The following is a 44,878-nucleotide window of genomic DNA, read 5'->3' on the forward strand; positions in this document are numbered from 1 at the left end:
AAAAGCGTCGCCCGAAACGGAGCCAACTCGCCGTTACATGTATATATAAAACAAAGCACCGGCGAATTTACCATTCGCCGATGCTTTGTTCAATTTAGAGGGGGTTTTGTCCCAGCCTCGTTTTCTATATTACTTCGAAATGTGGCGCATTGTTGGGAATAATAATACGTCACGAATTGATGGTGAGTTCGTTAACAGCATAATTAAACGGTCAATACCGATACCTAAACCACCAGTTGGCGGCATACCGTATTCTAATGCTTCAATGAAGTCATTATCCATTTCGTGTGCTTCATCATTGCCCGCTTCTTTTTCAGCCATTTGTGCTTCAAAGCGCTCACGTTGATCAATTGGGTCATTTAATTCTGTGAAGGCATTCGCATGCTCACGACGAACAATAAATAACTCAAAGCGATCTGTGAAGCGTGGGTCTTCTGGATTCTTCTTCGCAAGTGGCGAGATTTCAACCGGATGACCTGTAATGAATGTAGGTTGTACTAATGTTTCTTCGATTTTTTGCTCGAAGAATTCATTAATAATATGGCCTACTTCATGAGAATCTTTAATTTCAACACCATGCTCTGCTGCATGCTTACGTGCTTCTTCTACTGACATCTCTTGCCAGAAGTCTACACCCGTTGCTTCTTTAACAGCATCAACCATGTGTAGACGTTTCCAACCTACACCTAATTCGATTACGTCGTCACCATATTGTACAGATGTTGTCCCTAATACTTCTTGTGCTACGTGCGCGATTAAGTTTTCTGTCAAGTCCATAATGTCGTTATAGTCTGCATACGCTTCGTATAATTCAATCATTGTGAATTCTGGGTTGTGACGAGTTGAAATACCTTCGTTACGGAATACACGGCCGATTTCATATACTTTTTCTAAGCCACCAACGATTAAACGTTTTAAGTGTAGCTCAATTGCGATACGCATATATAATTCCATATCAAGTGCATTGTGGTGTGTAATGAACGGACGCGCCGCTGCACCACCTGCAATTGTGTGTAGCATTGGTGTTTCTACTTCTAAATAACCATGGTTATCTAAGTAGTTACGGATTGCACGAATAATTTTAGAACGCGCGATAAATGTTTCTTTTGAATCTGCATTCGTCATTAAATCTAAATAACGTTGACGGTAGCGTTGCTCAACGTCTTGTAAACCATGGTACTTCTCAGGCATTGGACGTAATGCTTTCGTTAAGAATGTGAATTGTTGCGCTTTAATAGAAAGTTCTCCAACTTGTGTACGGAAAACTTCACCTGTAATCCCAACAATGTCTCCTAAATCTGCTTTGTTAAATAGTTCATAAGCGTCGTCACCAATTGCATCTTTACGTACGTAAATTTGAATTTGGCCACCTAAATCTTGAATATGCGCGAAGCCCGCTTTCCCTTTGCCACGCTTTGTCATAATACGACCTGCGATTGTTACAGATTGTGGGTTATCTGCTAATTCCTCTTTTGTTTGTGCTTCAAACTGTGCTAATACTTCGTTTGATAAGTGCGTGCGCTCGAAACGGCTACCGAATGGGTCTTGACCGTTTTCAAGAATATCAGTCATCTTTTGGCGTCTCACCAAAAGTTGGTCATTTAATTCTTCGATGTTTGACAAAATGTTCACTCCTTTTGATTTGCTTTAAGTTCAGTCCTTAAGCGTTCACAATGTTCTTATTGTACACAATTTTTCAGTGCATTTCACATTTTTCGGTTTCTTTCAAAAAGTTTTCGTATTTGACGATGAAAAACTACCGCGCAATCGCAGTAGTTTCCATTTTGCTATACGACTTCAATCATTTCTTCTTCCGCCATGCCGTCTCCGACACTATTAATTAGTGCGCGGAACTCAACCGCTGTTGTCGTTTGGTTAATCGCCGTACGTACTTTCCCGTTTCCGCGTAACCCTTTTAAATACCATGAAGCGTGTTTGCGCATTTCACGTACCGCTGTCCCTTCACCCTTTAACGCCATTAAACGTTCGAAGTGTAATAAGCATACGTCCATTTTTTCACGAATCGACGGCTCAGGTTGCAACACACCCGTTTCTAAATAATTTACCGTTTGATAAATCATCCATGGGTTCCCAAGTGCTGCACGACCAATCATCACGCCATCAGCACCTGTATGCTCTAACATACGTTTTGCATCTTCTGGCGTTTCCACATCGCCATTTGCGATAAACGGAATTGTTAGCTCACGACTAACATCACGCAAAATATCCCAATTCGCTTTACCTTCATACATTTGTACACGCGTACGCCCATGCATCGCAATCGCAGACGCCCCAGCACGCTCTGCCGCTAATGCATTTTCAATCGCAAACACATGCTCATCATCCCAGCCAATACGCATTTTACAAGATACAGGTTTATCGACTGCTTCCACAACGGCTGAAACCATATCGTAAATTTTATTCGGGTCAAGTAACCAACGCGCACCTGCTTCACATTTAATAATTTTGTTTACTGGGCAGCCCATATTAATATCAATAATATCGGCATTCGTATATTTATCGACGTATTTCGCCGCTTCAACTAAATTCTCTTTGTCGCCACCAAAAATTTGGAGCGTCATCGGATGCTCGCGCTCGTCAATATATAGCATATCCATCGTTTTGGCATTGCGAATGTTCAGCGCCTTATCACTAATCATTTCCGCATAAACAAGACCTGCGCCAAATTCCTTAACCGTTAAACGGAAAGCTGAGTTACATACACCAGCCATTGGTGCTAATACAACGCGGTTATCGAGCGTAATATCTCCAATTTTAAATGGCTTATCATTTTGATACATCGTGTATCCTCCTTATTTCATTGCTTCTCACAAAAACGTTCGTTACGGTTTATATACTGCAACACCATCTGCGCTAAAATTAAGTGCCTGCGCTTGCTGACGCTGTGACTCACTCACATGCTGTAACACATGCGGTGCAATTTCTACTAGCGGCGCTATAACAAAGCTTCGTTCAAACATACGCGGATGTGGTACAAGTAAACTCTCTGTTTCAATATTTTCGTGATTAAACAACAAAATGTCAAGGTCAATGCTTCGCGGCCCCCAACGATATAAGCGTACACGTCCAAGCTCCTGTTCAATCTGTTGGCATACGTTTAATAATGCATGCGCCTCTAGCTCCGTTTCTAATGCGACACAAATATTTAAAAATGCAGGTTGATCTGTTACCCCAACCGGAGCCGTCTCATAAATAGAAGAAACGGCTGTGACATTGACCTCTTTACGTAAAAGCTCCACTGCATACGCTAAGTTTTCTTCACGTTCTCCTAAATTCGTGCCAATTGATAAATATGCTACATTCATACAAATTGTCCTCGCGTAATTTCAACAGCCACTTCTTTGTAATAGCCTGGGATTGGCGGGTCTGGTTTAATGATTTCAACACGACAACCCAATACTTGTCCGTCATAGTCTGTTAAAATGCGCGTTGCCACTGCTTCTGCTACTGCCTCGATTAATTGATACGGCTTGCCTTCAATAATTGCTTTACACAATTCATACACACCAACATAGCTAACCGTCTTTGTTAAATCATCTGTTTTGCCAGCTTCCTCGATTTGAACAGCGAGGGATACCGTCGCACGAAAACGCTGTCCTAATTTTGTTTCTTCGCCTAATACTCCGTGATAGCCATAAAACTGCATATCACGCACGTGAATATAATCCATTTATTTCGCTCCTTCATGTGTTGGCGGTAGTTCGCCTTCTACAATATATTTCCCCATTAATGCATCAATCATTTTAACAGTACGCGCGACTTCTTTCACATCATGCACACGCACTAAATGGCAACCCTTTTGTACACCAAATGCACATGTTGCAGCTGTGCCTTCAACACGCTCGTCTACCGCTACATCTAAAATCGTTCCGATAAAGCGTTTACGAGATGTCGCAAGTAATACCGGATAGCCGAGTGCGACTAACTCATCTAAACGTTGCATCGTTTCAATGCTTTGCGCTAAATTTTTCATAAAGCCAATGCCAGGATCAACAAGTATATGCTCGTTCGGAACACCTGCTTGCTGTGCAATAGTAATGCTTTCTTCAATATCTGCTAAAAAATCACGCCAATAAGAAACATACGGCTCTGTACGATTATGCATCAAAATAATTGGCACGTTGTATGTCGCCGCAACACTCGCCATACGTGGGTCCGCCTTCGCTCCCCAAATATCATTAATCATATGGGCACCTGCTTGAATCGCCGCTTCTGCTACATGTGATTTATACGTATCTACTGACACAATAATACCTGGTATTTCAGCGATAAGACGTTGAATAACCGGTGTGATGCGCGCGATTTCCTCATCGTCTGTAATGCGTGTATACCCAGGTCGTGTCGATTCTCCGCCGACATCAATAATTTTTGCACCGTCCGCAACCATTTGCTTCGCACGTGCTACCGCTTGTTCGACCTCTTGAAATAAGCCACCGTCTGAAAAAGAATCCGGCGTCACATTTAAAATGCCCATCACAAACGTTTCTTTCGTAAAATCAAGTGTTGTGCCATTAATAATTAATGGCTCTTGCTGATATTGTAACACTAGTCTACTACCTACCTTCTCTTGATCATTTCGGCAAAAACAGCCGAATCGTATGTATAGGCATCATACCATATGTACAGTAGACGGTATGACATACTTTTACTTTGCACGTTTATTTGACACACAAAAAGGACTTGCCTAAGCACAATGCTCAGACAAGCCCTTATCATGATTTAAATTAGTCTTCAAATTGGTAAAGAGGTGTTGATAAGTAACGTTCACCATTCGATGGTACGATTGCTAAAACGTTTGAACCTTTACCTAATTTTTTCGCTGTTTCAATCGCTGCGTGAATCGCTGCACCAGAAGAAATACCAACTAAAATACCTTCTTCACGAGCAACACGGCGCGCTACGTCGAATGCTGTTTCATTATCTACCGGGAAAATTGATGTATAAACTGTTGTGTCTAATACATCTGGCACGAAACCTGCGCCAATCCCTTGAATTTTATGTGGACCAGGGTTACCACCAGAAAGTACTGGAGAATCCTTTGGCTCAACTGCTACAATTTCAATGTTCGGATATTTTTCTTTTAACACTTCACCCGCACCTGTAATTGTACCACCTGTGCCGATACCCGCTACGAATGCATCTAATTGTAAACCGTCAAATGCAGCGACGATTTCAGGACCAGTTGTTACACGGTGAATTTCAGCGTTTGCTGGGTTTTTAAATTGTTGTGGTAATAAGTAGCCATGCTCGTTTGATAATTGCTCAGCTTTTGCAATAGCACCTTTCATACCTTCTGGACCAGGTGTTAATACTAACTCTGCTCCGTATGCACGTAAAAGGTTACGACGCTCTAAAGACATTGTTTCAGGCATTACTAAAATTGCTTTATAGCCTTTTGCTGCTGCAATCATCGCTAAGCCGATACCTGTGTTACCAGAAGTTGGCTCGATAATTGTGCCACCTGGTTGTAATGTACCGTCTTTTTCTGCTGCTTCAATCATCGCTAATGCTAAACGATCTTTTACAGAAGAACCTGGGTTAAAGAACTCAAGCTTTACGTAAACTGTTCCTTCATTTTCACCTGTTGCGTGATTTAATTTCACGATTGGTGTTTGTCCCACTAAATCTGCTACTGAATTTGCTAATTTACTCATCTGTTATCGTCACTCCTAATTCCTAGTTTGCTTGTAGGTTTTGTTGTACTTAGTGTACCAATTACATTATGTAATGTCAATCGTAATTTTCTGTAAATTTAAGAAATTTAAGAATTAGTGGAAAAGCCATCTAACTAGACAGCTTCTCCACTTCAAAAAAGACGATTATTCTCCGTAAAACCATGTCGCATCAAACTCTTCCCAAAATGTTTCAGGATAAACAGACATCGGTAATTGCTCTAGCGCTAATATACGCATAATCTGTTGTTTTACTTGCTCAAATTCAAATGAACGACCTTCTTGTACTTCATCAACTTGAATGACCGCATATGTGCCATCTTGTAAGGCAAACACTTCACTTATTTCACCTTCGTTTACATGCTGTGCCGCTTCCAGAATCGCTGGGTCTTGATTTTCTACATTTTCCGTTATATAACCTAAGTCACCGTCTAATGTAGCCGATACACGGTCAATTGAACGTTCACGCGCTAATACGCCAAACTCTGAGCCATTTGAAAGTTCTTTGACCACCGCTTCTGCATCGTCTGCCGTTTCCGAAACAATGATACTTGTACGATAAGCAGCTGGCACATTATATACGGATTCATTTTCCTCATAATATGTTTGCGCCGCCGCCTCTTCAATAACAACATCATATGTTAGCACCTTTTCTAAAATAAGCTGTGTTCGCACATAAGCGCGTAGCTCTTTTTCAGAGAGTGCCTGCATCGTTTCATCAGTCGCATCCTTTACAGAACGCATTAATGCTAACTCTAAATCAACTTCTTCATCAGTCGTTTCAATGCCGAACTCTTCAGCTGCTTGTAGCATTACTTTTTCATTCACTAATGTTTGTAAAACTTCTTTACCATAACGTTGTTCCATCGCTGTTAGCCACTCTTGGCGTGTAATATCTTCTTTCCCTATTGTTGCAACAGCCTCATTATTTGTTGCTGTTTCTTCAGCACCACCTAGGGCGATGAGCCAAGCAACAAACCAAATAATATTACCTACTAATAAAACACCAATAATTGTTAATGCCGGTTTTGCTTTCATGCGTAATTCAGATAATGTCTTTTTCGGTGATTTTGTGCCGCTTTGTTGCGAACGATTAGCCATTAATTTCGCAAATTAATCCTACTAATTCTTGCTCCGAGAATAAATACTTCTCTTCACAGAAATGACAATGCGCTTCCGCTTGTCCATCTTCATCAATCATCGCTTGAATTTCTCCAACACCTAAACCGATAATAGCTGCACCGAAACGCTCTTTAGAACATTGACATTGGAACTGAATTGGCATTGTACTTAAGACATCTAGTTGACCTTCTTCGCCTAACACCGCTTCTAAAATTTGCTCCGGTGTATAGCCTTTTTCAATCATTTTTGATACTGGCTCAATTGTAGATAATTGTTGTTCAATCGCTGTAATCGTTTCTTCTGAACAACCAGGCATTAATTGTAGAATAAACCCGCCTGCCGCTAAAATTGTATTATCTGGGTTTACAAGTACACCTAAACCTACTGATGACGGCACCTGTTCAGATGTTGCGAAGTAATACGTGAAGTCTTCAGCAATTTCACCTGAAACGATTGGTGTTTGTCCTGAGAACATATCACGTAAACCTAAATCTTTTACAACTGTTAATGCACCTTCTGTCCCTACAACACGACGTACATCTAATTTCCCTTGCTCATTTAATTCAAAGTGAACGTGTGGATTTGTCACGTAACCACGTACATCACCTTTAGCATTTGCGTCAATAATGATTGGACCCGCTGGACCGTTCCCTTCAATTTTAATCGTAATTTTGTCGTCACCTTTTAACATTGCACCCATCATAACAGTCGCTGTCATTGAACGACCTAATGCTGCTGAAACGATTGGCCATGTGTTATGACGACGTTGTGCTTCTCCTACTGTTTCAGTTGAACGTACTGCAAAAACACGTACTTCTCCACCAAAACCAATACCTCGTACTAAATAATCTGTCATAGTGTTTAATCCTCTTTTCTTTATTTCCTGTATAAATCATAATACATAACGTTTTTCGATAAAAGAAATATTACTCAAGGGCGGTTACGCTTATAAATTGTATACAAGCCTTTGAGCGTTAAATCAGCTTCTACAACGTCAATCGCCGTTGTGGCATCCGCTAATAACGACGCCATACTCCCCGTCGCAATAACAAGTGGCTCTTGTTCACTTTGCGCTTTCATCCGATTGACGATTCCTTCAACTTGCCCAATCCAACCAAAAATAATACCAGACTGCATCGCATGAACGGTATTGCGTCCGATAACGTTTGGTGGTACTGCTACTTCGATACGCGGAAGCTTTGATGCGCGTTCATAAAGAGCTTCTGTCGACACATGTAAACCTGGAGCAATTGCGCCCCCTAAATATTCGCCGCGTTCATTTAAATAGCAATACGTCGTCGCTGTGCCAAAATCAACAATAATTAATGGACGGTTTGGGTATTGCTGTAATGCACCAATTGCATTCACAATACGGTCTGAACCAACTTCACGCTGATTTTCATATTTAATATTTAAACCTGTTTTCACGCCCGGCCCAACAATGAGTGGCTTTTGTTGAAAATACGTCACGCACATCATTTCCATCACGTACATCATAGACGGCACAACCGAGCTCATAATGATCCCTGTAACATCGGTAAAGGATAACTGTTCAAAATCAAAAAAACTTTTCAACTGCATCGCATATTCATCTGCTGTTTTTTTCTGTACCGTTTCCATTGACCATTTACGGTGGAGCTGACCATTTATAAATACTCCTGATACAATATGCGAATTGCCAATATCCATTGTTAAAATCAACTGAGACACTCCCTTTACATATCGTCATAAAGAAAGCTGCCCAAGCAAAGCTTGGACAGCCACCTTACGCCTTATTAGCGTTTTTCATTCATATCACCGAAATGGTCATCTGAACCGCCTTCTTTTGGAAGGTCTTGTGTTGATACATCTGCATCACCCGTTACACGTTTTTCTAATGAAGGTGTTCCCGCAGTTTCAATCGACGCTTCCGTTGATTGTGTGTCTGTTGGCTTCGCTAGCTGTGGTGTTTTCGAGCGATCTGGTAATGTACCATGATCACGAAGATGCTCAATTTGCTCTGCATCTAACGTTTCAATATCTAACAGCGTTGTGGCGATTAAGTTTAATAGCTCACGTTTTTCTGTCAGAATTTGTTTTGTACGCTCATATTGCTCAACAATGATTGCTTGCATTTCTTTGTCGATTTCATAAGCGATTGAATCAGAGTAGTTTTGCTCTGAATTAAAGTCACGTCCTAAGAATACATTGCCACCTGAGTTTGCCCCGAATTGCATTGGTCCAAGCTTATCGCTCATCCCGTACTCTGTTACCATTGAACGCGCAATACCTGTTGCACGTTGGAAGTCATTATGTGCACCTGTAGATACTTCGCCAAAGACGATATCTTCTGCTACACGACCACCAAGTAAACCGGCAATCTTATCTAGTAACTCCGGCTTTGTCATGAAGTAACGGTCTTCTTTTGGAAGCATTACTGCATAACCACCAGCTTGTCCACGTGGAACAATTGTTACTTTGTGAACTTTTTCAGCTTGGTCAAGTGTTAAACCAACAACTACGTGACCGGCTTCATGGAATGCAACAATGTTACGTTCCTTTTCAGAAATAACACGGCTTGATTTCGCTGGACCTGCAATAACACGGTCTGTTGCTTCATCAATATCAGTCATATCAATCATTTTTTTGCTACGACGTGCAGCAACAAGTGCCGCTTCGTTTAATAAGTTTTCTAAGTCTGCACCTGAGAAACCTGGTGTACGCTGTGCAATAGCCTTTAAGTCAACAGTATCTGCTAACGGCTTGTTACGTGCGTGTACTTTAAGTACTGCTTCACGACCTTTTACATCTGGACGACCAACCGTAATCTGACGGTCAAAACGACCTGGACGTAATAAGGCAGGGTCTAAAATATCTGGGCGGTTTGTCGCAGCGACGATAATAATACCTTCGTTGGCACCGAAACCATCCATTTCAACTAGTAATTGGTTTAATGTTTGTTCACGCTCATCGTGACCGCCACCTAAACCAGCACCACGTTGACGACCTACTGCATCAATTTCATCAATGAAAATGATACATGGTGCGTTTTTCTTCGCGTTTTCGAATAAATCACGTACACGAGAAGCCCCGACACCGACGAACATTTCTACGAAGTCAGAACCTGAAATCGAGAAGAATGGTACGCCTGCTTCACCTGCTACTGCACGAGCAAGTAACGTTTTACCAGTACCCGGAGGACCAACAAGTAAAATACCTTTTGGAATACGTGCACCGATTTCTGTAAATTTACGGTGATCCTTTAAGAAATCAACAACTTCAACTAGCTCTTGCTTCTCTTCATCAGCACCCGCTACATCGTCAAAACGTACTTTTTTCTTTTGGTCATCGTATAATTTCGCCTTACTTTTACCGAAGTTCATTACTCGGTTACCGCCACCTTGTGACTGGCTTAGTAAGAAGAAGAATAACACAATAATAATAATGAATGGCATAATACCCGTGAAGAAAGTAATCCAGCCACTTGTTTCAGGTGCTGGCACGAAGTTAATCGTTGCACTTTCTGCTTCTGCTTCATCAATACGTGTCATTAATGATTGATTATCGCGTGGAAGGTTTGCAATAAATGTTTCGCCTTCTTCTGCGCCATCTAGTTTACCCGTAACAATGTATACCGATTGATCCGGTTGAATAGTCGCTTCAGCGATATCCCCATTGTCTAAGGCTTCTAGAAATTCATGATACGACAACTCTTCAGTTGGCGTTCCGTTCCCATTGAACGTACCAAAAATACCGATAATCACTAAGAAAATTAGTAAATAAAATATGGTATATCGAAAGATTCGATTCATCCCTAGCCTCCTCACAACATTACAGAAAAATTATAACTAAAATACTAACACATTGGCGTTTCTTCATACAATTAAAAGCCCTAGCAAATTATAGAAATTCATAAATGCGTGTGCACATTACTTCTTTAGAATGAATAAACTTCAGGTTTTAAAATACCAATGTACGGTAAGTTACGATATTTTTCTGCGTAATCTAAACCATAGCCTACTACGAAGCCATCTGGAACTTGGAAACCTACATAGTCAGCGTTTAACTCAACACGGCGACCTGATGGCTTGTCTAATAATGTAACAATTTTAATTGATTTTGCTTTACGGTGTTTAAATAGCTCCACTAAGTAGCTAAGTGTTAAACCACTATCAATAATATCTTCAATAATTAAAATATCGCGGCCTTCAATACTTGTATTTAAGTCTTTTAAAATCTTCACTTCACCTGAAGATACAGTCGCATTGCCATAGCTTGATACATCCATAAAGTCTAGCTCTACGTACGAATCAAAACGTTTCATTAAATCTGTCATGAATGGCATTGCACCTTTTAGAACACCAATTGCTAATGGGAACTTTTCATTGTAGTCCTCCGTTAATGTAGCGCCTAATTCTGCAATACGTGCTTGCAGCTGCTCTTCTGTAATCATAATTTTTTCAATATCCTGCTGAATCATCATTGATTCCTCCTCAAATACATTTCACCATTATTACAAAGCAATTGTTCGTATGACAACTTGCCATTCATTTGAGTCAGGCGAGCGCGATAAAAATGCACTCGGTCTACCTCCAATGACAGCTAGCACACCACGTTCATTTGATACCAGTAACGGTATCGTCGAACGTTGCGATTTTGGCACTTTGTCATCAATAAAAAGGCGTGATACCTTTTTTTGTTGCGCCATGCCACGGAGCGCAATCCGATCGCCATCAACACGTGGGCGCACTTGCAGTTGCTCGGTCTCCGACAATGTTATGTAATACACGTCATCGTGTGCTTCTACAGGTGTTCCGCGGCGAAATAAACCGATCTGATATTGTGCTGCTTGTAGCCATTGTTCGCGCTTTACTGTTTGCGGCAACAACATTTGCTCCGGCAACAAGCCAACGAAAACTTCATTGTATTGTCGACGTGCAATCAAACCAGCTGGTAAACTTATTTGCACAGTTCCTGCCGATGTGTCGCAAAGCTTTAATAAAGCGGTTGTCAGTGCATGACTTTGTAGCATATTCACATCTTTGTATAGATAGCTTAATAGTATTAAAATGAACCTTCTTTGTAAAGCAAGTGGCATTTTTTGTACATCATCAATTTGAAATTGATACGCATGCTCCCGGTTTTTTGTAATCATTTTGTCAAAATGCTGTTGAGCAAGTTGTTCAAGTAATTCGTTATCTTGTTGTAATTGCACTGATAATTGCGCGGCATGTAGCGCTGTTTGGGCACTTTCTGCTGCTAACAACGGCGCAATATGGTGACGAACCCGATTGCGTGTATACGTATCTTTTTGATTGCTCGGGTCTTCTCGGTAGCGTACGTCATAATGTGATGCATATTGCTCAATTTCTTGACGGGTTACAAATAAAAATGGGCGAATAAGTTGTCCACTCGCAAAAGGTCGTATGACACGGATACCACTTAACGCAGACACAGAAGGTCCCTTCATCATCGCCATTACCATTGTTTCAAGTTGATCGTCGGCATGATGAGCAGTTACAAGCTTTGTAAATTGAGGTAACACTTGTGCAAAATAAGCATAACGCTCTTTGCGACAAATTGCTTGTGTATTGCCTCCATCTCGGTCAATAATCATCGGAATCGGAATCGACTTACTATAAAACGGTATACGTCGTGCATGACAAAACGCCGCGACGAATTGACAATCTTGTGCAGATTGTTCCCCGCGCAACATATGATCGACATGAATCGCAGCAATTTCAATATTCCACATTGCTTGTCGCTCATATAAGAAGTGAAGAAGCACCATTGAATCAATTCCTCCAGAACAAGCAATTAATAGTTTGTCTCCTGGTTCAATACATGCTGTTTGCAGTCGCAATTCACTTACTTTATCTTCTAAGTTCCCCATCTGGTCACCTTCATAACCCTCTATCATTAAAGTTTTTATTTCCATCTCTATTGTAATCAACGTTGTTTATTTGTTCAAATTGCTAGAATGCCGTACATCTATTTTCATGTGAATTAGCTTATTTTTTAGACATCATGACATGTTTTCAGTATCTTACTCATAAAGTTATTCTTTTTTAGCATTTATGATTGACGAAAATATACTCACATTGTATTATATAAAATGTTCGCTTGAACAACTACTATGGCTACCTAGCTCAGCTGGCTAGAGCATTCGGTTCATACCCGAAAGGTCGTGGGTTCGACTCCCTCGGTAGCCACCAACGGCCCGTTGGTCAAGTGGTTAAGACACCGCCCTTTCACGGCGGTAACACGGGTTCGAATCCCGTACGGGTCATACGAAAAAAAACGTCTCGCAAATGCGAGACGTTTTTTTGTGTCGTTTTATTGTGCTGTTGCTGCTAATTGGGATGTTGGCACATACCCTGTAACAGAACCGTTTTGAATATAGCTCCAGCCATTTGATGACGGATATGCATCCACTGCAACACCGCGGTATAAAACATCTGTTACAGCATCTACTGAACGGCTATCTACACTACGCACTTCCGCTTTGTTAACTGCGATATAACGTTTTACCGGCTTGACCGCAACCATTGGCTCTGCTGCTACATATCCAACTTTCGTACGGTGGAAAATAACGCGCCATCCACCTGGTACTTGACCGTACGACTCAACTGCTGTATTCGGATACAGTGTATACATCACACGTGCTTTTGGTGATGGATTTTCACGTACAACAATCCCATCTTTTAAGCTTACTTGACGAATTGTTGGTTCTAGTGCCTTAATGCTGCTATTTGGTACATATCCTTTATGACCTGCTAGTGTTTCAATTAACACTGATTTTGCGGTATTGCTACGCTGTACAATAATGTCATTTTGTTTCATCGATACAGTCAATTGCTTCGGCTCTGTTTTAAATGTTGTGTCACTCGCTGCTAAACGCATTTCCCCATAAGCTGGCATATCGACTGTATATCCTGCTATTTGACGTAAATACGTATTGTTTACATAGGCATATGTGTAAGCATCTAACTGCACTTTACGCCAACCTGCAATCACTTCATTTGTAATCTTTAAAGCTTCGCCTTTTTTCAATGTACGAATCGTTTCACTACTTTTCGTTGCTGCTTCTTTTAATGCAATACCTTCTGTGCTAACAAGGCGAATTTCTAATGATGATTGTGCTGCACTCGAAGACATTGCCGTTGCTACTAAAAACATTGGAATAGCTAATAATAATGCGATGAATATTTTTTTCATTTCTTCTCCTCCTTTGTTTTAAATCACCGTACAGACGGAGGAGTTTTGAAATAGTTTCATAATTTTCTAGATTTATTTTAAATTAAATGGTTGCTACAACGTAAACCTCATATTTTGACCGACAAAAAAGAGCTTTGCCATTATCGGCAAAGCTCTTACTCTATGTGTACACTTTTTCTCTGATCAAGAATAGTCAGCAGGGCTTATCCTCGTTTCGCGCCACGACCACCGCGTTTTGATTCCGTAGCGCGCTTTAAAGTCGCTAAACGCTCATCACTATCTTTTAAGAAACGTGCCATTTTTTGCTCAAAGTTTTCCTTTGGCTGATGACGATCATTATTGCGATCATTTGAACGATTGTTGTTGTGTCGTGGACGTTGTGGACGCTCTGGACGTTCTGGGCGTTCTGGTCGCTCAGGTTGTGGTTTTGCTTTACGAATTGACAGACCAATCTTGCCATCCGCTTCAACGTTCATCACCTTAACTTCGACTTCGTCTCCAACCTTTAAATGCTCATTAATATCTTTTACATAGTTGTCAGCAACTTCACTGATGTGAACTAATCCTGTTGAGCCACCTGGCAGCTCGACGAATGCTCCGAAATTTGTGATTCCTGTTACTTTACCTGTTACCTTGCTGCCTACTTCAATTGACATAAAAAAAATGCTCCTCCTTAAATTTTAAGCGGCTACTTTATAGCCTGTTAATCAAAATGTCTTAGAATCGAAAGTTATAACATACTCGCTTCTTCTCTTTATTATAGCCCACGAATAAAGTGTGTCAACAAAACGAGTCTGTTTTTTTACCTTTATTCGTCTGCATTTTTTTCTTCTTCTTGCTCATTTTTTTCTTTTTTATCCGATGGCATTGTAAAAATTATCTCTCCTTCTTCCGATAAAAAGTACTCTTTACGTGCCAGTTTTAAAATATATTCATCATCTTCTAGCTTCTTTACTTGCGCATGTAAAATCTCTTGATCCTGCTTTACTTCCTCTAAACGTTGAGCAACTGCAACCTCTACTTTTTCACGTTCTGCCAGTTCCTTTTTTTTATCAAAAATGTTGATAATCAGCCCACCAAAAATCAGCACGGCTGCGATACATAATAAGAGCATACGTCGTTTCACATAAAATGAAGCTTTCCGCTGGGCCGCTTTACGCTGTTCGGTTGAGCGGACATATTGATTATCCATTTTCGTGATGTTTGTTGGTTTCTGTTGGCGTTTTTTCAAGCTAGCCCCCCCTTTTTATTCACCATTCAATTATATGTTATTTTAACGGTAAAAATTTTACAATTTATAAACATTTTTTTCAAATGAAAGAAACGATATCCAATCAAGATTTTCCTTTTATGTATTTCCCTTTTTTCGTGCTATGTAAACAAAGAATAACATAATTTTTACACTTGATAAGTGTTGACATAAGCAAAGACGTGATTTTTTTCAATTTGTTGCATACGTAAAAATTATAGGGAAAAAGTAAAAAAGATTTCCCTCTATCTGTCTTTGAGGGAAATCCTTTTTGCCTATTCTTCGTCGTCAATAAATTCTGGTTCCACTTTTTCAAGACGCTCTTCTTTTAAAATTGTAAACATATTTGCGGCGTCATCTTTACGTGACGTTTCACGAATTTCTTCAACGCGCGCTGTGACGATCTTTTGCCCGAAACGAATCGCTAATTCATCGCCTACTTTTACAGTGCTTGATGCTTTTGCAACTTTGTCATTAATCGTAATACGACCTTGTACTGCTACTTCCTTCGCTAATGTGCGACGTTTAATTAAACGAGACACTTTTAAAAATTTATCTAAGCGCATCTTATAACCCCTTTTCAAGTCGTTTAGCATCATTCCAAAAGCCGTCTAGTTCATCTAGTGTGAAATCCTCAAAAGATTTGCCAGATTGCTTCACACACGCTTCTACGTGCTTAAAACGACGTGCAAACTTTTCATTTGCATGTAACATCGCTTCTTCTGGTGATAGTTTATAAAAACGTGCAACATTGACGATCGTAAACAGTACATCGCCAAGTTCATCCATTTTCGTTGTAGCATCACCATGTACAAGCTCATGCTGGAATTCTTGCCATTCCTCTGTAAATTTAGCAAGCGCATCAGCTGCTTCTTCCCAATCAAAACCAACTTTTGCTGCTTCCTTTTGATAATTATACGATGTTTGTAAGCTCGAAGTTTCACGGTATGCGTCATCTAATGCAGATTGTGTGCGCTCCCCCTTCTCTTCTCGCTTAATCGCTTCCCAATTTGCCACAACAGCATCAGCGTCCTCTGCTGTTGCGTCACCGAATACATGTGGATGACGACGCACCATCTTTTCCGCAACTGAGGCAAGTACATCCTCTAGCGTAAAGTAGCCATTATCCTCGCCAATTTGTGCATGTAAAAATACTTGTAATAGCACATCACCAAGCTCTTCAATCATCGTAAAATCATCTTCTGCATCCACCGCCGCTAAAAACTCATGCACTTCTTCTAACAAATATTTTTTCAGCGATTCATGTGTTTGCTTTTGGTCCCATGGGCAGCCATTTGGTCCACGTAGCGTCGCGATAATTTGACGGAATGTCGTCCAGTCACGGTAAGCCTCATCCGTAGACGCAACAGGTGGTACATAAATCGTTGTTAAATTATTAATTTCAACTTCATGATCTAGTTCATATAGTGGCACAGTCGTTAATTTTTCCTGTACAGAACCTGCTGCTGTGACGATGGTTACTGGATAATCATCGCGGTATTTTTCCATTAATGTGAGCTTCACTTCCGATGCGCTAAATGTATCGTACACTTGCGCAATTAAAATGTGCTGACGCATATTAATATCGTCCATCGACATATTAGTGCCATCTAACAACTGGAAGCCTTCAATCGGGTCAATGCGTAACGCACCGAAAATCGGGTCTAAAAAGCTTTGCCCACCTTCAATAGTTAGCGCAATCTCGCCTTTATTATGTGCATCGATTAATAATTGCACCGTTTTTTCTGCAACAAGCGGATGGCCTGGCACTGCATATAACACATCTTCTGTTGCTGCACGTTCGATTAATGTCGCGGTAATTTCATCATATACCGCTTCAAAACCACCGTGCTTTTCATAAATCGCATCAAAGCTTTCAAATAATAAACCTTCTTGCGCTAAATCCTTTAGCACAGGGTGGTCAATTGTTCGTACATAAATTTTAGTTGCGGCTTTTAGCTTACGATATACACCCATTTGCATTTGGTCGAAATCTGCAGCGCCTAAGCCAATCACTGTAATATTACGCATAAAATCCTCCTACTTTTTACGGTTTAACCATAATTGATATTTTGCCATCTTTCGTCCAAATGGCAACACAAACCATTCTTTATCTGCTAACACTTTTAACTTTGCAACGATTGTAATAAAGACAAATGCTCCAATCGCAATCGATGAACCGCCAATCAATACACCCTCTAGACGTTCACTGAATGAGATGATGTTCTCTGCGATAGAACTCCATCCATAAACAGCCATCGCCATTGCAGCTGACGCGATAAACAGCTTTTTATAATACGATAGCGGTGCGAGACGCATCGGCTTTACGCGCTTTAAATACGCAATCAGCAGAAGCGCAATCGTAAACAAGCCAATATTGCTTGCGACTGCTGCACCAAGTACCCCAAGAAGCGGCACAAGTGTTACGTTACCAATGACTTTTAATAAAAAGCCTATCGCTAAAATTAGCGCTGGTATTTTCAACTTCCCAAAGCCTTGTAGCATCGCTGTAAACGTTAGCGTAATCGACAACGGGATAATTTGTAAGACAAAAATGCTCAGTACAAGCGTTAAGCTATCCGTTTTAAAGAGCATAGTATTAACGTTTGGCATCACTAAAATTAAGCCAAATGCTGCTGCCCATCCAAATAAAATAGATGCACGATATGTGAGCTGTATAAAGCTATCCGCATTCCGTCCCGTCGATTTTTTCGACATGATGGCAACGAGTGGCACAATAACAAGTGATAATGAACTCGCAATGACCACACCGAGCTGTACAAGCGGCTGTCCACGGTCATAAATCCCTTTCGTTTCCTTCGCGACTGTTTCCGTTAAACCACTCTCTAATAACGCGCTGTATACCGTAAATGAGTCGACCATTTGGAAGCATAGTAACACTAAACCACTCATACTGACACTTAAACTATATAATGTTAACTCTTTTACTACTGGCCACACACGTATTTTTTGCTGCTGTTCGACCACTTTTGGGAACAACGCAAAACGTTTAAATAAAAATAACAATAAAATAACACCAATAAATTCACCAATTGCCGTTGCCGCTGTTGCGACTTGCCCTGCATCATATAATGAACCGCTATATTTCATCACAAGCCATGAACCGATTAAAATAATCGATACACGTACTGCTTGCTCGACAATTTGTGCATAGGCGACTGGTTCCATCCGTCCTCTTGCTTGAAAGCTACCTTTTAAAATAGCAAGCACAGGCATACAAAGCACCACAAATGAACCCGTTCGCATAAGCGGTGCTAATTGTGGGTCGCCCATTAAGTTAGCAAGTGTTGATGCACCTGCAAATAAAATCATAAAGCATATCATCGATAAACCAACTAAATACCAAAAAGCAATTTGCATTAGCTGTAAACGCCGTGCTTCACGTGCAGGTATCGTCGGCAACGTATCGGCATCCGCTAATAATTTGGAAATCGCGACGGCAAATCCACTCGCCGTCCATGTCACAAAAATTGATATAAAAGGATACACTTGTTGGTAAATATAAAACCCTTCGTCACCTACTAAGTTTTGAAATGGCACACGATACATTGCACCAAGTATTTTTACAATTAGTGCTGAGATTGTCAGTAACGCAGCACCTTTCATATACCCTTTCATGCCCCAACTATCCGCCATACTTGCGCCTCTTTCTCATGTTTATTCATCGTAACAGTATATCATATCACCCTCTATTCAGTAGATGAATGTTCGCTAACAAATATGTAAGCACATAGACTAGAAAATGACCAATATTTAGTTATTTTTAAGACTGCCTATTGTTTCATGAATAATGATACAGATTTATAGACCTATTCCCTTTGATTCATTTTATGCCAAAGAGGTTTTTACACCTATAAAACCGGAAAAAGATACGTACAATATATGTCCAACAAAGGAGGAGTTCTATGTTTTCTGTTGAACGTATTCCCCCATCACAATCTGCTGTTAAACGTATGCAGTATGCCTATTTAGAGCATCTACATTTGTATCCGACATCGAGCGAGCGCCAGCCAAAAACATCATCGTCCTTTACCGAAGATATGCAAAAAGCGCAATATCCCTCTTCAAAAGAGCATGATTTTTTAGAGAAACGCCAAGCCTTTCACGAACAAGAAGAACTGCTACAGCAAATGAATTATACAAATGGCTTACATTATAGCCAGCTACACAACAAACAGCTATGGGGAGATAAATAATATGACAAAGCGCACATAAAAAGGCTACCAATCAAACGACTGGTAGCCTTTTTATTATGCTTCAACTACTTCAATGCGGTTTTCATAAATGATGTGTATCACATCTTCTAATACATCAAATAATAACTGCGTAGACGGAATATGCTTTTCATCAATCGTCATCACTAATGATTTCGTCGGCGCATCCATGCCAAAGCCAACTGCGCGACCGTATTTATGTGTATCTTGCATCACTTGTGCAACATCGAATGCTTTCGTCGCATGCTCCGTGAAATTAATCGTTATCACTTTTTGCTTTAATTTAATGGCACGTAAACCAATCGATAAGCCCCATGCTTTTAATCGTGCGACACGTAATAAACGTACTGTTTCAGAAGGGACATCGCCGAAGCGGTCGACTAACTCATCGGTAATTTCCACATAATCCGCTTCCGTTTCCATCCCTTTAATACGTTTATACATTTGAATTTTTTGATAGCCATCTGGAATATACGTATCAGGAATATATGCATCCATTGGAATAACAATCTCAATCGGTTGCTTCTCTTCATAATCATCGCCTAGCTGACGTTCTTCAATTGCTTCTTCAAGCATTTGTGAGTATAAATCGAAGCCGACAGAGTCGATAAAGCCGTGTTGCTGTGAACCAAGTAAATCACCGGCTCCGCGAATCGATAAATCGCGCATCGCAATTTTAAAGCCTGAACCAAGCTCCGTAAATTCTTTAATGGCTTGTAAACGCTGCTCAGCGACTTCCGACAGCACTTTTTCACGTTGGTACGTGAAATACGCATACGCCACACGATTGGAACGTCCAACACGTCCGCGTAGCTGATACAGCTGTGATAAGCCCATTTTGTCAGCATCATGCACAATTAGTGTATTGACGTTTGGAATGTCAACGCCCGTTTCAATAATGGTCGTTGTGACAAGTACATCATATTCCCCTTCTAAAAATAACAAGATTACTTCCTCTAGCTCGGTCTCGGTCATACGTCCGTGCGCATAACCAACACGCGCTTCTGGCACAAGCTGCTTAATTTCTTCGACTTTGCTAGCCATTTCCGCAACGCGATTAAATAAGTAAAACACTTGCCCACCACGAGACATTTCACGCTCAATGGCCTCACGAATTAATGCACCGCTATATTCCATGACATATGTTTGTACAGGGAAGCGGTTCGCTGGAGGGGTTTCAATTACTGATAAATCACGTACACCGACCATCGACATATGCAATGTACGCGGAATCGGTGTAGCTGTTAATGTTAAAACATCCACATTTGTTTTTAACTGCTTAATTTTCTCTTTATGTGTAACACCAAAACGTTGCTCTTCATCAACAATTAATAAACCTAAATCTTGATAAACTACATCTTTGGATAATAAACGGTGTGTACCAATGACGATATCAACGGTGCCGTCCTTTAAACCTCTTAATGTTTCGGTTTGCTGCTTACGTGAACGGAAGCGGCTTAATAAACCAACTGTAATCGGGAAGTCCGCAAAGCGCTCTTTCATCGTTTCGAAATGTTGTTGCGCTAAAATCGTTGTCGGTACTAGGAAAGCTACTTGCTTGCCATCCATAATCGCTTTAAACGCTGCACGAATAGCCACTTCGGTTTTGCCGTACCCCACATCACCACATACAAGACGGTCCATTGGTCGCTCACGCTCCATATCCGCCTTCACTTCATGAATCGTACGTAGCTGGTCTTCTGTTTCCTCATATGGGAAGGCTGACTCAAATGCCCGTACGTCATCAGTGTCTGGTGAGAATGCATAGCCTTTTTCCGCTTCACGTTTCGCATAAAGCTTAATTAAATCATCCGCAATGTCATGTACCGCTTTTGTTACCTTCGCTTTTGTACGCTTCCACTCCGTACCACCTAGCTTATGTAGCTTCGGCTCTTTTTCTTCTGACCCTACATATTTTTGAATTAAATCGATTTGTTCAATCGGCACATATAATTTGTCATCACCGCGGTAACGAATGTGTAAATAATCACGATGAATACCGCCCACTTCAACCGTTTCAACGCCAATATATTTACCAATACCGTGCTGGACATGGACGATATAGTCGCCCACTTTCATTTCCGTATAGCTTTTAATTCGTTCTGCATTCGTCATTTTTTGTGGACGTGTGCGTTTTTTCGCTGGTAGCTTAAATAGTTCATCCTCAGTAATAACCGCTAAACGTTGCTGCGTTAGCTCGAAGCCTGCTTTTAAGGGCAAATCAAGCGCATATAGCCCTTTACCATTTGGCATACCCGTCGTAACCGTTACATCATAGTCCCCTAATAACTCGACCATTTTAGCGACACGCTCTTGCCCATCTGCTAAAAACAGTACTGTAAAGCCTTCTGCACGCCAACGTTCCACTTCTTGTTTGAAAAGCGGAATTTGTCCTTGGAACTGCTGCATCGGTTTACAAACAAAGTTCTCTGTTTTTTGGAACGTCATCCCTTGGAATTGACGCGCAAATAACGCAAAATGTACAACCGTTTGACGTAGGCGATGAATTACCTCTTTAAACGTGAAACTCACCTTTACATCATGTACCATTTTGCCTTCTTCAATAAGTGAGATAAACCATTCTTGTTCTTCTCGCTCCCACGCATCCATCACTTCTTGTACACGACCAATTTCATCAATAAACACAATACCATGTGGTGAGAAATAATCGCTGAGTGAGATATCCTCATCATATAAAATAGAGCCGTATTTATTTAAATAGCTCGGAATCATATTTTGACGTAGCTGTTCAATTTCATACGTAATATTTGTCGTGAGCGCTTGCTGTGTATCCGCCGTTTTTACTTTTTTAACACTCTTTGCGAGCGCGTCTTCTAAACGATTCGCAAGCGCCGCCTTTTGTTCCGCCGTAAAAATAAATTCCACCGCTGGCAAAATGCGTACATCTGCTACCTTTTCAATTGAACGCTGGTCTTCTGCAGAAAACGTACGAATAGAATCCACTTCTGTATCAAATAGTTCAATACGAAGTGGATTGTCTTCATATGGTGGATAAATATCAACAATGCCTCCGCGTATGCTAAATTCGCCTGGAGATGTTACCATTTCAACGCGTGTATAGCCCATTACTAATAGCTGTTCGGTCCAGTACACTAAATCGATGTCCCGTCCGACTGAAGTGGTCAGTACATATTCTTTCCATACTGTAGCTGGCATTAGCGGTTTACGCATCCCCGCTACTGGTAGCACATAAATCCCTACCTTTTGATGAGCTAACGCATCTAGTGTCACAATACGTTGTGCTCTTAACTCTGGACTTGACATTGTCATGTCAGCAGCGATAAATTCATCAGCTGGATAGTAATAAACATGTTGTTGTCCAATTAGCGCTTGAAAATCTTCGACTAATCGTTGTGCTTGTAATAAATTAGATGTCACTACATACACCGGTTTTTGTAACACTGTATATGCTGTTTCCATCATTGCTGGACGAGCCGCTCCGGTTAAACCTGTCACTAAATGATGAAGTCCGTTTTGTTCCAATGATGTAATAAATGAGCGAATATGTTTATCATCATATAAAAGTTGCGTTAAAGCTTCCATGTAAAATGAAAAGCCCCCTCTCTGAAATCCTCTATACGTATATGCATAAAAGGAGTTGCTTCGATAATGAACAACTCCTTACATGAACTATTTAATTAAATTCATTCATCACGTCAACGAATGATTTTTTTAACGATGTTTCAACCGCTGCGACACTTTTTTGAATCGCATCTGTTACAATCGGAGCATCTTCTTTCGAAAACTTCGCTAATACATAATCAGATACTTTCATGCCTGCAGGTGGTCGGCTCACACCAACGCGAATACGATTAAATTGCTGTGTACCTAAATGTTGGATTAACGATTTAATGCCGTTATGTCCACCAGCACTACCTTTTTGACGCAAGCGTAATTTGCCTGTTTCTAAATCTAAATCATCATAAATCACAATAATATCTTCTACATCAATATCAAAATACTCCATTAACGGGCGTACACATTCGCCAGATAAATTCATATATGTTAATGGTTTTAGTAAAATGACTTTTCCTTCTGGACGGTGCACGGTCGCATACATGCCATTAAATTTTGACTGTGTTAGTGGTGCATTCCATTCCTTTGCAAGTGCATCAATCACTTCAAAGCCAATGTTATGTCGTGTATATTCATATGGTTTCCCTGGATTGCCAAGACCAATAATTAGTTTCATTGTCGTTTTTCACGCCTCTATCATTATTATAATCGTAGCTTATTTTATCATAAATTGATGGCAATATGGTTGTTTTATGTTTTATCCACCAAAAACATCACATAAAAAGACCGTGCACAAAAAAGAAAGCACCGACGAAAAATACATGATTTTTCGTCGGTGCTTCGCATACTATTTTAGACGATAACTGCTTTACAAAACAGCTAAAGATTAATCTTCGCGACCTGGTTTTTCAGGGTCTAATTTCTCGCCTACTGCTTCCACATCATCGGCTGTTAAGTTCGCCTCATCACCATCAGTTTCTTCAGCTTGTGGTGTTGGTGGTGTCACAGTTGCAACTGTATAGTCATCCTCATTTAAGACATCAAATGAGATTTTGTCGCGCACATCCGCTAACGCCAATGTGTCACCTACACCTAAATCGGTTACATCAATTTCAATTGTATCTGGAATATCTGAAGGCTTCACACGAATTTTCAGTGTTAAGTTTGGCTGTGTTAATACGCCACCTTCTCGTACACCTACTGAATCACCAACGATTGCAATCGGTACATCCACTTCTAATTCTTCTTTCATATTAATAGAAAGTAAGTCAAAGTGTTTTACCGTCCCTTTTAACGCATCACGCTGGATATCCGTAATGATCGCATTATACGTAGTGCCTTCTACATCGATTTTAAAAATATTGTTAATGCCGTGGCGTTGCACTTCTCGTGCCATCTCACGGTATTCAAAATATAAAGGTGTTGTTTCATTTACGTTAAAGCCATAAATGACACTTGGCAACTTACCTTCTTGTCTTAATTGGGTTAGTATTGATCGACTCCCAGTTTCTCGCTTTGTTGCTGAAATTACTGTACTCATCCTTCATAGTCCCCTTTCAGTCTAGAACTTTTTATTTTTGCCATATTATATATGTACCCACTGTTAATATTTTTAAACATTGACGGACACAAAAAGCCCTCTCAATCAATGGATTGAGAGGGCAGTCTATATTAGAAATTAGTCAAATAAAATACTTACAGATTTGTTTTCGTATACGCGAGAAATTGCATCCGCCATTAATTTCGCTACTGAAAGCTCCACAATTTTAGGTGATTTTTTCTCTTCTGATAATTGAATTGTGTTTGTTACCACTAATTCTTTAATAACAGAGTTGTCGATACGCTCGATAGCTGGGCCCGATAAGACTGGGTGTGAACAAGAAGCGTATACTTCTTTTGCGCCAGCTTCTTTTAAGGCGTTAGCGCCGATTGTAATTGTACCTGCAGTATCAATGATATCATCGATTAAGATACAAATTTTACCATCAACATTACCAACGATGTTCATTACTTCCGCAACGTTTGGCTTCGGACGGCGTTTGTCGATAATTGCGATCGGTGCTTTTAAGCGCTCCGCTAATTTACGAGCACGAGTTACGCCACCGTGGTCAGGAGATACTACAACGATATCTTCTGAGTTAAAGCCTTTAGTAGAGAAGTAGTCACCAATTAACGGTACTGCTACTAAGTGGTCGATTAAAATATCGAAGAAACCTTGAATTTGTGGTGCGTGTAAATCTAATACGATTACACGAGTTGCACCAGCTGTTTCTAAAAGGTTTGCAACTAATTTTGCTGTGATTGGCTCACGAGCACGAGCTTTACGGTCTTGACGAGCATACCCGTAGTAAGGCATTACAACGTTGATTGTGCGTGCAGACGCACGTTTAACAGCATCAATCATAATTAAAAGTTCCATTAAATGTTCGTTTACCGGTGCAGAAGTTGATTGCACGATAAATACATCACAACCACGGATGCTTTCTTCAATGCTAATTTGTACTTCACCATCAGAAAAAGTTTTTACTGAAGATTTACCAAGTTCAATGCCCATTTCTTTAGCGATTTCTTGAGCAAGTGGATTGTTAGAGTTTAATGAAAAAAGTTTTAATTTTGAGTCAGCATATTGATACGGCATGACGGCCTCCTGAATTATAAATTATTATTTTAATTTCTTTGCATAGTCTAATTTGTTATCTTGACGAGCACGAGCAATAGCAAGTGCATCTTCTGGAACATCTTTTACAATTGTTGAGCCAGCTGCAACAAATGCACCTTTTCCAACAGTTACAGGTGCTACTAAGTTTGAGTTACAGCCGATGAACGCGTCATCTTCAATCACTGTTTCAAATTTATTTTTCCCGTCGTAATTTACTGTAATTGAACCACAGCCAATATTAACGTTCGCACCAACTTTTGCATCACCAATATAGCTTAAGTGTGACACTTTCGCACCGTCTTTTAACACGCTCTTCTTCACTTCAACAAAGTTACCAATTTTCACTTCGTTGCCTAAGTCAGATTGTGGACGTAAATGTGCAAATGGGCCAACTGCTGTATGGTCGCCAACTTTGCTTTCTGTCACAACAGAATTTTTCACAGTTGTTGCATTGCCAATTGTGCTATCAGTAATTTGGCTATTTGGGCCGATGATACAATCTTCGCCAATAACTGTTTTACCTTCGATAACTACGCCTGGCTTTAACACTGTATCACGACCAATTACTGCATCTGCGCTAATTGATGTGCTACCTGGTGATAAAATCGTGACACCGTTACGCATATGTAGCTCTTGGATACGCGCTTGCATAAGTGTTTCTGCTTCAGCTAGTGCTACGCGGTCATTGACACCGAGTGTTTCACTAAAATCAGGTGTTACATGTGCTGTAACGACTTCACCTTGCTTTTGTAAAATTTCAATAACATCCGGTAAATAGTATTCACCTTGTGCATTGTCATTTCCAACAAGCTTTAATGTTTCAAATAATGCTTTATTATCAAAACAATACGTACCTGTATTAATTTCAGTGACAAGCTTTTGCTCTTCAGTTGCGTCTTTTTGCTCAACGATTTGCGCGACTTGACCCGCTTCATCGCGAATAATACGACCATAGCCTGTTGGATTTTCAGCAACAGCTGTTAAAATTGTTGCTTTCGCATTTAACTCATTGTGATGAGCTAATAATGCTTGCATCGTTTCAGGACGAATTAATGGTGTATCTCCACAAATAACAAGCGTCGTTCCTTCTAAGTTACCTAAAGCGCTTTCAGCTTGTTGTACCGCATGCGCAGTACCTAGCTGTTCAGCTTGTAATGCGTATTCGCTTTTTTCGCCTAATTGCTCTTTCACCATTTCGGCACCGTGACCAACAATTGTAACAATACGCTCTACATCTAAAGAATGAATGTTATCAACAACATGTTGTACCATTGGTTTGCCGCATACCGGGTGAAGCACTTTATATAATTTAGACTTCATACGTGTACCTTGACCTGCAGCCAAAATAACTGCGTAAATGTTAGTCATGCTAAGTCCTCCAATACGCTCTTTTTCTATTATGACTATAAAGCAAACGTAGTGATATTTCAAGTTGTTATACGTGCAATGGTAGAGGTCAAATAGCGCCATTTCATAGATTATGGATGAAAAAACGCAGAAAAAACTACTTAGGCATAATAAATGAAGAAAGCAATCTTTCGCTTAGTCGAGCAATCTTTCGCTTAAAGAGGTATGACTTTGCGTTATTTATAATATAAGAATGTTCAGTTATTTGAACAAAAACCATAAAGGTCTGACTTTTAACAAATGATGACATATTGTTATGTTTTCCAAAGTAACGCTTGTTTAATTGGCAGATGTACACAAATAAAACGCGTTCTTTCAGTTGACTGAAAGAGCGCGTTTTATTTCATCCTATGTATAATTGTTATACTTCTGTTAGCACAGGCTCCAGCGTCTCTTCAATCGAAGAAGCTTCTGTTGTTTCCGCCTCTGCATACGCTGCTAAAATTTTATCTTGAATTTTCGCGCGCATTTCTACGTTGATTGGGTGAGCTACATCACGGAACTCGCCATCTTTCGTACGTTTGCTTGGCATTGCGACAAACAAACCATTATTACCATCAATTACGCGTAAATCATGTACAACGAATGCATCGTCTAATGTAATTGAGACAATCGCGCGCATGCGGCCCTCTGTTTCTACTTTACGTAAACGGATATTTGTTACCTCCATTTATGACACCATCCTTACTACTTAATGTTTTGTACATGTATTAGTTCGGCATTCCTATAGCATTATCCTGCTATACTTAAATATTTTTTATATATTTTGGAATTTAAGGTAATTATAGTTCGAAATACGAAACAACTTATGCATGTTAAAGCCTCATATTTTTAGCTTCTACACGACAAAAAAACTGCTAGGCATGTTGCCTAGCAGTAGCATACTATTATTTTACTAAAGCAATAACTTCAATTTCTACTTTCACGTCTTTTGGTAAACGTGCTACTTCTACAGCAGAACGTGCTGGCTTATGCGTACCAAAGTGAGACGCATACACTTCATTCATGTCTGCAAAGTCGTTCATATCCTTCATAAATACCGTAGTTTTTACAACTTGGTCTAATGAAGAACCGGCTTCTTTTAACACAGCCTTTAAGTTTTCAAATACTTGGTTCGTTTGTGCTGTAATGTCGCCATCTACTAACTCGCCTGCTGCTGTTAGTGGAATTTGACCTGATGAATAAAACATGTTGTTCACGATAATGCCTTGAGCATATGGCCCAATTGCTGCTGGTGCGTTGTTTGTTGAAACTGCCTTCATAATTTAGTCTCTCTCCTTAGAAAAAAAGTTTCCTTCACTTAAAGCAATAGTACGGTCTTTCTCGTTTACTTCATGTAGCTTCACAAGTGAATAGTAATCATCTACAAGCGTTTCATCTGCATGCTCCGCCTCAACAAGTACCGCGATACCTGCTAAGTCACATTCAAATTCCTCGAGTAAATTTTTCATGCCATTCATTGTACCGCCAACTTTCATAAAGTCATCGGTAATTAAAACACGTTGTCCACTTTTCATGCTACGTTTTGATAATACCATTGTTTGAATTCTTCTTGAAGAGCCTGATACATAATTTATGCTGACTGTTGAGCCTTCTGTTACTTTGCTATCGCGACGCACAACAACGACCGGTACATTTAAATGACGCGCAATTGCATGTGCAATCGAAATGCCTTTCGTTGCTACGGTCATAATGACATCAATTTGCTGATCTGCAAACGCTGTTGCAAATACTTTGCCGACACGATTCATCAATTCTGCGTTCCCTAATAAATCGGTCATAAATAAATAACCACCTGGTAATAGACGGTCCGATTGGCTAAGTTCCGCAATCATTTCATCAATGACATAACGGATTTCCTGCTCTGACATGTTCGGTATGTATTTCACGCCACCAGCTGCGCCAGGAACAGTTACTAATTGCCCGATACCTTTTTCTTCAAATGTTTCCTTCACAATCGTTAAATCCTCACTAATCGACGACTTTGCAGATTGATAAAGATCCGAAAAATACGTTAACGGGATTAATTGATGTGGATGTTCAAGCAAATAGTGCGTCATATCGACTAATCGTTCACTACGCTTCCATTTCATACTAACCCTCTCCTAAAAATTACGAATATTTTATACGTACGTTATCATAATTGTACGGTTTTAAGCAAGCGGATTCCGTTCACCAACGAGACGAATTGTGTAAACCTCATCACAGAACCCTTTTAACCCATTATAAATACGGCTCACACGTGCTTCATGTTCCACTAATCCAAAGACAGTTGGACCGCTGCCACTCATTAATACAGCATCTGCGCCAAAACGCTTCATTTGCTCTTTAATAATGGCTACTTCTGGATGCATGTTTAATGTAACATCTTCTAAAACATTACCGATATTTTGACACATTGCCGCAAAGTCACCTGCATGAATAGCATCAATCATACCTTGTGTGTTTGGATGTGTGATGCCTGAAACGTTTAAATTGCCGTATACTTCTGCAGTAGATACGCCAATAGATGGTTTCGCAAGTACAACCCAACAAGCAGGTGGTGCAGGTAATTCTTGAATTTTCTCGCCGCGCCCTGTCGCTAGTGCCGTACCGCCATATACGCAAAAGGATACGTCAGAACCAACTTTTGCTCCTAGCTCCGCTAATGTGTCTAAACTTAAATTTAAATTCCATAGCTCATTTAAGCCACGTAATGTCGCTGCCGCATCACTACTACCACCAGCCAATCCTGCTGCGATTGGAATTTCCTTTTCAATTGAAATTGATACACCTTGTGAAATACCATACGTATCCTTTAATACTTTCGCTGCTTGATACGCTAAATTACGGTGGTCATTCGGTACGAAACGATCTGCTGATAAAATGACAATATCTTCGTCATTTCGTAACTCTAAACCGATACGGTCTGCTAAATCGACCGTTGTCATAATCATTTCTACTTCATGATACCCATCTGGACGCTTGTGTAATACATCAAGTGTTAAGTTAATTTTCGCTGGTGCCTTTACATAAAGCATGTTTTCTTCCTCCTGCCAATAAGGAAACTACTCGATAGTGCGTTGTCCTCTATTCATGTGTTCTATTTTACCATAGAAACGTTGAATCTATCGCCAGAAAGCTAGTTGTTTTTTCCAACTATCTACAACATAAAAAACACTCATGCTAAATAGCAATGAGTGCAATTTATGTAAATCATATAAATCAAAACAAATTACTTCGCTGCAATAATCTTTTCTTCAAAAGTGATTTCCACAGCTTCCGTTAAAATATCTGTATAGCTATACGAGACACGTTTTGTTGTGTTATCGTCTTGATCGAGTTCTACGACAAAAATCGCTCGGTACGTATCATATAATACACCTGTACACTCGACGGTTTTCTTGCGACCACCATTTGCTTTTAATTGCAAACGTTCACCCAAATGACTATCTAACGACTTTTTAATGTCAGCTAATGTTTTTGGCATTTTCGCATACACCTCACTAATACATAGTATATTACGAAAAGTTAATTTTGTCAATAAAATATAATATTATAATATTGGATGTATACGTTGTCAATTATTTTTGCATATATTTCAGCAGTTTTCTTCTATTCTATCGTCAAAACGATGACGCGCATGTAAATTTTGGCTATATGTACTAAAAAAGCGATCGTTACAGCCTTTATTAGGCATGCACCGACCGCTGTTCATCATATGATTATCATGCGAAATGTGGGTGTAAAGCGTCTGCTAAACGACCAAATTCTTGAATCGATAATGTTTCACCGCGACGTTTCGGATCAATTTCTGCTGCTTCTAATGCTGCTAAAATCTCATCCTTTTTGGCTTTACCATTTTGTAGTCCTGCTTGTAAGTTGTTGAAGATTGTTTTACGGCGTTGTACAAATGAAGCGCGTGTGACAACAAATAAAAAGTCCTCATCAATCACTGTTACTGGTGGCTCGTTATGACGAATTAAACGAATAACCGCTGAATCGACATTCGGCTGTGGCATAAATACCGTTTTCGGTACAATCATGGCAACTTCCGCTGTGCAGTAGTATTGAATCGCAATTGATAGTGAACCGTATTCCTTCGTACCTGGTTTTGCTGTAATACGATCCGCTACTTCCTTTTGCATCATGACAACGAAGCCACGAATTGGTAAACGGTCATTTAATAGCTTCATTAAAATCGGTGTCGTTACATAATATGGTAAGTTTGCAACTACCATAATGTCATCTACATCTGCCATCTTCTCAGCAATAACCGCTTCTACATCTGCTTTTAAAATATCTGAATGGACAATGGTTACGTTGTCATATGGGCTCAGTGTATCTTCTAATACCGGTAATAAGCGTTGGTCAATTTCAAATGACACAACCTTTTTCGCACCACGTGCTAAGTGTTCCGTTAATGCGCCAATACCAGGTCCTACCTCAATTGCACCACTGTTCTCTGTTAAATACGCATGTGATACGATATTGCGCAAAATATTTGGGTCAATTAAAAAGTTTTGTCCTAAACTCTTTTTAAATGAAAATCCGTACTTCTCTAAAATCTCTTTTGTTCGCACCGGTGTGGCGATATCTTTATACATTCTGTTCCTCCTGCTCAATAATGTGCATCGCCTCAACAAATTGTTCAACAGTAATCTTGAACATTTGCAAGCGCTTATGCAGCTGTTTGCCATTTGTGGCACCAATATTTAAAATGTCGCCTAAGCGGTCACGTCGCGCCTTTGCACTCGGATGACCAATCAGCTTCGCATACATTAAATCTTCACGTGTAATCTCTTCGACAAGCATCGTTGTCGTTGTCGTATAAACATTGGCTAACGCCTCACGAATATCTTCGTCACTCGCATGTTCAATGCCTACCTTTTTACCATTTTTCGCAATCGCTTTACGCTTCGCTAAAAACGCATGCTTTACATCAGGTACCGCCTGCTCAATTATCGCGCGAATACGACGTCCTGGGTAATCGGGGTCGGTAAATACAATGACGCCTCGCAGCTGCTGTGCATGTGCAATACGACGTAATGTTTCCTCTGAAATGGCCGAACCATTCGTTTCAATCGTATCTGCATCGACTGCGCGCTGAACAGCAATCGTATCATCTTTTCCTTCAACAACGATAAATTCTTGAATACGCAATATGTCGTTCCTCTTTCCTCGTTCTAACTTGATGCTCTGACTTATTTTACAACTGTCTTTTCGTTGTGTCCAATAACTATGTGCGCATGAAGAAAGGCGTGTTCGGAACATGTCGTCCAAACGCGCCTCCTTATGGCTCATTACTATGCGTCGTTTCCTTAATCTAATACTTTAATGCGCACAGTTTTACGCCCCCATGCATACGCTTGCTCAACATGTGGCATAAATAAGTCAATTTTATTTCCTTTAATGGCACCGCCCGTATCACCAGCAATTGCATAACCGTAACCTTCCACCCACACTTTTGAACCGAGTGGAATGACAGACGGGTCTACTGCAATAACCTTTAAATGAGGGTTAGCTTTTAAATCAATACCTGTTGCTGTCGTACCTGAACAACCGTTACAGCTTGCTGTGTACGCTGTTGCAGATACATAGAACTCGCGCCCTTCACCAGATGCTTCGCTCGTTTCACTACGAGACACAGAAGCTAAGACGACTTTCGTTCCAACTGCAACGACTTCCGTTTTTGGTGCTTCGACAATTTTTTCAGTACGTAATGTACGAGATACTTCTTTGCCGTTTTCTAGCACTACTTCATATGTACGCGCTACTGTTCCTTTAGAACCTTCTTGTACAATCTTTTCTTTCCCTTTTAGTAGAGTGTCATCATTTTTGGTTTCTACCGCAAAATCAATCGAGTCCTCAACTACATCGGTAACCTTTTCTACGCGAACTACTGCGATTTCTTGTCCAGGGATAATTGTTTCCTCTAGCTTACTTTCGACACGATCGAGTTCTCCCAATTGAACTCCTTGTTGTTTTAAAAAGTTAGCGACCGTAGTCGAAGTGGACCATACTTGTGTAGATGTTGTTCGATCTACCAGTGTTACCTGAAACGCTTTTTGAATGTCAATTTGACCGTCTTCGTCCAATTCAGCCTCTAAGCGATGTGAGACCACATCATGCTCAGTCACTTCAATTTGTGCCTGTGCCAAAATATCTTTCACTAAGTTTTCAGTTGTCCAAACGCTTGACTTTAATCCGTCAACTGAAATAAATACTTCTCTTGCCTGTTCCCAATCAATTACCGTTCCAACGGCAATTGTGGTGTCCAGTGAGGGGTTTACGTAATCGTGTTCTGAAACTTCGATGCCTTGCTCGGCTAAAGCTTCACTCACGGTATTTGCATGTGTAGTAAATTGTGTAATATTCCCGTCGACATGTAATTCGACAGACTTCTTCGTGCCCTCATAAAGCACAAATCCTATAACCGAAACAAACAGTACAATGCTTAATAAGCTCACAACCGTTTGTTTATTCCTCAATGAACGAGAGAACAGATTTTTCATGGAATCCTTTTGCATGAAAAACGCCTCCTTAATACTCGGTGAATTATACGGGGTACTTTTCGCACTGTCAACTGTCATGTATTTGACAGTCGTTAAGAACATTGCGCTAATCCGCATCAAACATAAGTAGGAGACGCTTTCTAGATTTTATGAAATTTTAAAAAACTTTAAGGCATTCGCCGTTGTTACACGTGCAATTTCCTCTACTGGAAGCTCTTTTAATCGTGCAATTTCCTCAGCTACAAGGACGACATGCGCTGGCTCATTTCGCTTCCCACGATACGGGTGTGGCGTTAAATACGGTGCGTCTGTTTCAATGAGTAAATACTCTAATTCAATCTCTGTTGCGACCTCTTTTGGCTGACGCGCATTTTTAAATGTTACCGGTCCGCCAAGGCTAATCATAAAGTTCATATTGATACACTCACGCGCTGTTTCGACACTACCACTATAACTATGCATAATGCCACCTACTGCTTGTGCATCTTCTTCTTTTAAAATTTGTACAACATCACCTGTTGCTTCACGATTATGAATAATAATCGGCAAGTCGAGCTTTTTCGCTAATTGAATCTGCTTACGGAACCAATATTGCTGCACATCTTTTGGCGACTTATCCCAATAGTAATCTAAGCCTGTCTCCCCAATTCCAACCACTTTCGGATGCTTCGCTAACTCTTCAATCCACGCTAAATAATCATCGGTACAATCAATTGCATCTACCGGATGCCAACCGATAACCGCATAAATGAAATCATACGTCTCAATTAACTGCATCGCACGTTTAATCGTCACTTCATCAAAGCCAATCACAACCATACGCTCAACTTTTGCTGCTAGCGCACGGTCGATTACCTCTTGTAAATCTTCATCCCAATACTGGTCTGCATTCAAATGCACATGCGTATCAATAAACATCATTATTCTCCTTTACTTTAATAGCGTCATTTTACTATCTTAATATAACTTAAAACTAACAACAGCCTGCGAAGTAATATTACTTCAGCAGGCTGCGTCGAATTACTTCACTTTTGCGCCGTTTTCTAATTTAGGATCCACTGTTGCTAATGTTAAAACATCGTCATGAGAACCTGCTAAAATCATCCCTTGCGATAGCTCACCACGTAATTTAACTGGCTTTAAGTTCGCTACAACGATTACTTTTTGACCGATTAATTGCTCTGGTGTGTAATACTTCGCAATACCCGACACGACTTGACGTTGCTCGTATCCTAAATCCACTTGTAGCTTTAATAATTTATCTGCTTTTGGCACTGGCTCACAAGCAATTACCGTTGCAACACGTAAATCCACTTTCATGAAATCATCAATTGAAATTTCCGGTACATCTTCTTTTTCAACCGCTGTCACTACTGGTTCTGGCTGCTTTACTGAACCTTGCATTTGCTCGCGAATATATGTGACTTCCTCTTCTTTATCCAGGCGAGGGAAAATAGGTGTTCCTTTTTCTACCACTTTTACATTGTCAGCAATAGTATTTCCGAACACTGTTAATGTATCCCAAGCAAGCATGTCTTCTGACAAGCCTAATTGCTCTGTAATACGTTTCGGTGCTGATGTCATAAATGGTTGTAACATTACTGCGATATAACGTAAGCTTTCCGCTAAGTTTTTCATTACTGAACCTAACTTTTTACGGTCCGCTTCGTCTTTTGCTAATACCCATGGTTGTGTTTCATCAATATATTTATTCGTACGAGAGATTAGTGACCATAAGTCTGCTAATACAACACTAAATTGCATTTTCTCCATACTTTCTTCATATTTAACACGTACATTTTGTGCAAAGTCGATTAACGCTTTGTCGAATTCTGTTTCTTCCACATCTGTTGATGGAATAACGCCGTCGAAGTATTTATTAATCATCGACACCGTACGATTTAATAAGTTTCCTAAATCGTTTGCTAAATCGAAGTTTGTACGCTCAACGAATGATTCTGGTGAGAATACACCGTCTGAACCAAATGGAAGCTCACGTAATAAGAAATAACGTGTCGCATCTAAGCCGTAACGTTCGATTAACATTTCAGGATACACAACATTGCCTTTTGATTTCGACATTTTACCGTCTTTCATCATAATAAAGCCGTGTGCAAATACTTTTTTCGGTAATGGTAAATCAAGTGCCATTAAGAAAATTGGCCAATAAATCGTATGGAAGCGCACGATGTCTTTCCCGACAACATGTACATCTGCTGGCCAGTATTTATTAAATAACTCATCGTTATCTGTACCGTAACCTAATGTCGTAATATAGTTTGATAAGGCGTCTACCCATACATAAATGATGTGCTTCGCATCACCTGGTACACGAATCCCCCAGTCAAATGATGTACGTGACACCGATAAATCTTCAAGACCTGGCTTAATGAAGTTGTTAATCATTTCATTTTTACGTGATTCTGGCTCGATGAAATCAACATGGTCTTCATAGTATTGTAATAAGCGGTCTGCGTATTTCTTCATATTAAAGAAGTATGACTCTTCTTTTACTAATTGAACGTCACGACCACAATCCGGACACTTGCCATCTACTAATTGTTTCTCTGTAAAATATGATTCACATGGCACACAGTACCAGCCTTCATATTCACCTTTATAAATATCACCGTTATCTAAAAACTTCTTGAAAATCTTTTCAACTGTTTCTGTATGACGCTTTTCTGTCGTTTGAATAAAGTCATCATATGAGATGTCCATTAACTGCCATAGCTCTTTCGCTGCTGCCGCAATTTCGTCTACATATACTTTCGGCTCTTTTCCTGCTTCTGCTGATTTTTCTTGGATTTTTTGTCCATGCTCATCCATACCTGTTTGGAAACGTACATCAAACCCACGTAAACGTTTGTAACGTGCCATCGCATCTGATGCTACTGTTGTGTAGGCTGTCCCAATATGAAATTTGCCACTTGGATAATAAATCGGTGTCGTAATATAAAATGTATTGTTTTGTTCGCTCACCTGTATGCGCTCCTTTGTTTCGATATAATACCTATTCTATAGAAGTCGTAATTACGTTTCAATGAAACATTCTTTTGAAATGCACTTTTCAGCATAATTTCTCTGTCTTTTTTGTCGAAATTTCTTCTATTAAACATGAAAAAAATAAAGATGTACATATTTTCACCATTATTGTATGTCGAATATAACAAGCAATGTATATTAATTAGTTCGACAAAGGAAATAAATTCGACAATTAGGCATTTTGTCGAATTTGTAACGCTTCAAAAAAAACTTTAATTACCAACTTTATAACTATTTTTAACATATTGTGTTAATTAATGGTCAAAAAGGGTAAATTAATATTTGTAAAGGTCAAAAAAATTGTTTACCTTTCTCATAAGTACTAAATTATTGACGTTTATGGCATTAGTTGGTATGATACTTGGTAGACAAGATTACAATGTCGAATTTTGACGAAATGTATATTATAACATATATTAGGAGGACTACTATTTATGAAATCAACAGGAATTGTACGTAAAGTGGACGAACTAGGACGTGTAGTTATTCCGATCGAATTACGCCGTACATTAGGCATCGCTGAAAAAGACGCTTTAGAAATTTATGTGGATGACGACAAAATCATCTTAAAAAAATATATGCCTAACATGACATGTGCAGTAACTGGCGAAGTGTCTGATGATAACTTCCGCTTAGTTGGCGGTAAATTAATCCTTAGCCCAGAAGGCGCAGAACAATTAGTGAACGAAATTCAATCACACTTAAAGAAATAAATTCTTATTTAAAGCGCTCTGTAACCAATTACATAGTGCTTGATATAAGCATTTAATTCGCCAAAAACCCCAAGTGAAATTCACGTTATTCGTGAAACAGCCACTTGGGGTTTTCTTATGAATTATTGATGATAGGCATTATACACGTCGCGTTTTTGCATGCCACGTAATTTTGCTACTTCTTTAATAGCGTCTTTTGATGATTGACCAAATTCGCTCATCATATAATCGACATGCTCTTCTAATGACAGGTCTTGCCAATACGGTGCTTCATCAAATATCTCTTCACCGTCTTGATTACCTTCTAGCACGATACAAAACTCACCACGAATTTCATTTGTATTCGCCCATTCTACCGCTTCTTCTAACGTCCCACGTAAAAACTCCTCAAACTTCTTCGTTAATTCACGTGCCAGCACAACACGACGGTTGCCCATCACTGTATGCATATCTTTTAACGTATCTTTAATGCGGTGCGGTGCTTCGTAAAATAAAATCGTTTCTTCTCGACGACGTAATGTTTCAAGCGTTTCTTTACGCTCTTTTTTCGCACGCCCTAAAAAGCCATAAAAATAAAATGGCTGTGGTGTAATACCTGACGCAATAAGTGCTGTTAATGCAGCATTCGCACCTGGAATCGGTACAACCGCAAACCCTTCAGCTATCGATTTTTCGACGATATCTGCACCTGGGTCCGAAATACAAGGTAAGCCTGCATCACTTACTAATGCAACTTGTTTACCGTCACGCAGTAGCTGTAAAATCTTTTCGCCACCTACTTCGATATTATGCTCATGATAGCTTAATAGTGGTGTTGGAATATCAAAATAATTACACAGTTTTTTCGTATTTCGTGTATCCTCTGCCGCAATCATATCAACTTCTTTTAAAATGCGTAATGCACGCATCGTCATATCTTCCAAGTTCCCAATCGGCGTTGCGACTAAATATAAACAACTTCCTGTTTCATGCGTACTACTTTTTTGAGATTTCATGTCGTTCCCCCCATATGATACGTTCTTTTTGTGAACGATTTAATTGCTTAAATGCATACTCTCGACGCATTGCTTCTTGCTTCGTATCAAATGTTTCGGTATAGACAACCTTTACGGGCAAACGAGGCTTCGTATATTTTGCCCCTTTGCCTGCATTATGTGTTGCCGTTCGCTTCGCTAAATCATTTGTGTAACCTGCGTAAAATGTTCCATCTGCACATTGTAGTACATAAAATGTATGCTTATTGTTTTCCATATAACAACTCAGCAATTTCTTTTGTATATTCATTGTTGTCGTCATACACATATAACGGTGGTAGCACTTTTACATCTGGCTTACCATCTTTAATGCCCTCCACTAAAATCGTATTCGCTTCCTTGCCCTGTTTCGGGTATACGAGCTGAATACGCTTTGGCTCTAGACGGTACTTGCGCATAAGTGTCACAATATCAAGCATACGACCTGGACGATGGACGAACGATGCTTTCCCACCCTGCTTTAATAAACGACTTGATGCCATAATGGCCTGCTCCAGCGTTAAATGTAACTCATGACGGGCAATCGCATGATGCTCATTGCTATGCTTTTCCGTTAATTCATGTGCTAAAAAATACGGCGGGTTGCATGTCACAGCATCATACTTTTCGACACCAAGCATTGCGGGTGCATCATTGACATCGCCTTCAATAATTGTGATTTGTTCTGTTAATTCATTATACGCAACGCTGCGCTGTGCCATATTGGCTAAACGTGGCTGTAATTCAACCGCGGTAATGTGCGCTTTTGAGCGTGCAGATAAAAATAGCGGAATAACACCATTCCCCGCACATAAATCGACAATTTTCCCACGTGCTGATAGCGGTATACCTGCAAATTTCGCAAGTAGCACTGCATCTAATGAAAACGAAAATACGGATGGGCTTTGAATAATACGTAAATTCTCTGCCAATAAATAATCTAAGCGTTCATCGCCTTGTAAAAACTCCATAAAATCCTCCTTGCCTACCATTCGAAACGACTAAAAAACTGAGACTTACAGCAGTAAGCCCCAGCCTTTCATGTCATGTATTAACCATTTTGTTTGTTTAAAAACGATAAACAAAACAAGCAATCTTCACCTTTTCGTGAACTTCCAAAATGTATATGGCACACATGGAAGCCTTCATGATAAAGTCGTGCAAGGTTATCATAGCCTTCGCCGATGTCCACAGCACTCACTTTTTTCCCCGATTGCGTCTCGCTCTGTTGTTGGTTCAGCACTTCCTCCAAGCGTTTACGCAGGTGAAGGTTTTCCGTTTGAAGTGTTTGGTGCTCCTCCATCATATGTGCAACAAATTGCTTCAATGTGGAAAATTGCGTCTGCATCACTTCGAGCTGTTGTTCGAACTCCATAACAGTATCTAAAAAATTACGGTCCTTCACTCAAGCCACCTCATTAATCTTTATCTATATAAGATTTTTTTCACAATCCAAAATTTCTTGCAACGCGTATTCTACTACGCGGTCTGTCTCTTTTAATTGTACTTGAATTAAACGCTCGAGTACATTTAAACCAATGACTTTTCCTTTTCCTTCAGGTGTACGAATAAATTCACCGACATCCGGCATGTTCGCTTTCGCTTCTTCATACTCGTCATTTTCATATTTTAAACAGCACATTAAACGGCCGCATAGCCCTGAAATCTTCGTTGGGTTTAGCGATAAGTTTTGGTCTTTTGCCATTTTAATCGACACTGGCTCAAAATCCCCTAAAAATGTCGAACAGCATAGCATACGCCCACAAGGTCCGATACCACCTAAAAGCTTTGCCTCATCACGAACCCCAATTTGTCGAAGTTCAATACGCGTACGGAATATCGACGCTAAATCCTTCACAAGGTCACGGAAATCAACACGACCTTCTGCTGTGAAATAAAAAATAATTTTATTGCGATCAAATGTGTACTCGACATCAACAAGCTTCATTTCTAAAGAATGCTCGGCAATTTTCGTTGTTGCGACATTAAATGCCTCCTGCGACTCTGCCACATTTTCTTCGACTTGTATGCTATCTTGCTCATTCGCTGGACGCACTACTTGTTTTAACGGTAATACAACATCGTTCTCGCCTACTTGCTTCACCGGCACAACGACTTTTCCATATTCAATGCCTCGTGCTGTTTCCACAATGACATACTGACCTACAGCTAATTCAAACTCAGCTGGATCAAAATAATATATTTTACCCGCTTTTTTAAAACGGACGCCTACAACATTATACAAAATTTACCCCTCCTGCAGATTCAGCATAAGCTGCTCCATCATCAGTGCCCGATTCATATTACGCTGTAAATTACTGCGTGTGTGCAAAATCGCTTGCAGTTGATTCGACAATTGCTCATACGTCGTTTGCAACGATACTTCACGCAACAGCGGTAATAAATCAGGATAAGTAAAAGCTGCATCGGGATTGGCTTTATATGCCACAATATCTCGGTAAGCAAACAATAATAAATCTAACGCTTGCTCCATGTCGCTCTTCTCTTTAAATGAAGGAAGCCAATCTTCATGTACAATCAATAACGCTTCGTGTACATTTTTTTGAACTGCTTCTACTAATTTTAACACTGTCTTTCGTGCAGATGCAAACTGCTCATCTTGTGATAATGCAATGGCAGTTTCTAGCTCGTTTGTCACCATACTAACGGTGCTCGCCATCGACTGTGTAACACCTGCTGCTAACAGCTTTTCAATGAGCACAGCGCGTGGCATTTTTTGAAATTTAATATGCTGACAACGAGACCGAATTGTCGGCAATATAGACTGCAGTTGTGCGGTCACTAAAATGGCGGTCACTACGCCGTCCGGTTCTTCTAAATACTTAAGGAGCGTATTTGCTGCTCCGACATTTAGACGATCTGCATCGTGTAGGATGTATATTTTGCGACCTTCTTCCATCCCTTTTTTCTTCATCTCCGCAAGTAATTCACGTACTTGCTCAATTTTTATAAATGCACCATCTGGCATAATTTCGACGACATTCGGGTGATTGCCCGATTCAATACGTATACATTGTCGACATGTTTCACATGGAACATTATGTATGATATTGTCACACAGCAATAATTTCGCAAAAAAATGGGCAACTTCTCGTTTCCCTGTTCCTTGCTCTCCATCAAAAATATATGCATGGGCAGTTCGATTTTTTTCAATAATCGTTTGAAGTTGCTTTATGACGACTGGTTGGATCGTTTTTAATTGCTCAATTGTACGCGTCAAAGCCTACTCCTCCTGCTCGTTTCATTCATTTAGAAAAAACCCCGCGCGAACGTGCACGGGTGTTATGTGTATAGATTAATTAGTAAACCTTTAATCTCACCAATTTTATCTAATAAATCAATTGTTTCTTTTTCTTCATTTAATAAGTCTTCAGCTAACTCAACTAAATGTTTATCAACTGTCTCGACCACTTTTAAACGGCGACCTTCACCGAAGCGATTCCATGTTTGCGATTGCTTTAACTCAAAGCCATAATCAACGGCTTCTTGTAAAAAACGCTTCACAAGCATTTTAAATCGCGCTAGTTCACGTAAATTGCGTGAACGTGCAACGCGGTCTCCCGCTGCTGAAATATCACCGAATAGACGTGTTAACTGCTCCGATTGCATTTGATTCCCTTGCTTCACAACCATTTCACCGAAGCGATTGTTCACGGCACGATTTTGCATATTTTGCGGCGTCTGACCTAAGCCAGTTCGCATATTTTGGTTAATTTTCATTGAGATTCCTCACTCCGCTGCCTATATCATTCGCAACCAGGACAGCATTTTCATTAAAAATGATGGAATTGTTCAATCGGTAACACAAACACCGTTGCGCCACCAACTTCAACTTCTACTGGATACGGTATATATGCGTCTGCATTACCGCCCATTGGCGAAACTGGTGCCACTAATTGGTCACGCGCACGACAGTTTTCTCGTATTAAGTTCAGTAAGTTTGGCACTTTTTCATCATCTGTTCCAATTAAAAATGTCGTGTTACCAGAACGTAAAAAGCCACCTGTACTTGCTAATTTTGTTGCACGAAACGTTGCTTTTGTTAAAGCATTTGATAGACGATTGCTATCTTGGTCTTGCACAACTGCGATTACCATTTTCATATGCGCTCACCCTTTCGTCAGTAGGTAGCTTTATTATAACATACAACTAAACGGCACTACATTACTTTACGCCAATGACCTCGTTTAAAATCGCTAGCACATCTGCCACAACAACGTCGATTGGTTGGTCTGCATTGACAACCCGAATACGTGATGGATACGATGTAATCAACTGCTGATATCCTTCATATACACGATGATGGAATGCTAAGCCTTCGACATCTAATCGGTTTTTCTCACGCTCATCGGCCTCTTGAATACGTGCTAATCCGCGCTCTGGCTTAATATCAAAAAAGATCGTCACGTCTGGCATACGCTCACCAATTGCAAATTCATTAATTGCCTTTACTTCAGCAACGCCAATGCCACGCGCATGCCCTTGATAAGCAAGCGATGAATCAATAAAGCGGTCACAAATAACATGTGTACCTGCAGCTAATGCTGGCTCGACTTTTTCAAAAAAATGTTGCGCTCGTGCTGCTGCATATAATAATGCTTCTGTACGCTCATGCATAGCCGTATGTGCTTTATTTAAAATGACTTCACGAATTTTTTCTGCGATTTCAATACCGCCCGGCTCACGCGTAAATAAAATATCTTGCGTACTGCCGCTGTAAATCTCGTTAATTCGTTGTAGTACCGATGTTTTTCCAGCGCCTTCTGGACCTTCAAATGTAATAAATAAACCTGTCATATTAATCCTCTTTCATTACGTATAATTGATTGTTCGTTAAATCATGTTCCCCTTGTATTTGACAACCGAGCTGTTGATAGTGCAGCAATGCCTCAATATGCTGCGCTGTTATCGTTTCACCGTGCATCATTAATGGAATACCTGGAGGATATGGCACAATGCTTTGTGCGCTTCGCTGTCCGATTGCTTGCTCTAACGTGACGAGCTGTTGTTTAGTTGCTCTGCTTCGCTCAATACATGTAACACGCTCCGTATAATCAAGCGTCGGAAATACTTTATGGATTGGTTGCTCTTTTTGTAAATGTGTAACAGCGTGACGAATCGCCTCGATCTCCTTTTGATATGTTAGCTGAGCATCTGCAGTCACTAAAGGTAACACAAATAATACTTGTTCATTATCTGCTAGCTCCGCATATACATGTTGCTTCTCTAATGCGGCCTTTAGTTGAAAACCATTATAGCCTTCTGCGCGAATGCATAGCTTTAATGGGTCAGCTGCTTCAATGACCACAAGCTCCATCATGCGTAACGCATCGATTAGTTGCGTGCGTATTTGCATCAGTGCATGATAGTCTGCTTGTGTATAATTTGCTACTTGATGGCGCGCATCGTCCAATGACGCAAGTAACACATACGACGGACTACTTGATTGTAACATCCGTAAATATTTAGCAATACGTTCTTCATCGACAAGCGTCGATTTCACATGTAAAAACGAAGCCATTGTCATCGCACTCAATGTTTTATGCGCAGATTGCACAACGACATCTGCACCTAGCGTAAGCGCCGAAGCAGGAAAATGACTACTCGCCGCAAAGTGCGCTCCGTGTGCCTCATCGACAAGTACCGGAATCGAATAAGCGTGTGCCTGCTCAATTAATTGCTGTAAATGCGGAGCTGTGACACCGTAGTATGTTGGAGATGTTAATATAAGTGCTTTTGCGAAAGGATATTGTGCTAGTGCGTGAACTAATGTATGAAGCGCAATGTGCCCAGCTGTTTTTGTCTCCTCATGCCACTCAGGTGCGAGTACAACGGGTACAGCGCCAACAAGCTCTAACGCATGAAAAACAGATTTATGGGCGTTACGTTGTACAAGTACAGTATCTCCTTGCTGACAAGTCGCATAAATCATCGCTAAATTCCCAACGGTTGAACCATTCACTAAAAAGAAGCTGCGGCTCGCGTCATATGTTTGTTGTAAAAGCTTCGTCGCTTCTAATATACATTCTTCTGGGTAGTGTAAATCATCAAGCGTGGTTAATTCGGTTACATCCATTTGTAACACATTATGATAAATAGAAGGTAATGTCGTGAGCTGTCCATTTTTATGACCTGGGACATGAAATGACATTGTTTTTTGCTGCTGAAATTTTTGTAATGCTTCGACTAACGGTTTTTGCTGCTGCATTTGCATTTCACTCTTTTCTAAATAATCCTCATATTATTGTAGCGAACAACGAGAGAGCCGTCCACGAAAAAAGGGCACAAAAAAAACCGATGAACGTTTATGTTCATCGGCTTACGTGTGCGAAGCGACGTCCTACTCTCACAGGGGGAAACCCCCAACTACCATCGGCGCTAAAGAGCTTAACTACTGTGTTCGGTATGGGAACAGGTGTGACCTCTTTGCCATCATCACTTCACTATGTTTACGACTTCCAATCTACTACGTTCTTCTTCGTCAACTACTTCG

Annotated in this window: 45 protein-coding genes, 2 tRNA genes and 1 rRNA gene; 4 read left to right on the plus strand and 44 right to left on the minus strand. The window is 40.2% G+C overall.

The window, feature by feature from the left end:
- Positions 1-129: 129 nt before the first annotated feature.
- The 12 genes from lysS to tilS form a co-directional block, all read right to left on the minus strand.
- Positions 130-1,632 (minus strand): lysine--tRNA ligase, encoded by a 1,503-nt coding sequence (lysS, locus tag A6M13_RS09845; protein WP_211270309.1) that lies wholly within the window; start codon positions 1,630-1,632, stop codon positions 130-132.
- 155 nt (positions 1,633-1,787) lie between these two features.
- Positions 1,788-2,801 carry a tRNA dihydrouridine synthase DusB gene (gene dusB, locus A6M13_RS09850; RefSeq protein WP_066545480.1) on the minus strand — a complete coding sequence of 338 codons (1,014 nt, stop codon included), beginning with the start codon at positions 2,799-2,801 and terminating at the stop codon, positions 1,788-1,790.
- A gap of 42 nt (positions 2,802-2,843) precedes the next feature.
- Positions 2,844-3,326 carry a 2-amino-4-hydroxy-6-hydroxymethyldihydropteridine diphosphokinase gene (gene folK, locus A6M13_RS09855; RefSeq protein WP_066545483.1) on the minus strand — a complete coding sequence of 161 codons (483 nt, stop codon included), beginning with the start codon at positions 3,324-3,326 and terminating at the stop codon, positions 2,844-2,846.
- Positions 3,323-3,691, minus strand: a complete 369-nt coding sequence (gene folB, locus A6M13_RS09860; protein WP_066545485.1) for a dihydroneopterin aldolase — start codon at positions 3,689-3,691, stop codon at positions 3,323-3,325. The genes folK and folB overlap by 4 nt, the downstream gene beginning before the upstream one ends.
- Entirely contained in the window at positions 3,692-4,567 is an 876-nt protein-coding gene (gene folP, locus A6M13_RS09865; RefSeq protein ID WP_066545487.1) for a dihydropteroate synthase, read from the minus strand.
- A 178-nt stretch (positions 4,568-4,745) separates the two neighbouring features.
- On the minus strand, positions 4,746-5,675 hold the full coding sequence (gene cysK / locus A6M13_RS09870) for a cysteine synthase A (protein ID WP_066545490.1): 930 nt from the start codon (positions 5,673-5,675) through the stop codon (positions 4,746-4,748).
- A gap of 165 nt (positions 5,676-5,840) precedes the next feature.
- Positions 5,841-6,794 (minus strand): peptidyl-prolyl cis-trans isomerase, encoded by a 954-nt coding sequence (locus tag A6M13_RS09875; protein WP_066545492.1) that lies wholly within the window; start codon positions 6,792-6,794, stop codon positions 5,841-5,843.
- Positions 6,787-7,671, minus strand: coding sequence for an Hsp33 family molecular chaperone HslO (gene hslO, locus A6M13_RS09880; protein ID WP_066545494.1), 885 nt, complete (start codon positions 7,669-7,671; stop codon positions 6,787-6,789). Before hslO ends, A6M13_RS09875 begins: the two co-directional genes overlap by 8 nt.
- Before the next feature lie 74 nt (positions 7,672-7,745).
- Positions 7,746-8,516, minus strand: a complete 771-nt coding sequence (locus A6M13_RS09885) for a type III pantothenate kinase (protein ID WP_066545495.1) — start codon at positions 8,514-8,516, stop codon at positions 7,746-7,748.
- A gap of 74 nt (positions 8,517-8,590) precedes the next feature.
- Complete coding sequence (gene ftsH / locus A6M13_RS09890; protein WP_066545497.1) at positions 8,591-10,606, minus strand: ATP-dependent zinc metalloprotease FtsH; 2,016 nt, start codon at positions 10,604-10,606, stop codon at positions 8,591-8,593.
- A 125-nt stretch (positions 10,607-10,731) separates the two neighbouring features.
- Entirely contained in the window at positions 10,732-11,274 is a 543-nt protein-coding gene (gene hpt, locus A6M13_RS09895) for a hypoxanthine phosphoribosyltransferase (RefSeq protein WP_066545499.1), read from the minus strand.
- A gap of 33 nt (positions 11,275-11,307) precedes the next feature.
- Entirely contained in the window at positions 11,308-12,714 is a 1,407-nt protein-coding gene (gene tilS / locus A6M13_RS09900) for a tRNA lysidine(34) synthetase TilS (protein WP_169817435.1), read from the minus strand.
- A 218-nt stretch (positions 12,715-12,932) separates the two neighbouring features.
- Here tilS and A6M13_RS09905 point away from each other — a divergent pair.
- Positions 12,933-13,009: transfer RNA gene (locus A6M13_RS09905), tRNA-Met, on the plus strand.
- Between the two features lie 2 nt (positions 13,010-13,011).
- Positions 13,012-13,083: transfer RNA gene (locus tag A6M13_RS09910), tRNA-Glu, on the plus strand.
- 47 nt (positions 13,084-13,130) lie between these two features.
- On the opposite strand, the gene A6M13_RS09915 is transcribed toward A6M13_RS09910, so the two are convergent.
- The 6 genes from A6M13_RS09915 to A6M13_RS09940 form a co-directional block, all read right to left on the minus strand.
- Entirely contained in the window at positions 13,131-14,012 is an 882-nt protein-coding gene (locus tag A6M13_RS09915; RefSeq protein ID WP_066545503.1) for an SH3 domain-containing protein, read from the minus strand.
- A 203-nt stretch (positions 14,013-14,215) separates the two neighbouring features.
- Positions 14,216-14,668, minus strand: a complete 453-nt coding sequence (locus A6M13_RS09920; protein WP_066545504.1) for a S1 domain-containing RNA-binding protein — start codon at positions 14,666-14,668, stop codon at positions 14,216-14,218.
- A 152-nt stretch (positions 14,669-14,820) separates the two neighbouring features.
- On the minus strand, positions 14,821-15,243 hold the full coding sequence (locus A6M13_RS09925; RefSeq protein ID WP_245669290.1) for an FtsB family cell division protein: 423 nt from the start codon (positions 15,241-15,243) through the stop codon (positions 14,821-14,823).
- A 293-nt stretch (positions 15,244-15,536) separates the two neighbouring features.
- Complete coding sequence (locus A6M13_RS09930; protein ID WP_066545507.1) at positions 15,537-15,827, minus strand: RNA-binding S4 domain-containing protein; 291 nt, start codon at positions 15,825-15,827, stop codon at positions 15,537-15,539.
- A gap of 1 nt (position 15,828) precedes the next feature.
- Positions 15,829-17,292, minus strand: a complete 1,464-nt coding sequence (yabN, locus tag A6M13_RS09935) for a bifunctional methyltransferase/pyrophosphohydrolase YabN (protein ID WP_066545509.1) — start codon at positions 17,290-17,292, stop codon at positions 15,829-15,831.
- A gap of 9 nt (positions 17,293-17,301) precedes the next feature.
- On the minus strand, positions 17,302-18,918 hold the full coding sequence (locus A6M13_RS09940; RefSeq protein ID WP_066545512.1) for a putative polysaccharide biosynthesis protein: 1,617 nt from the start codon (positions 18,916-18,918) through the stop codon (positions 17,302-17,304).
- A 269-nt stretch (positions 18,919-19,187) separates the two neighbouring features.
- Between A6M13_RS09940 and A6M13_RS09945 the strand changes: the two genes are divergently transcribed.
- Positions 19,188-19,478 carry a hypothetical protein gene (locus tag A6M13_RS09945; protein WP_066545514.1) on the plus strand — a complete coding sequence of 97 codons (291 nt, stop codon included), beginning with the start codon at positions 19,188-19,190 and terminating at the stop codon, positions 19,476-19,478.
- Between the two features lie 54 nt (positions 19,479-19,532).
- Here the strand turns inward: A6M13_RS09945 and mfd are convergent, their stop codons facing one another.
- The 15 genes from mfd to metG all read right to left on the minus strand — a co-directional run bounded on the left by mfd (position 19,533) and on the right by metG (position 36,575).
- The gene (gene mfd, locus A6M13_RS09950) at positions 19,533-23,060 is read right to left on the minus strand and encodes a transcription-repair coupling factor (protein ID WP_066545516.1); all 3,528 of its coding nucleotides are present in this window, start codon (positions 23,058-23,060) and stop codon (positions 19,533-19,535) included.
- A 91-nt stretch (positions 23,061-23,151) separates the two neighbouring features.
- Positions 23,152-23,709, minus strand: coding sequence for an aminoacyl-tRNA hydrolase (gene pth, locus A6M13_RS09955; RefSeq protein WP_066545519.1), 558 nt, complete (start codon positions 23,707-23,709; stop codon positions 23,152-23,154).
- A gap of 210 nt (positions 23,710-23,919) precedes the next feature.
- The gene (locus A6M13_RS09960) at positions 23,920-24,573 is read right to left on the minus strand and encodes a 50S ribosomal protein L25/general stress protein Ctc (protein ID WP_066545522.1); all 654 of its coding nucleotides are present in this window, start codon (positions 24,571-24,573) and stop codon (positions 23,920-23,922) included.
- Positions 24,574-24,711: 138 nt separating this feature from the next.
- Positions 24,712-25,671, minus strand: a complete 960-nt coding sequence (locus A6M13_RS09965) for a ribose-phosphate diphosphokinase (RefSeq protein ID WP_066545524.1) — start codon at positions 25,669-25,671, stop codon at positions 24,712-24,714.
- A gap of 24 nt (positions 25,672-25,695) precedes the next feature.
- On the minus strand, positions 25,696-27,060 hold the full coding sequence (gene glmU, locus A6M13_RS09970) for a bifunctional UDP-N-acetylglucosamine diphosphorylase/glucosamine-1-phosphate N-acetyltransferase GlmU (RefSeq protein ID WP_066545525.1): 1,365 nt from the start codon (positions 27,058-27,060) through the stop codon (positions 25,696-25,698).
- Positions 27,061-27,460: 400 nt separating this feature from the next.
- Positions 27,461-27,769 (minus strand): septation regulator SpoVG, encoded by a 309-nt coding sequence (gene spoVG / locus A6M13_RS09975; protein WP_066545526.1) that lies wholly within the window; start codon positions 27,767-27,769, stop codon positions 27,461-27,463.
- A 217-nt stretch (positions 27,770-27,986) separates the two neighbouring features.
- Positions 27,987-28,361, minus strand: a complete 375-nt coding sequence (locus A6M13_RS09980) for a RidA family protein (protein ID WP_066545532.1) — start codon at positions 28,359-28,361, stop codon at positions 27,987-27,989.
- 3 nt (positions 28,362-28,364) lie between these two features.
- Positions 28,365-29,192: a pur operon repressor gene (purR, locus tag A6M13_RS09985; RefSeq protein WP_066545539.1), complete on the minus strand. Its 828-nt coding sequence runs from the start codon at positions 29,190-29,192 to the stop codon at positions 28,365-28,367.
- 60 nt (positions 29,193-29,252) lie between these two features.
- Positions 29,253-30,119: a 4-(cytidine 5'-diphospho)-2-C-methyl-D-erythritol kinase gene (gene ispE, locus A6M13_RS09990; protein ID WP_066545542.1), complete on the minus strand. Its 867-nt coding sequence runs from the start codon at positions 30,117-30,119 to the stop codon at positions 29,253-29,255.
- Positions 30,120-30,313: 194 nt separating this feature from the next.
- A complete protein-coding gene (gene veg / locus A6M13_RS09995) occupies positions 30,314-30,568 on the minus strand; it encodes a biofilm formation stimulator Veg (protein WP_066545548.1) in 255 nt (84 codons plus the stop codon).
- Positions 30,569-30,806: 238 nt separating this feature from the next.
- On the minus strand, positions 30,807-31,685 hold the full coding sequence (gene rsmA / locus A6M13_RS10000; RefSeq protein WP_066545551.1) for a 16S rRNA (adenine(1518)-N(6)/adenine(1519)-N(6))-dimethyltransferase RsmA: 879 nt from the start codon (positions 31,683-31,685) through the stop codon (positions 30,807-30,809).
- Positions 31,678-32,241 carry a ribonuclease M5 gene (gene rnmV / locus A6M13_RS10005; protein ID WP_066545554.1) on the minus strand — a complete coding sequence of 188 codons (564 nt, stop codon included), beginning with the start codon at positions 32,239-32,241 and terminating at the stop codon, positions 31,678-31,680. The genes rsmA and rnmV overlap by 8 nt, the downstream gene beginning before the upstream one ends.
- A 158-nt stretch (positions 32,242-32,399) precedes the next feature.
- Positions 32,400-33,608, minus strand: coding sequence for a resuscitation-promoting factor (locus A6M13_RS10010; protein ID WP_066545558.1), 1,209 nt, complete (start codon positions 33,606-33,608; stop codon positions 32,400-32,402).
- A gap of 132 nt (positions 33,609-33,740) precedes the next feature.
- Positions 33,741-34,511: a TatD family hydrolase gene (locus A6M13_RS10015; protein ID WP_066545560.1), complete on the minus strand. Its 771-nt coding sequence runs from the start codon at positions 34,509-34,511 to the stop codon at positions 33,741-33,743.
- A 102-nt stretch (positions 34,512-34,613) separates the two neighbouring features.
- Complete coding sequence (metG, locus tag A6M13_RS10020) at positions 34,614-36,575, minus strand: methionine--tRNA ligase (RefSeq protein ID WP_066545563.1); 1,962 nt, start codon at positions 36,573-36,575, stop codon at positions 34,614-34,616.
- Between the two features lie 497 nt (positions 36,576-37,072).
- On the opposite strand from metG, the gene A6M13_RS10025 reads away from it, so the two are divergent.
- Positions 37,073-37,351 (plus strand): transition state genes transcriptional regulator AbrB, encoded by a 279-nt coding sequence (locus tag A6M13_RS10025; protein WP_066545564.1) that lies wholly within the window; start codon positions 37,073-37,075, stop codon positions 37,349-37,351.
- A 122-nt stretch (positions 37,352-37,473) separates the two neighbouring features.
- Here the strand turns inward: A6M13_RS10025 and rsmI are convergent, their stop codons facing one another.
- From rsmI to rrf, 11 genes are all read right to left on the minus strand, one after another.
- The gene (gene rsmI / locus A6M13_RS10030) at positions 37,474-38,346 is read right to left on the minus strand and encodes a 16S rRNA (cytidine(1402)-2'-O)-methyltransferase (protein ID WP_066545565.1); all 873 of its coding nucleotides are present in this window, start codon (positions 38,344-38,346) and stop codon (positions 37,474-37,476) included.
- The gene (locus tag A6M13_RS10035) at positions 38,327-38,602 is read right to left on the minus strand and encodes a GIY-YIG nuclease family protein (protein ID WP_066545567.1); all 276 of its coding nucleotides are present in this window, start codon (positions 38,600-38,602) and stop codon (positions 38,327-38,329) included. Before A6M13_RS10035 ends, rsmI begins: the two co-directional genes overlap by 20 nt.
- Entirely contained in the window at positions 38,589-39,335 is a 747-nt protein-coding gene (locus A6M13_RS10040) for a tRNA1(Val) (adenine(37)-N6)-methyltransferase (protein ID WP_066545570.1), read from the minus strand. The genes A6M13_RS10035 and A6M13_RS10040 overlap by 14 nt, the downstream gene beginning before the upstream one ends.
- 80 nt (positions 39,336-39,415) lie before the next feature.
- Positions 39,416-39,769 carry a DNA replication initiation control protein YabA gene (gene yabA, locus A6M13_RS10045; RefSeq protein ID WP_066545573.1) on the minus strand — a complete coding sequence of 118 codons (354 nt, stop codon included), beginning with the start codon at positions 39,767-39,769 and terminating at the stop codon, positions 39,416-39,418.
- A gap of 24 nt (positions 39,770-39,793) precedes the next feature.
- Positions 39,794-40,609 carry a PSP1 domain-containing protein gene (locus tag A6M13_RS10050; protein ID WP_066545574.1) on the minus strand — a complete coding sequence of 272 codons (816 nt, stop codon included), beginning with the start codon at positions 40,607-40,609 and terminating at the stop codon, positions 39,794-39,796.
- A 3-nt stretch (positions 40,610-40,612) separates the two neighbouring features.
- Complete coding sequence (holB, locus tag A6M13_RS10055) at positions 40,613-41,605, minus strand: DNA polymerase III subunit delta' (RefSeq protein WP_066545576.1); 993 nt, start codon at positions 41,603-41,605, stop codon at positions 40,613-40,615.
- Between the two features lie 62 nt (positions 41,606-41,667).
- Positions 41,668-42,105 (minus strand): YaaR family protein, encoded by a 438-nt coding sequence (locus A6M13_RS10060; protein ID WP_066545583.1) that lies wholly within the window; start codon positions 42,103-42,105, stop codon positions 41,668-41,670.
- A gap of 53 nt (positions 42,106-42,158) precedes the next feature.
- On the minus strand, positions 42,159-42,488 hold the full coding sequence (locus A6M13_RS10065) for a cyclic-di-AMP receptor (protein ID WP_066545586.1): 330 nt from the start codon (positions 42,486-42,488) through the stop codon (positions 42,159-42,161).
- Between the two features lie 61 nt (positions 42,489-42,549).
- On the minus strand, positions 42,550-43,182 hold the full coding sequence (gene tmk, locus A6M13_RS10070; protein ID WP_066545590.1) for a dTMP kinase: 633 nt from the start codon (positions 43,180-43,182) through the stop codon (positions 42,550-42,552).
- A 1-nt stretch (position 43,183) separates the two neighbouring features.
- Positions 43,184-44,593 carry an aminotransferase class I/II-fold pyridoxal phosphate-dependent enzyme gene (locus A6M13_RS10075; protein WP_066545592.1) on the minus strand — a complete coding sequence of 470 codons (1,410 nt, stop codon included), beginning with the start codon at positions 44,591-44,593 and terminating at the stop codon, positions 43,184-43,186.
- 119 nt (positions 44,594-44,712) lie between these two features.
- A 5S ribosomal RNA gene (gene rrf / locus A6M13_RS10080) occupies positions 44,713-44,828 on the minus strand.
- Between the last annotated feature and the right edge of the window lie 50 nt (positions 44,829-44,878).

The sequence above is a fragment of the Caryophanon tenue genome, from assembly GCF_001700315.1.
GTDB lineage: Bacteria > Bacillota > Bacilli > Bacillales_A > Planococcaceae > Caryophanon > Caryophanon tenue.

What these genes read in the sequence shown, in the direction of transcription:
- dusB (WP_066545480.1), bottom strand. Translation starts at nt 2,801, where the DNA reads ATGTATCAAAATGATAAGCCATTTAAAATTGGAGATATTACGCTCGAT.
- folK (WP_066545483.1), bottom strand. Translation starts at nt 3,326, where the DNA reads ATGAATGTAGCATATTTATCAATTGGCACGAATTTAGGAGAACGTGAA.
- folB (WP_066545485.1), bottom strand. Translation starts at nt 3,691, where the DNA reads ATGGATTATATTCACGTGCGTGATATGCAGTTTTATGGCTATCACGGA.
- cysK (WP_066545490.1), bottom strand. Translation starts at nt 5,675, where the DNA reads ATGAGTAAATTAGCAAATTCAGTAGCAGATTTAGTGGGACAAACACCA.
- A6M13_RS09875 (WP_066545492.1), bottom strand. Translation starts at nt 6,794, where the DNA reads ATGGCTAATCGTTCGCAACAAAGCGGCACAAAATCACCGAAAAAGACA.
- hslO (WP_066545494.1), bottom strand. Translation starts at nt 7,671, where the DNA reads ATGACAGATTATTTAGTACGAGGTATTGGTTTTGGTGGAGAAGTACGT.
- ftsH (WP_066545497.1), bottom strand. Translation starts at nt 10,606, where the DNA reads ATGAATCGAATCTTTCGATATACCATATTTTATTTACTAATTTTCTTA.
- hpt (WP_066545499.1), bottom strand. Translation starts at nt 11,274, where the DNA reads ATGATTCAGCAGGATATTGAAAAAATTATGATTACAGAAGAGCAGCTG.
- tilS (WP_169817435.1), bottom strand. Translation starts at nt 12,714, where the DNA reads ATGATAGAGGGTTATGAAGGTGACCAGATGGGGAACTTAGAAGATAAA.
- A6M13_RS09915 (WP_066545503.1), bottom strand. Translation starts at nt 14,012, where the DNA reads ATGAAAAAAATATTCATCGCATTATTATTAGCTATTCCAATGTTTTTA.
- A6M13_RS09920 (WP_066545504.1), bottom strand. Translation starts at nt 14,668, where the DNA reads ATGTCAATTGAAGTAGGCAGCAAGGTAACAGGTAAAGTAACAGGAATC.
- A6M13_RS09930 (WP_066545507.1), bottom strand. Translation starts at nt 15,827, where the DNA reads ATGCGCTTAGATAAATTTTTAAAAGTGTCTCGTTTAATTAAACGTCGC.
- yabN (WP_066545509.1), bottom strand. Translation starts at nt 17,292, where the DNA reads ATGCGTAATATTACAGTGATTGGCTTAGGCGCTGCAGATTTCGACCAA.
- A6M13_RS09940 (WP_066545512.1), bottom strand. Translation starts at nt 18,918, where the DNA reads ATGGCGGATAGTTGGGGCATGAAAGGGTATATGAAAGGTGCTGCGTTA.
- A6M13_RS09945 (WP_066545514.1), top strand. Translation starts at nt 19,188, where the DNA reads ATGTTTTCTGTTGAACGTATTCCCCCATCACAATCTGCTGTTAAACGT.
- mfd (WP_066545516.1), bottom strand. Translation starts at nt 23,060, where the DNA reads ATGGAAGCTTTAACGCAACTTTTATATGATGATAAACATATTCGCTCA.
- pth (WP_066545519.1), bottom strand. Translation starts at nt 23,709, where the DNA reads ATGAAACTAATTATTGGTCTTGGCAATCCAGGGAAACCATATGAATAT.
- A6M13_RS09960 (WP_066545522.1), bottom strand. Translation starts at nt 24,573, where the DNA reads ATGAGTACAGTAATTTCAGCAACAAAGCGAGAAACTGGGAGTCGATCA.
- A6M13_RS09965 (WP_066545524.1), bottom strand. Translation starts at nt 25,671, where the DNA reads ATGCCGTATCAATATGCTGACTCAAAATTAAAACTTTTTTCATTAAAC.
- glmU (WP_066545525.1), bottom strand. Translation starts at nt 27,060, where the DNA reads ATGACTAACATTTACGCAGTTATTTTGGCTGCAGGTCAAGGTACACGT.
- spoVG (WP_066545526.1), bottom strand. Translation starts at nt 27,769, where the DNA reads ATGGAGGTAACAAATATCCGTTTACGTAAAGTAGAAACAGAGGGCCGC.
- A6M13_RS09980 (WP_066545532.1), bottom strand. Translation starts at nt 28,361, where the DNA reads ATGAAGGCAGTTTCAACAAACAACGCACCAGCAGCAATTGGGCCATAT.
- purR (WP_066545539.1), bottom strand. Translation starts at nt 29,192, where the DNA reads ATGAAATGGAAGCGTAGTGAACGATTAGTCGATATGACGCACTATTTG.
- ispE (WP_066545542.1), bottom strand. Translation starts at nt 30,119, where the DNA reads ATGCTTTATGTAAAGGCACCAGCGAAAATTAACTTAACACTTGATGTA.
- veg (WP_066545548.1), bottom strand. Translation starts at nt 30,568, where the DNA reads ATGCCAAAAACATTAGCTGACATTAAAAAGTCGTTAGATAGTCATTTG.
- rsmA (WP_066545551.1), bottom strand. Translation starts at nt 31,685, where the DNA reads ATGTATAAAGATATCGCCACACCGGTGCGAACAAAAGAGATTTTAGAG.
- A6M13_RS10010 (WP_066545558.1), bottom strand. Translation starts at nt 33,608, where the DNA reads ATGCAAAAGGATTCCATGAAAAATCTGTTCTCTCGTTCATTGAGGAAT.
- A6M13_RS10015 (WP_066545560.1), bottom strand. Translation starts at nt 34,511, where the DNA reads ATGTTTATTGATACGCATGTGCATTTGAATGCAGACCAGTATTGGGAT.
- A6M13_RS10025 (WP_066545564.1), top strand. Translation starts at nt 37,073, where the DNA reads ATGAAATCAACAGGAATTGTACGTAAAGTGGACGAACTAGGACGTGTA.
- rsmI (WP_066545565.1), bottom strand. Translation starts at nt 38,346, where the DNA reads ATGAAATCTCAAAAAAGTAGTACGCATGAAACAGGAAGTTGTTTATAT.
- A6M13_RS10035 (WP_066545567.1), bottom strand. Translation starts at nt 38,602, where the DNA reads ATGGAAAACAATAAGCATACATTTTATGTACTACAATGTGCAGATGGA.
- A6M13_RS10040 (WP_066545570.1), bottom strand. Translation starts at nt 39,335, where the DNA reads ATGGAGTTTTTACAAGGCGATGAACGCTTAGATTATTTATTGGCAGAG.
- A6M13_RS10060 (WP_066545583.1), bottom strand. Translation starts at nt 42,105, where the DNA reads ATGAAAATTAACCAAAATATGCGAACTGGCTTAGGTCAGACGCCGCAA.
- A6M13_RS10065 (WP_066545586.1), bottom strand. Translation starts at nt 42,488, where the DNA reads ATGAAAATGGTAATCGCAGTTGTGCAAGACCAAGATAGCAATCGTCTA.
- tmk (WP_066545590.1), bottom strand. Translation starts at nt 43,182, where the DNA reads ATGACAGGTTTATTTATTACATTTGAAGGTCCAGAAGGCGCTGGAAAA.
- A6M13_RS10075 (WP_066545592.1), bottom strand. Translation starts at nt 44,593, where the DNA reads ATGCAGCAGCAAAAACCGTTAGTCGAAGCATTACAAAAATTTCAGCAG.